The sequence below is a fragment of the Celeribacter litoreus genome, from assembly GCF_020165855.1.
GTDB lineage: Bacteria > Pseudomonadota > Alphaproteobacteria > Rhodobacterales > Rhodobacteraceae > Celeribacter > Celeribacter litoreus.
Genome location: NZ_JAIUFY010000001.1, coordinates 1 through 56,050 on the forward strand (window position 1 = coordinate 1; position 56,050 = coordinate 56,050).

General features: G+C 59.1%; 57 protein-coding genes and 1 tRNA gene. 21 read left to right on the forward strand and 37 right to left on the reverse strand.

Annotated elements, in window-relative coordinates:
* Positions 1-326 precede the first annotated feature (326 nt).
* From msrQ to LA304_RS00025, 5 genes are all read right to left on the reverse strand, one after another.
* Positions 327-953: a protein-methionine-sulfoxide reductase heme-binding subunit MsrQ gene (gene msrQ / locus LA304_RS00005; RefSeq protein ID WP_224501066.1), complete on the reverse strand. Its 627-nt coding sequence runs from the start codon at positions 951-953 to the stop codon at positions 327-329.
* Positions 953-1,879, reverse strand: a complete 927-nt coding sequence (gene msrP, locus LA304_RS00010; protein WP_224501067.1) for a protein-methionine-sulfoxide reductase catalytic subunit MsrP — start codon at positions 1,877-1,879, stop codon at positions 953-955. Before msrP ends, msrQ begins: the two co-directional genes overlap by 1 nt.
* A 66-nt stretch (positions 1,880-1,945) precedes the next feature.
* The gene (locus LA304_RS00015; protein ID WP_224501068.1) at positions 1,946-3,478 is read right to left on the reverse strand and encodes an FMN-binding glutamate synthase family protein; all 1,533 of its coding nucleotides are present in this window, start codon (positions 3,476-3,478) and stop codon (positions 1,946-1,948) included.
* Between the two features lie 151 nt (positions 3,479-3,629).
* Positions 3,630-6,257 carry an ATP-dependent chaperone ClpB gene (gene clpB, locus LA304_RS00020; protein ID WP_224501069.1) on the reverse strand — a complete coding sequence of 876 codons (2,628 nt, stop codon included), beginning with the start codon at positions 6,255-6,257 and terminating at the stop codon, positions 3,630-3,632.
* Between the two features lie 192 nt (positions 6,258-6,449).
* Entirely contained in the window at positions 6,450-7,181 is a 732-nt protein-coding gene (locus LA304_RS00025; RefSeq protein WP_224501070.1) for a hypothetical protein, read from the reverse strand.
* Positions 7,182-7,298: 117 nt separating this feature from the next.
* On the opposite strand from LA304_RS00025, the gene pyrF reads away from it, so the two are divergent.
* Positions 7,299-7,997 (forward strand): orotidine-5'-phosphate decarboxylase, encoded by a 699-nt coding sequence (pyrF, locus tag LA304_RS00030; protein ID WP_224501071.1) that lies wholly within the window; start codon positions 7,299-7,301, stop codon positions 7,995-7,997.
* 59 nt (positions 7,998-8,056) lie between these two features.
* On the opposite strand, the gene LA304_RS00035 is transcribed toward pyrF, so the two are convergent.
* From LA304_RS00035 to LA304_RS00050, 4 genes are all read right to left on the reverse strand, one after another.
* Positions 8,057-8,302 carry a hypothetical protein gene (locus tag LA304_RS00035; protein WP_224501072.1) on the reverse strand — a complete coding sequence of 82 codons (246 nt, stop codon included), beginning with the start codon at positions 8,300-8,302 and terminating at the stop codon, positions 8,057-8,059.
* A gap of 67 nt (positions 8,303-8,369) precedes the next feature.
* Positions 8,370-8,804, reverse strand: coding sequence for an NUDIX hydrolase (locus tag LA304_RS00040; protein WP_224501073.1), 435 nt, complete (start codon positions 8,802-8,804; stop codon positions 8,370-8,372).
* Positions 8,797-9,084 (reverse strand): NfeD family protein, encoded by a 288-nt coding sequence (locus tag LA304_RS00045; RefSeq protein WP_224501074.1) that lies wholly within the window; start codon positions 9,082-9,084, stop codon positions 8,797-8,799. The genes LA304_RS00040 and LA304_RS00045 overlap by 8 nt, the downstream gene beginning before the upstream one ends.
* A complete protein-coding gene (locus tag LA304_RS00050; protein ID WP_224501075.1) occupies positions 9,084-9,977 on the reverse strand; it encodes an SPFH domain-containing protein in 894 nt (297 codons plus the stop codon). Before LA304_RS00050 ends, LA304_RS00045 begins: the two co-directional genes overlap by 1 nt.
* A gap of 93 nt (positions 9,978-10,070) precedes the next feature.
* Between LA304_RS00050 and LA304_RS00055 the strand changes: the two genes are divergently transcribed.
* A complete protein-coding gene (locus LA304_RS00055) occupies positions 10,071-11,324 on the forward strand; it encodes a DNA polymerase IV (protein WP_224501076.1) in 1,254 nt (417 codons plus the stop codon).
* Positions 11,325-11,336: 12 nt separating this feature from the next.
* Here the strand turns inward: LA304_RS00055 and LA304_RS00060 are convergent, their stop codons facing one another.
* A complete protein-coding gene (locus tag LA304_RS00060) occupies positions 11,337-12,197 on the reverse strand; it encodes an N-formylglutamate amidohydrolase (RefSeq protein WP_224501077.1) in 861 nt (286 codons plus the stop codon).
* A 170-nt stretch (positions 12,198-12,367) separates the two neighbouring features.
* Here LA304_RS00060 and LA304_RS00065 point away from each other — a divergent pair.
* Positions 12,368-12,442: transfer RNA gene (locus tag LA304_RS00065), tRNA-Val, on the forward strand.
* A gap of 61 nt (positions 12,443-12,503) precedes the next feature.
* Positions 12,504-12,629 (forward strand): type B 50S ribosomal protein L36, encoded by a 126-nt coding sequence (gene ykgO / locus LA304_RS00070; protein WP_005850168.1) that lies wholly within the window; start codon positions 12,504-12,506, stop codon positions 12,627-12,629.
* Positions 12,630-12,698: 69 nt separating this feature from the next.
* Here ykgO and LA304_RS00075 read toward each other — a convergent pair whose 3' ends face one another.
* From LA304_RS00075 to LA304_RS00125, 11 genes are all read right to left on the reverse strand, one after another.
* On the reverse strand, positions 12,699-13,865 hold the full coding sequence (locus LA304_RS00075) for an MFS transporter (protein WP_224501078.1): 1,167 nt from the start codon (positions 13,863-13,865) through the stop codon (positions 12,699-12,701).
* Between the two features lie 86 nt (positions 13,866-13,951).
* A complete protein-coding gene (locus LA304_RS00080) occupies positions 13,952-14,344 on the reverse strand; it encodes a DUF3775 domain-containing protein (protein ID WP_224501079.1) in 393 nt (130 codons plus the stop codon).
* 190 nt (positions 14,345-14,534) lie between these two features.
* A complete protein-coding gene (locus tag LA304_RS00085) occupies positions 14,535-15,689 on the reverse strand; it encodes a DNA recombination protein RmuC (protein ID WP_224501080.1) in 1,155 nt (384 codons plus the stop codon).
* Positions 15,686-17,542, reverse strand: a complete 1,857-nt coding sequence (mutL, locus tag LA304_RS00090) for a DNA mismatch repair endonuclease MutL (protein WP_396022161.1) — start codon at positions 17,540-17,542, stop codon at positions 15,686-15,688. Before mutL ends, LA304_RS00085 begins: the two co-directional genes overlap by 4 nt.
* Positions 17,543-17,631: 89 nt before the next feature.
* A complete protein-coding gene (locus LA304_RS00095) occupies positions 17,632-18,939 on the reverse strand; it encodes a M16 family metallopeptidase (RefSeq protein ID WP_224501082.1) in 1,308 nt (435 codons plus the stop codon).
* On the reverse strand, positions 18,936-20,270 hold the full coding sequence (locus LA304_RS00100; RefSeq protein WP_224501083.1) for a M16 family metallopeptidase: 1,335 nt from the start codon (positions 20,268-20,270) through the stop codon (positions 18,936-18,938). Before LA304_RS00100 ends, LA304_RS00095 begins: the two co-directional genes overlap by 4 nt.
* Before the next feature lie 86 nt (positions 20,271-20,356).
* Entirely contained in the window at positions 20,357-20,788 is a 432-nt protein-coding gene (locus LA304_RS00105) for a DUF3035 domain-containing protein (protein ID WP_224501084.1), read from the reverse strand.
* 95 nt (positions 20,789-20,883) lie between these two features.
* Complete coding sequence (gene lspA, locus LA304_RS00110) at positions 20,884-21,357, reverse strand: signal peptidase II (RefSeq protein WP_224501085.1); 474 nt, start codon at positions 21,355-21,357, stop codon at positions 20,884-20,886.
* Positions 21,358-21,375: 18 nt separating this feature from the next.
* A complete protein-coding gene (purH, locus tag LA304_RS00115; RefSeq protein ID WP_224501086.1) occupies positions 21,376-22,965 on the reverse strand; it encodes a bifunctional phosphoribosylaminoimidazolecarboxamide formyltransferase/IMP cyclohydrolase in 1,590 nt (529 codons plus the stop codon).
* Positions 22,966-23,001: 36 nt separating this feature from the next.
* Positions 23,002-24,747, reverse strand: coding sequence for a heparinase II/III family protein (locus LA304_RS00120; RefSeq protein ID WP_396022162.1), 1,746 nt, complete (start codon positions 24,745-24,747; stop codon positions 23,002-23,004).
* 84 nt (positions 24,748-24,831) lie between these two features.
* Positions 24,832-26,112: an RsmB/NOP family class I SAM-dependent RNA methyltransferase gene (locus LA304_RS00125; protein WP_224501088.1), complete on the reverse strand. Its 1,281-nt coding sequence runs from the start codon at positions 26,110-26,112 to the stop codon at positions 24,832-24,834.
* Between the two features lie 47 nt (positions 26,113-26,159).
* Here LA304_RS00125 and LA304_RS00130 point away from each other — a divergent pair, with 47 nt between their 5' ends.
* Positions 26,160-26,366 (forward strand): DUF1674 domain-containing protein, encoded by a 207-nt coding sequence (locus LA304_RS00130; protein WP_224501089.1) that lies wholly within the window; start codon positions 26,160-26,162, stop codon positions 26,364-26,366.
* Positions 26,367-26,433: 67 nt separating this feature from the next.
* Here LA304_RS00130 and dapB read toward each other — a convergent pair whose 3' ends face one another.
* Positions 26,434-27,243 carry a 4-hydroxy-tetrahydrodipicolinate reductase gene (gene dapB, locus LA304_RS00135; RefSeq protein WP_224501090.1) on the reverse strand — a complete coding sequence of 270 codons (810 nt, stop codon included), beginning with the start codon at positions 27,241-27,243 and terminating at the stop codon, positions 26,434-26,436.
* A gap of 100 nt (positions 27,244-27,343) precedes the next feature.
* On the opposite strand from dapB, the gene rbfA reads away from it, so the two are divergent.
* The 5 genes from rbfA to LA304_RS00160 are packed head-to-tail and all read left to right on the forward strand — an operon-like array spanning position 27,344 to position 30,949.
* Positions 27,344-27,766: a 30S ribosome-binding factor RbfA gene (gene rbfA / locus LA304_RS00140; RefSeq protein WP_224501091.1), complete on the forward strand. Its 423-nt coding sequence runs from the start codon at positions 27,344-27,346 to the stop codon at positions 27,764-27,766.
* The gene (truB, locus tag LA304_RS00145; protein ID WP_224501092.1) at positions 27,766-28,674 is read left to right on the forward strand and encodes a tRNA pseudouridine(55) synthase TruB; all 909 of its coding nucleotides are present in this window, start codon (positions 27,766-27,768) and stop codon (positions 28,672-28,674) included. The genes rbfA and truB overlap by 1 nt, the downstream gene beginning before the upstream one ends.
* A 36-nt stretch (positions 28,675-28,710) precedes the next feature.
* Positions 28,711-29,685, forward strand: a complete 975-nt coding sequence (locus LA304_RS00150) for an amidoligase family protein (protein WP_224501093.1) — start codon at positions 28,711-28,713, stop codon at positions 29,683-29,685.
* The gene (locus LA304_RS00155) at positions 29,678-30,403 is read left to right on the forward strand and encodes a gamma-glutamyl-gamma-aminobutyrate hydrolase family protein (protein WP_224501094.1); all 726 of its coding nucleotides are present in this window, start codon (positions 29,678-29,680) and stop codon (positions 30,401-30,403) included. Before LA304_RS00150 ends, LA304_RS00155 begins: the two co-directional genes overlap by 8 nt.
* Before the next feature lie 39 nt (positions 30,404-30,442).
* Positions 30,443-30,949 (forward strand): DUF1643 domain-containing protein, encoded by a 507-nt coding sequence (locus tag LA304_RS00160; protein ID WP_224501095.1) that lies wholly within the window; start codon positions 30,443-30,445, stop codon positions 30,947-30,949.
* An 11-nt stretch (positions 30,950-30,960) separates the two neighbouring features.
* Here the strand turns inward: LA304_RS00160 and LA304_RS00165 are convergent, their stop codons facing one another.
* Positions 30,961-31,740 carry a hypothetical protein gene (locus LA304_RS00165; RefSeq protein ID WP_224501096.1) on the reverse strand — a complete coding sequence of 260 codons (780 nt, stop codon included), beginning with the start codon at positions 31,738-31,740 and terminating at the stop codon, positions 30,961-30,963.
* A gap of 189 nt (positions 31,741-31,929) precedes the next feature.
* On the opposite strand from LA304_RS00165, the gene LA304_RS00170 reads away from it, so the two are divergent.
* From LA304_RS00170 to putP, 4 genes are all read left to right on the forward strand, one after another.
* The gene (locus tag LA304_RS00170) at positions 31,930-32,226 is read left to right on the forward strand and encodes a DUF5665 domain-containing protein (RefSeq protein ID WP_224501097.1); all 297 of its coding nucleotides are present in this window, start codon (positions 31,930-31,932) and stop codon (positions 32,224-32,226) included.
* Positions 32,227-32,386: 160 nt separating this feature from the next.
* A complete protein-coding gene (rpsO, locus tag LA304_RS00175) occupies positions 32,387-32,656 on the forward strand; it encodes a 30S ribosomal protein S15 (protein ID WP_224501098.1) in 270 nt (89 codons plus the stop codon).
* Between the two features lie 125 nt (positions 32,657-32,781).
* Positions 32,782-34,263 carry a hypothetical protein gene (locus tag LA304_RS00180; RefSeq protein ID WP_224501099.1) on the forward strand — a complete coding sequence of 494 codons (1,482 nt, stop codon included), beginning with the start codon at positions 32,782-32,784 and terminating at the stop codon, positions 34,261-34,263.
* A gap of 277 nt (positions 34,264-34,540) precedes the next feature.
* Complete coding sequence (gene putP / locus LA304_RS00185) at positions 34,541-36,016, forward strand: sodium/proline symporter PutP (RefSeq protein ID WP_224501100.1); 1,476 nt, start codon at positions 34,541-34,543, stop codon at positions 36,014-36,016.
* A 131-nt stretch (positions 36,017-36,147) separates the two neighbouring features.
* Here the strand turns inward: putP and LA304_RS00190 are convergent, their stop codons facing one another.
* Positions 36,148-36,504: a CZB domain-containing protein gene (locus LA304_RS00190; protein WP_224501101.1), complete on the reverse strand. Its 357-nt coding sequence runs from the start codon at positions 36,502-36,504 to the stop codon at positions 36,148-36,150.
* 432 nt (positions 36,505-36,936) lie between these two features.
* On the opposite strand from LA304_RS00190, the gene pnp reads away from it, so the two are divergent.
* Positions 36,937-39,069 (forward strand): polyribonucleotide nucleotidyltransferase, encoded by a 2,133-nt coding sequence (pnp, locus tag LA304_RS00195; RefSeq protein ID WP_224501102.1) that lies wholly within the window; start codon positions 36,937-36,939, stop codon positions 39,067-39,069.
* 187 nt (positions 39,070-39,256) lie between these two features.
* On the forward strand, positions 39,257-40,036 hold the full coding sequence (locus LA304_RS00200) for a sulfotransferase family 2 domain-containing protein (protein ID WP_224501103.1): 780 nt from the start codon (positions 39,257-39,259) through the stop codon (positions 40,034-40,036).
* Here LA304_RS00200 and LA304_RS00205 read toward each other — a convergent pair whose 3' ends face one another.
* From LA304_RS00205 to LA304_RS00220, 4 genes are all read right to left on the reverse strand, one after another.
* The gene (locus LA304_RS00205) at positions 40,037-40,741 is read right to left on the reverse strand and encodes a sulfotransferase family 2 domain-containing protein (RefSeq protein WP_224501104.1); all 705 of its coding nucleotides are present in this window, start codon (positions 40,739-40,741) and stop codon (positions 40,037-40,039) included. It lies immediately after the preceding gene.
* Positions 40,742-40,847: 106 nt separating this feature from the next.
* Positions 40,848-41,501 (reverse strand): peroxiredoxin, encoded by a 654-nt coding sequence (locus tag LA304_RS00210; RefSeq protein ID WP_224501105.1) that lies wholly within the window; start codon positions 41,499-41,501, stop codon positions 40,848-40,850.
* A gap of 105 nt (positions 41,502-41,606) precedes the next feature.
* Positions 41,607-42,254, reverse strand: a complete 648-nt coding sequence (locus LA304_RS00215) for an RluA family pseudouridine synthase (RefSeq protein ID WP_224501106.1) — start codon at positions 42,252-42,254, stop codon at positions 41,607-41,609.
* Between the two features lie 12 nt (positions 42,255-42,266).
* A complete protein-coding gene (locus tag LA304_RS00220; RefSeq protein WP_263491145.1) occupies positions 42,267-42,728 on the reverse strand; it encodes a GAF domain-containing protein in 462 nt (153 codons plus the stop codon).
* A gap of 87 nt (positions 42,729-42,815) precedes the next feature.
* Here LA304_RS00220 and LA304_RS00225 point away from each other — a divergent pair, with 87 nt between their 5' ends.
* Together LA304_RS00225 and LA304_RS00230 are read left to right on the forward strand one after the other, a co-directional pair.
* Complete coding sequence (locus LA304_RS00225) at positions 42,816-43,160, forward strand: STAS domain-containing protein (protein WP_224501107.1); 345 nt, start codon at positions 42,816-42,818, stop codon at positions 43,158-43,160.
* A gap of 58 nt (positions 43,161-43,218) precedes the next feature.
* Positions 43,219-43,647, forward strand: coding sequence for an ATP-binding protein (locus tag LA304_RS00230; protein ID WP_224501108.1), 429 nt, complete (start codon positions 43,219-43,221; stop codon positions 43,645-43,647).
* A 19-nt stretch (positions 43,648-43,666) separates the two neighbouring features.
* Here LA304_RS00230 and hspQ read toward each other — a convergent pair whose 3' ends face one another.
* Positions 43,667-43,993, reverse strand: a complete 327-nt coding sequence (hspQ, locus tag LA304_RS00235; RefSeq protein ID WP_224501109.1) for a heat shock protein HspQ — start codon at positions 43,991-43,993, stop codon at positions 43,667-43,669.
* 86 nt (positions 43,994-44,079) lie between these two features.
* On the opposite strand from hspQ, the gene LA304_RS00240 reads away from it, so the two are divergent.
* Together LA304_RS00240 and LA304_RS00245 are read left to right on the forward strand one after the other, a co-directional pair.
* The gene (locus LA304_RS00240; protein WP_224501110.1) at positions 44,080-44,961 is read left to right on the forward strand and encodes an AEC family transporter; all 882 of its coding nucleotides are present in this window, start codon (positions 44,080-44,082) and stop codon (positions 44,959-44,961) included.
* A gap of 78 nt (positions 44,962-45,039) precedes the next feature.
* Positions 45,040-45,624, forward strand: coding sequence for a transglycosylase SLT domain-containing protein (locus LA304_RS00245; protein WP_224501111.1), 585 nt, complete (start codon positions 45,040-45,042; stop codon positions 45,622-45,624).
* Between the two features lie 2 nt (positions 45,625-45,626).
* On the opposite strand, the gene LA304_RS00250 is transcribed toward LA304_RS00245, so the two are convergent.
* The 4 genes from LA304_RS00250 to LA304_RS00265 all read right to left on the reverse strand — a co-directional run bounded on the left by LA304_RS00250 (position 45,627) and on the right by LA304_RS00265 (position 51,878).
* Entirely contained in the window at positions 45,627-46,241 is a 615-nt protein-coding gene (locus LA304_RS00250) for a LolA family protein (RefSeq protein ID WP_224501112.1), read from the reverse strand.
* A 100-nt stretch (positions 46,242-46,341) separates the two neighbouring features.
* Positions 46,342-49,239, reverse strand: a complete 2,898-nt coding sequence (locus tag LA304_RS00255) for a DNA translocase FtsK (protein WP_224501113.1) — start codon at positions 49,237-49,239, stop codon at positions 46,342-46,344.
* Positions 49,240-49,250: 11 nt separating this feature from the next.
* Positions 49,251-50,432: an aminotransferase class I/II-fold pyridoxal phosphate-dependent enzyme gene (locus LA304_RS00260; protein WP_224501114.1), complete on the reverse strand. Its 1,182-nt coding sequence runs from the start codon at positions 50,430-50,432 to the stop codon at positions 49,251-49,253.
* A gap of 117 nt (positions 50,433-50,549) precedes the next feature.
* The gene (locus LA304_RS00265; RefSeq protein ID WP_224501115.1) at positions 50,550-51,878 is read right to left on the reverse strand and encodes an amidase; all 1,329 of its coding nucleotides are present in this window, start codon (positions 51,876-51,878) and stop codon (positions 50,550-50,552) included.
* 95 nt (positions 51,879-51,973) lie between these two features.
* Between LA304_RS00265 and LA304_RS00270 the strand changes: the two genes are divergently transcribed.
* A complete protein-coding gene (locus LA304_RS00270) occupies positions 51,974-53,209 on the forward strand; it encodes an FAD-dependent monooxygenase (protein ID WP_224501116.1) in 1,236 nt (411 codons plus the stop codon).
* 22 nt (positions 53,210-53,231) lie between these two features.
* On the opposite strand, the gene LA304_RS00275 is transcribed toward LA304_RS00270, so the two are convergent.
* From LA304_RS00275 to LA304_RS00290, 4 genes are read right to left on the reverse strand one after another with little or no spacing between them, the layout of a single operon-like run.
* Entirely contained in the window at positions 53,232-53,423 is a 192-nt protein-coding gene (locus tag LA304_RS00275; RefSeq protein ID WP_224501117.1) for a Trm112 family protein, read from the reverse strand.
* Positions 53,423-54,058, reverse strand: a complete 636-nt coding sequence (locus tag LA304_RS00280; protein WP_224501118.1) for an LON peptidase substrate-binding domain-containing protein — start codon at positions 54,056-54,058, stop codon at positions 53,423-53,425. Before LA304_RS00280 ends, LA304_RS00275 begins: the two co-directional genes overlap by 1 nt.
* A gap of 26 nt (positions 54,059-54,084) precedes the next feature.
* Positions 54,085-54,987, reverse strand: coding sequence for a thioredoxin family protein (locus LA304_RS00285; protein ID WP_224501119.1), 903 nt, complete (start codon positions 54,985-54,987; stop codon positions 54,085-54,087).
* 57 nt (positions 54,988-55,044) lie between these two features.
* The gene (locus tag LA304_RS00290; RefSeq protein WP_224501120.1) at positions 55,045-55,833 is read right to left on the reverse strand and encodes an exodeoxyribonuclease III; all 789 of its coding nucleotides are present in this window, start codon (positions 55,831-55,833) and stop codon (positions 55,045-55,047) included.
* Positions 55,834-56,050: the final 217 nt, after the last annotated feature.

The following is a 56,050-nucleotide window of genomic DNA, read 5'->3' on the forward strand; positions in this document are numbered from 1 at the left end:
AAGCGTCCGCTTCGTCGTTCCGTCCGTCCCGCCGTGCGCCTCAGCGCCGCCGGTGAAGGGGGTTCTAAGGCGAGTGCCCAAGACCCGCAAGCGCTTTTTAAAAGAAAATAACAAAAATCAATAATTAACCACTCAAATACCTGATATCATTGAATATTATTAGAATATTTTTTCAGCATCACGTCGCATTCTCCTGATTTCGCGCGGACGACTTTTGGCGCTAACGAAATGAAAGACGCTTTTCCACAGCGGCCCGCGCAACATTTAGTATGCGACCCACCAGACCACCCCAAAAACCCTCTGAATCACCCGCTGAATTGGGCGAGTCAGCTCGCGGAACGAGTCGCCCGATTCATTGGCGGGCGCTTAGAGTGTTTAACTCGCACTCTTATGAGAAGAAGAAGCGCGACCCCCGCGAGGTAGAGCAACGGCTCAAGCTGCCAGCCCTTCCGAAGCATCACGAAGTGAATCGCGCCGAGGGCAACCGCCGGATAGACGAGCATGTGGAGGCGGCGCCAGTTCCGACCGAGTTTGCGGATCGCAAGATTGTAGGACGTCGCGGCCAGAGGGATCAGCAAGATGAACCCAGCCATGCCAATCGTGATGTAGGGACGCTTATAGATGTCTGCGATGATCTGACTCATGATTTGGACGTCGAGCACGATCCACACCAACAAGTGCAGGACGATGTAGAAGAAGGCGACCAAACCTAGAGCACGGCGAAACTTGAGCAGGTTCACTCCTGCGTAGCGCCTTAATGGAGTGATACAGAGAGAAGCGATCAACACCTGAAGCCCGAGGAGGCCGATCTTGTGTTCCATCGCTTTGACGGGATCGATCCCGAGCTGTCCGGTCAGGCCGGCATAGAAATACCAGCTCGGCGGAAACAGAGCCGCGATATAGAGAGGCCATGTCGGGATGCGGCGGGCATATGTGTTGATCAGGTCGCGCATCAGTAGTCTTTGCTCAGGTCCATACCGCGATAGAGATGGCCGACCTGCTCCTCATAGCCGTTGAATTTGACCGTCGCGAGGCGCGAGGCAAAGAGCCCTCCTCCGATACGGCGCTCCGTGGCTTGGGACCAGCGCGGGTGGCTCACCTCCGGGTTCACGTTTGAGTAGAACCCGTACTCGCGATGGTTCGTCGCCTTCCACGTATTCAGAGGCTGTTTGTCGGTGAGCGTGACTTTCACCACGGACTTGATCGATTTGAACCCGTATTTCCACGGCACAACGAGGCGTAGCGGCGCGCCGTTCTGGTTCGGGAGCATTTTCCCATAGAGGCCGGTCGCCATGATCGTGAGCGGATGCATCGCCTCATCGAGGCGCAGCCCCTCGACATAAGGCCAGTCGAGGATGGGGCGCCGCTGACCTGGCATCTCCTCGGGGCGATAGAGCGTCTCGAAGCGGACATATTTTGCAGAGGGCTGCACACCAGCGAGATTGAGCAGTTGGTTCAACTCGAACCCGTTCCACGGGATGACCATCGACCACGCCTCGACACAGCGGAAGCGATAAATACGCTCATCGATATCAACCTTGGCGAGGATATCGCCGAGACCATAGGAACCGGGACGTTCGACCAGGCCGTCAATCTCCACCGACCACGGATCAGTTGTGAGAGTATGGGCGTTGCGGGCGGGGTCTTCTTTACCCGTGCCGAATTCATAGAAATTGTTGTAGCCCGTGATTTCCTCGAAGGTATTCGGCTTTTCGGTAGTGTCGAACCCTCTGATCTCGAAATCAGGCATCTCCTGCGCGCGCGCCCCCGACGCAGCCACAAGGCCCGCACCGGCCATACCGGCCATAAGAGTGCGTCGGCTCAAATAGGATGTCTCAGGTGTTACGTGTGAATAAGGTAAATTCGGCTTAAAGTGCATGAGGGGACCTCCCGATGGTTTCCTTTACGGTAGCCCCCTCGCGCGTAGCCTCAAACCCAACTCATCTCACAACTGCGTTGGCTGATTGTAACTTTCCACGACGTGTTCGTCGTGATGGTAACTCGGCACGATCCGATCAAGCGGCACGGAGGTCCCGTCTGCCTGCACGATCCGGACGTGCCGTCTACGCATCTGCCGAGGCTCCAGAACCCCGACCGAGTGAGCAATCATTTCAAGTTCTTTGACCGTCGTCTTCGCATAGGCGGCCACCTTCTTGTATTTATCCTGAACGACGAGACCCGCCTGAAGGTGAGGATCATGGGTGGTGATGCCCGTCGGACAGGTGTTCTTGTTGCACTTCAGGGCCTGAATACAGCCGAGGCTGAACATGAACCCGCGCGCAGAGGTCACAAAATCCGCCCCCGCGCATATCGCCCATGCCACATCCGCCGGATTGACCAATTTGCCACCTGCAATAATCCGAATGCGGTCGTGCAGCCCGTATTTGTCGCGGAGATCAACGATCCGGATCAGGGCCTCTTTGATAGGCATCCCGACAAGGTCGATCAGAGGCATTGGCGCGGCTCCAGTGCCGCCTTCGCCACCGTCAATGGTGATAAAGTCCGGCGCATATTCGTCACCGCGCTCTTTGATAAGTTCAAAGAACTCGGCCCAGGGACGCGAAGAGCCAACCACAAACTTGAAGCCAACCGGCTTCCCCGTCACATCGCGAATATGATTGATGAAGTCGAGTAGGTCACCGAAATCATCCACCTCGCGGTGACGGTTTGGCGAGATGCCGTCTTCGCCCGGACGCAGGCCGCGAATTTCGGCGATTTCTGGTGTAATCTTTTCGGCCGGAAGGATGCCGCCTTTACCCGGCTTTGCGCCTTGGCTGAGCTTAATCTCGAACATCTTGATCTGCTCATGCGTCGCCATGGCGCGCAGCTTTTCATCGTCGAGGTTTCCATCCCCATCGCGCAAGCCGTACTTGGCCGTGCCGATCTGATAAACAAGGTCCGCCCCACCCTCGAGATGGAAGGGCGACAGACCGCCTTCGCCAGTGTTCAGCCAAATCCCCGCTTCCTTCGCACCTTTCGAGAGGGCGAGAACCGCAGGCTTTGAAATCGCGCCATAGGACATGCCGGAAATGTTGAAAATGGACTTCGCCGTGTAAGGCGTCCGGCAGTGCTGCCCAATGACCAGCGGTTCAGTCACCGCGAACTGGTCATCAAGCGGCGGAAACGCTGCATTCATAAAGATCGGCGTGCCGGGAATGGACAGGCTACGTGTCGAGCCGAACGCGACCGTATTCCCCTTCCCTGCAGCCGCCCGATAGATCCAGTCCCTTTGGGCGCGGTTGAAAGGCATTTCCTCGCGATCCATCGCGAAGAAATACTGACGGAAGAATTCACCCAAAGTAGAGAACCAGTGTCGGAAGTGACCTATGACCGGATAGTTTCGGAGAATTGCATCGCGCGTCTGCCTCTTGTCGATCACGTAAAGCGCCGCTGCAATAAGCGCCATAAAACCAATCGCTACAACAAACACCAGCGCCAGAACCTGTAGCGCCATCATCGCCCAATGCCAGAAAGTCATAATAGCCTCTCAACTTCGAATGCATTTTCAAGACAAGCCTGACAGATGCCCCGAAGAAGACAACAGCAATTCCGGAAAAGTTAGCGCAATCAGATATCTTTCCCCGAATGTGAAAAAGGCGGCCTGAGGAGGCCGCCTTATCTCTTACGTCTTAGTGAACGACCGCGTCGTCCGGCGCCGGTCGATGCGAAGCGCCACGTCGCTCTCCGATGATCAAGCCATCGGAACCGGCAGCGACCGGGATCACATCACCGTCTTTTACGTCACCGGCCAAGAGCAGTTCCGCGAGCGGATCCTGCAGAGCGCGTTGGATTACGCGTTTCAGTGGACGCGCACCGAACACCGGGTCGTAGCCTTCGTTTGCGAGCCACTCTTTCGCGCCCTCATCGATCGCGAGCGAGATGTTGCGTTTCGCAAGGCGTTTCTCCAGACGTGCAAGCTGGATCTCGACGATCCCGCCCATGTCCTGACGCCCGAGGCGATCAAAGATGATCGTCTCATCAAGACGGTTCAGGAACTCCGGACGGAAGTGCGCCCGCACCGCATCCATGACACCGCGCTTGGCCTCCGCAGAGTCCGCGCCTTCCGGCAACTGGCTCAGCGCCTGCGACCCGAGGTTCGACGTCAGGATGATCAGCGTCTGTTTAAAGTCCACGGTCCGGCCCTGACCATCGGTCAGGACACCATCATCGAGGACCTGCAACAACACGTTGAACACATCCGGATGCGCCTTTTCGACTTCGTCGAAGAGCACAACCTGATACGGACGACGCCGCACGGCTTCGGTCAGAACACCGCCTTCGTCATACCCGACGTATCCCGGAGGCGCACCGATCAGACGGGCCACCGCGTGTTTCTCCATGAACTCGGACATGTCAATGCGCACCATCGCATTGTCGTCGTCAAAGAGGAACTCAGCCACGGCCTTCGTCAGCTCGGTCTTACCGACACCGGTCGGCCCGAGGAAGAGGAAGGACCCGAGCGGACGGTTCTCGTCATTGAGCCCGGCACGGGCACGGCGGACGGCGTTCGCAACGGCATGGACAGCAGCGTGCTGACCAATGACGCGTTTGTGCAAACCGTCTTCCATCCGCAGGAGTTTATCCCGCTCACCTTCGAGCATCTTCGACGTTGGAATGCCGGTCCAACGCTCAACCACTTCAGCGATTTGTTCAGGACGCACAGCCTCTTCGACCATGAGTTCACCGTCCATATCGGCCTCGGCAGCCTCGGCTTCGGCAAGCTGTTTCTCAAGCTGCGGGATCACGCCGTAGCTTAGCTCACCCGCTTTCGCGAGATTGCCTTCGCGTTTCGCGATTTCCAGCGCAGCACGGGCATGGTCCAACTGCTCCTTGAGATCACGCGCGCCTTCGAGTTTCTGACGCTCTGCTTCCCACTTCGCGGTCATGGAGGCGGATTTGTCCATCAGATCTGCAAGCTCCTGTTCGAGCTTCGCAAGACGATGCTTGGAGGCCTCGTCGTCCTCTTTCTTCAGAGCCTCGGCCTCGATCTGAAGCTGAAGGATCTGACGGTCGAGCGCGTCGAGTTCTTCCGGCTTGGAGTCCACCTCCATCCGCAGACGGGACGCGGCCTCGTCCACGAGGTCGATGGCCTTGTCCGGCAGGAACCGGTCCGTGATGTAGCGGTGCGACAGCGTCGCGGCAGCCACCAGCGCAGAGTCGGAAATCCGGACACCGTGGTGTAGTTCGTATTTCTCTTTGATACCGCGCAGGATGGACACCGTGTCCTCGACAGTCGGCTCCTCTACCATCACGGGCTGGAACCGGCGTGCGAGTGCGGCGTCTTTCTCCACATACTTGCGGTATTCATCGAGCGTGGTTGCGCCCACACAGTGAAGCTCCCCGCGCGCAAGCGCCGGTTTGATCAGGTTCGCGGCATCCATAGCGCCGTCTGTTTTGCCAGCGCCCACAAGAGTGTGCATCTCGTCGATGAAGAGAATGATTTCGCCAGCAGCGGCCTCGATCTCTTTGAGGATGGATTTCAGACGTTCCTCAAACTCACCGCGATATTTCGCACCCGCAATGAGCGCGCCCATATCGAGCGCGAGGAGACGTTTGTTCTTGAGGCTTTCCGGCACGTCGCCGTTCACGATCCGGAGCGCAAGACCCTCTGCAATCGCGGTCTTACCAACACCCGGCTCACCAATGAGAACAGGGTTGTTTTTCGTCCGGCGCGACAGAACCTGCATGGAACGACGGATTTCCTCGTCGCGCCCGATGATCGGGTCAATCTTGCCTTCTTCCGCGGCCTCGGTGAGATCGCGGGCATACTTTTTGAGGGCTTCATAGCCTTCTTCGGCCGAGGCACTATCTGCCGTCCGACCTTTGCGAATGTCATTGATCGCAGCATTCAATTTCTGCGCAGTGATCCCACCTGCATCAAGCGCGTCTTTCGCCCCCGACTTGGTAATGGCCAAAGCCGTCAGAAGACGCTCGACCGGTACGAAACTATCGCCCGCTTTTTTGGCGAGCTTTTCAGCCTCATCGAGAACCTTGGCGGTTTGCTGGTCGAGGTAAGTCTGACCAGTGTCACCGGAAACTTTCGGGATTTTGTTGACTGCGGCTTCAACAGCCACGAGCACGGCCTTCGCGTCCCCACCTGCCTTTGCGATCAGATTGGAGGCAAAGCCTTCTTCATCATCCATGAGGGCCTTCAGCAGATGCTCGGGTTTCAGGGCCTGATGGCTCTCCCGCATCGCAATCGTCTGCGCAGCCTGAAGGAAACCACGCGACCGTTCGGTGAACTTCTCCATGTTCATACCGTCTCTCCTTTTCCAAAGCGCCCCGATATGTTCAACGCCCGCTTTGCGGCACGTCAGTTGGGTTGGGGCCTCCATCCCTAAATGGGGATCACACCCGCACCCCGCAAGAGGACCTGTTGCAAAATTAGAACAAAATATGACCGGTTCGGACCTTTCTCGCAGGGCCGAAATCAAAGGCGCGCCGCCCCCTTAAATCCAGTCTGTAAGACGCTGCCAGAGCGTCGACTTCGGAATGTCCGTAGGCGGATCGAAGTGCGCAAGAAGAGCGAATTCCTCAGGCGACAGTGTCCGCTTCAGATACCGCCACACCTTCATGACCTGCGCGTCGGTGAGAGACCTTTGGTGAAACTTGAAATCGAACGGAGCGTCTTTCGTTTTGGAGCCACCACCGACCGCCTGTTTGGTGTCATACATCGCGCGGCTCTTCGCGCCCGCCTCATCCCACTGCGCGCGCAGGCTTTCGAGTGTCGGGGACTCTTTGCCCTCTACTGGCTCCATATCGAGGAGCGTAAAGAGACGCATCATCACATCCGGGGAACTCACCAGCTCGTCATAATAGAAGACATTTTTCTCCGACGCAGCCGCGAGAGAATAGAACCGGATATTTCCGGCATAACACCCAAAGCGATGCAGACGCTTTTTCGACATGCGCACAAAAGTCTCTAGCGGATCTCTCAGAACGAGAGCCACACGCCCGCCCTCGGCCTCCTTCGGATCAATCGCCTGCCACTGACCCTCTTTGCGTTTGCGTGTCCAAGAGAGTGGATCATGAGACCGGATGAACGCCTCACCCACGTCTTCCGACTCCGAGATGAGAGACGTCTTCCCCGCCGTGCGTTGTCCATAGAAATATTCAGTGCAGAACCGCACCCAGTTCAGGCCGCTGCGAGGCGCCGAGATTACAAACCGCTTCCGTGTCATGGGCGGACCATAGCCTCCCGAAAGAACTTGGGAAACAGAGAAACCAACGTCCCCGCCCCTTGACCGACAGGGGACAAAAAGCGCATTGGGAGGCGACCTGTGAAAAGAGGAAATCCCATGACCGCCGATGACCGTTTGATTGTTGCCCTCGACGTGCCGAATGTTGTGCAGGGCCTTGAGCTCGCCAACCGTATCGGGGACGCCGTCTCGTTTTACAAAATCGGCCTCGGGATGCTCACCGGTGGCGGCTTTGCGCTCGCCAATGAGTTGAAGCAGGAACAGGGAAAGAAGATCTTTCTCGACATGAAATTCTTCGACATCGGCGCGACCGTCGAAAACGCTGTGCGTGGTGTGGCGCAATATGACATGGACTTTCTCACGGTCCACGGTGACCCCTATGTCGTGAAGGCCGCCAAAGAGGGTGCGAGCGGGTCGCAGACCAAAATCCTCGCTGTGACCATCCTCACCTCTCTCGATCGCAATGACCTCGACGGCGCGCTCATTAAAGAGGGCGAAATCCGTGATCTGGTTCAGGAACGGGCGGGCAACGCCTTCCTCGCGGGCGCTGACGGCGTGATCGCCTCTCCGCAAGAAGCCGCGCTCATCCGCGCACTGCCCGAAGCCGAGGGCAAACTCATCGTAACCCCGGGCGTGCGCCCCGCTGGTGCCGCTCTTGGCGATCAAAAACGCGTCGCGACACCGGCAAAGGCAATTCAGGATGGCGTCGACCACATCGTCGTCGGGCGCCCCGTCTGGCAGGCCGCTGACCCCCGTGCGGCGGCCCTGAGCATCCAAGACGAAATCGCAAACGCGTAAAATGAAAAACGGCACCCCCTACGGGTGCCGTTCGCATATGACGAGCGTGAACCGTCAGGTTATTCCGACGCGGTCGCCTCTGCAGAACCCTCTTCGGTCGTTACGCTGAGCGAGCCACCGTTCTCAGGCGCATCATTGTTGATCGTGATGGAGGAGCTGTCCGCGCCGCCGGATGTGAGCGGTTCGACGTCACCACCGATCACGACATAGAGAATGATGCCGAGAACGACGACAATCGCGCCGAGCAGAAAATAGATCCCGCCGTTACCGTTCGAGCTCTCATGATAAGTGTCATGTTGTGCCATGGGATTCCCCTTTGCATGTGTGTCCATTTGGAGGCTCAACACGCACTTCCGGAGAAAAGTTCCCGTCTTAAGCCAATCCGGCGTGAGCGAGATAGCGAGCGAGCCGCCCACGAAGCGGCGGCACGACGTCATCGCGAGACACGAATTCATTGGGCGACATCCACCGCCACGCCTGCCCTTCGGCGCCCAGTCGAATGGAGTGATCTGATAGGTCATCCCACCGAGCGACAAAGAAATGCACTCGGGCATCCGAGGTCACTGCCGCCATCTCCTCACGCTGATAAAGAACGCGGTCCTGCGTGATGCGGATCGACACCTCTTCGAATGTCTCGCGGGCGACGGTCTCGAACGGTGTCTCGCTTCCCTCGCGACCACCTCCTGGTAAATCCCAGTGATTTGGATACGGAATGTCCGGTCGGTCATCCCGCAAGATTGTCAAAATCTGCTCCCCACGAAAAATGGCAATCTTCGCGCCATCGAAGGGGGCAACGGGATCAGACATCGTCGTTGATGTCTTTGTCCCACACTTTGACCTGTCCCTTCCGGACGCCAAAAATCTGGCGCATCCCATACCATGCGATCATTGAGAGAACCGCGAAAATCAAGGCGAGCACAGCGAGGTTGGTCCCGATCCAACCGAAGAACAGCAGCCCCGCAACAATCGCCGCGCCAAAGGCAAAACCCAAAAAGATGAAGCCCGCAACGAAGATCTCAAGCGCGAGCAGGATCACGGCCGCGACCCCCCAGAACCACCATTCGAGCAAGAGCACGATCTGGTCCATCAGCTCTTTCCTTTCAGCATCTTGAACGCATCACCAAAGGCCTCAAGCGCATTCGCCGGCAAGACAATCGTCTGCTTGCCCTGCCCGTCCCCAAGCGTCGTTAGCGCCTCTACCTGTTTGAGGGCGACCTGATACTGCGCGGCTTCAATCCCGTTCTCAGCAATGGCTTTTGCCACAACTTCGGTCGCATATGCTTCGGCGTCTGCCTGAATCCGGCGGGCCTTCGCCTTTTGCTCGGCTGCATAAAGCTCTGCATCAGCGGCGAGTTCTACAGACCGCTTTTCGCCCTCGGCCTCAGTCACCGCCGCACGCCGCGCACGCTCAGCATTCAACTGCTGAAGCATCGCGGCACGGGTCGCGTCATCGAGATTCACGTCGAGAATCTCGGCGCGCGTCACCTCAATCCCCCAGTTATCGACCGCATCCTCAACGAGCACCTTGATCGTCGAGATGAGCGCCGAGCGGTTGGATTGCACCTCGTCGAGTTCCATCTTGCCGATCTCGGAGCGCACGATCCCCGCGACCGTCGTCGCAATCGCCGCGTCGACGTCGCGAATCCGGTAGACGGTCTTTTCCGGCTCGATAATGCGATAGAACACAGAGGTTTCCACCTTTACGAGCACGTTGTCCGATGTAATCGCGTCCTGCATCGCATTCGGCAGCTGGCGCTCCAGAATAGAAATCTTGTGCGCAACGACATCAATCAGCGGAACAATCAGATTGATCCCCGGCCCCAAAACCGTCCGAAGCCGACCGAAACGTTCAACGACGTATTTTTCCGACTGTGGAACGATCCGAACCCCTTTCAGGACGAGAAGAACCACAAAGACAGCAAGCGCCAGAGTCACGATGTTCCCACCGGTCAAATAGGTTGAAGGCTCAATAGGATTCATCAATACGCACTCCCGAATGGCGTTCGCTATACGGTGAGGATAGCCTCTCCCCTTAGATGGGTATAGGATGAAGACGTCTCTGGAATATGAAAAATGCCGAGCCTCTGTCGCGACTGCCTCACCCCTTTTGAACATGGCAAACGCTGTCCGTCCTGCGGGCGGCCACGGATTTTGTCGCACCCTGAGCTTTTCAGCCTGAGCATTGCCCACATGGATTGCGATGCCTTCTATGCCTCCGTCGAAAAGCGCGACAATCCGGAGCTACGCGACAAACCCGTAATCGTCGGCGGAGGCAAACGCGGCGTGGTGACAACGGCTTGCTACATCGCGCGGATCAAGGGCGTTCGCTCTGCCATGCCGATGTTCAAGGCACTAGGCCTCTGCCCCGAAGCCATCGTCGTCAAACCACGGATGGAGGCCTATGCAGCGGCCTCGCGCGAGATTCGCGACATGATGAATGCGCTCACCCCTGACGTGGAGCCTTTGTCGCTCGACGAAGCCTTTCTGGACCTGACGGGCACCGCGAAACTCCATGGCCACCCGCCGGCCATTATGCTCGCCAAACTCGTCAAAGACATGCGTGAGCAATTGCAGCTCACTGGCTCAATTGGCCTGTCGCACAACAAATTCCTCGCCAAGATCGCGTCTGACCTCGACAAGCCACGCGGGTATTCCGTCATCGGCGCTGCGGAGACTATGGATTTTCTGGAGAACAAGCCCGTCAGCCTGATCTGGGGCGTCGGACGCGCCACGCAGTCCGCGCTGGAGAAAGCCGGCATCCGGACCTTTGCTGATCTGCGCCGGTGGGAGAAAGACGACCTTCACGCGCGGTTTGGCGCGATGGGGGACCGGCTGTGGCACTTGTCGCGCGGGCAGGACCAGCGACGCATTTCCGCGAACCGGCCGATCAAGTCTATCTCAAATGAGACGACATTTTCCGAAGATATCGGTTCGAAAGATCAACTCGAGGGCATCATGTGGCGCATGGCGCTCAAGGTCTCCGACCGGGCAAAAGCCAAAGACACCGCCGGTCGTGTTGTGACGCTCAAGCTGAAGCGCGCGAACCACGCGACGCTCACAAGACGGATCAGCCTGCCGCATCCGACGCAGATCGCTGACAAGATCTATCGCACGGGACAATCCCTCCTCGACCAAGCCGTTGATCAGGGCCCGTTCCGATTGATCGGGATTGGAATCTCCGATCTCGTCCCTGCCGATCAGGCCGACCTGTCGCACGACCTTCTCGATCCAAATGCGGAGAAACGGGCGCGCGCCGAGGCGGCGAGTGACAAAATCCGGCAAAGGTTCGGGACTGATGCGATCAAGAAAGGCATCAGCTTTCGCTAACGCACCCGCTCTTTACTCTGCGGCGAGCGGTTGGCGATCCCGCCCGATCTTTGCAACCATCGCAGCAGCTGCATTGATTCTCATGCGGAAGCCTTCGAAATCCGCGCGTGGCTCCAACGTCTTCTCATTCATATAGAGAGAGCGGTCGATTTCGACCTGCACCACATGGGTGTTGCTCGACGGGCGACCATACTGCTGCGTGATATAGGCCCCCGCGAAGGGGATGTTTCGCGCAACAGTAAACCCCTGCGCGCGGAATGCCGACTCTACAGCCCGCGTCACCGCAGGTGCCGCCGCTGACCCATACCGATCACCGAGGATGATCTCTGGACGACCGCCTTTGACACTCCCGAGACCGACCAAGGCCTCGCGAGGCATCGAATGGCAATCAATCAGAATCGCTTCGCCAAACTGAGCGCGCGTCTCCTCAAGCAGCGATTTGAGCATCCGGTGATAAGGGGTCCAGATTTTGTCGATCCGGTCCTGCGCAGCGGCACGGGTGATCTTCCCTCGATAAATCGAGCGCCCGCCAGCGACCACTCGCGGAATCACCCCCAATCCGGAGGCAACACGCGGGTTCATTCCCACGCGCGGCACATCAAGGATCAAAGCTGGATCGAGCTCATCGTGACGGCGGTTCAAATCCAGCCATGCCCGCGGATATTCAGCCGCAAGGAACGCAACGCCGTGTTTGGGTACATCAGAAAACAGACGATCAACAAAGGCATCCTCGGAAGAACGGAGCTGCAAAGGATCAAGAACGCTTTGCCTCAACATTTCTTCGGGATAAGTTCGCCCACTATGCGGAGATGCGAAGACCACTGGCGAGGTTCTCCGATGCGGCCGCAACAATCGGTAGGGCGAGTTAGTCATCTGTGCTCCTTTCATAAAAAACTATAGAGCCGGAAAATCTCGACCAAAAGCCCTTGAACAATCAGACGACTCCTTTTATACGCCAGCGGACTGACGCGGGAATGCCCCGCGTTTTATTCATTGAGCCAAAAGGCGAGGCGAATAAAACGCAGTATTTCCCTTGGAAGGACGGGCGTATAGCTCAGTGGTAGAGCACTTCGTTGACATCGAAGGGGTCACAAGTTCGAACCTTGTTACGCCCACCATCCTTTCTACTGTCACTGGTTTTAACTGGCGCACGCAGGCGCCGCGACAAGGAGACTGAACATGAAAGTTCGTAACTCGCTTCGTTCGCTGAAGAACCGGCACCGCGACTGCCGCGTCGTGCGCCGTAAAGGCCGCGTGTACGTGATCAACAAGACGCAGCGCCGTTTCAAAGCCCGTCAGGGCTGAGATCAGCAGCGATCACTAAGAACAAAGCCGCACGAGATATCTCGGGCGGCTTTTTCTATTGGTGGATGCTCAATAGGCGCGCCGTCTTTGCTGAGCGAGCCACAGGTGAACCACCGCCCCAGCGAGGAACGCACAAAAGGCAAAGCCGATCAGCCCCGATTTGCCAAATAGCTCGACCAGCAGGAGCAGGAGCGGCGTGCCGAGCATATTTCCGAAGTTTCCGGCCTGCGCGACGGCCCCTTGAGCGAGGGCCTGATCCTCTGTTTCAGCATTCAAAAACGGTATGGACGCAAAGCTGCCCGCCTGGACCAAACCAAGCCCGCCCAACATCAGAATCGCCACGGGCCCCACGGGCGCCCCAGTTCCCCAAATCGCTGCGCAGATTACCGCGGATAGGAACCCGATGATGAGAATCCGCACCGGCGACCAGAATCGCAAAAGAAATACGGCGAGCGTGAGCGAGATCACCAGCGCAGACACCGGCATGATCCCCGCATAAAAGGCCCTTTGCTCCGATTCGAGAAAATCGGGAATCACAGTGACGAGCGCAACAAAACTCCCAGCATAAAAAATCCATCCGGCAGCTGGAGCCGCAATTCGCGCTGAGCGGTAGGCTTTGAGGTGGCTGTTCATAATCTGACGGCCCGAAGGGAACCCACGCTGGGGCAGATTCAACGTCGGCAAGACCCGCCATAGCACTGCAGCCATCCCCCAGAGCGCGCAGGCATGGATGATAAAGAGTGCCGGCAATCCGAACGCCTGCGTGAACGGCAAGCCGATGAAGGAAAAGAGCGCGAAGGAAACCGCAAACACCGTGCTCCAAAGCGCCATTGCCGTATTCCGGAAGTCCTGCGGCGAAATCTGCGCGATGATCGTGGGTGCTGCGACAACAATCACGAGGTGCGAAAGCCCTTCGATGAGACGGGTCGCCAGAAAGACTTCAAAGGGTAAGATCGTCGATTGCAAAAGGGACATCGCCCCGCCGAGCAGCAGCGCCCAGAGCAAGAGACGTTTGAACCCGAGTTGGACGAGTAGAAGCCCTGCAAGCAGCCCGAGCATCAGTCCCGCAAAGCTCAGACAAGATACGACGAACCCAAGCGAGGGCCCATATCCAGGATAAAAATCACGGACCAAATCGAAGGTGACTGACACTTTCGCGAATTGCCCCGCCGCCAGAACGCCGGTGAGCCACAGGAGAAAAATGAGAAAACGGGGATGTGCTACATCGCGGGTCATGCCGCGAAGGTGGTCGAGCGCGCCCAAAGAGGCAATCCGCGAATCCGCACACCGCCTCCTTTATGCGCTCTGCTAAGACATCGGCCTCAGACTTTGCGGTAGATTTCGTCTTCTTCCTCGGAGGTGTCGACACCGAGGGCTTCGAGACCATCTTCGAGATAGTCTGCCAGCAGAGGCACGCCCATCAGATATTTCTCGGTCGGCCCCACAGCTTCCTGCTTGGCCGTTTCGAAAGCCTCATCGTACTCATCGAAGGTCTCGCGACCGATCCACATGATTGCGACCAAGGCGGCTTTCTCATCGTCGTTCAAGTTACGAATGAAGCTGCTGAGTTCACGCCCCGTCCCGTCGGAGGGACGAGATTCGAGGATGGTATCCCCATCCGCGTCATCAGACGGCGTATCCCAACGCCCGACTTTGGCGCCAAGTTCTCGCGCCCTGACAATGATATAGGCGACTTTGCGCGGGCTGATATCCATGGCGTCCTCCTTCCACACACCCGATGTGTTTCCCTTTTAACATGTTTTGCAGGTTTTTCGGGAAACACATGAAACTCTCATGTGCTGCGTAGTCTTTCTATCAATCCATCTAGGATGAAGAGACCCGCCGTCACGAGAGAAGTGTGCATCTTTGGCAGAGGGCCGCACATGACCTAGGTCAATCAGCCTTTCAGCCCCTTTCTACCAGAGCCGCAGGTGAGGCCGCAGGCGCGTCAGCGGCCAGTTCTTCGAAGTCGAAGTTGTCGAGACGGTGCGCCCGTTTGCCCGCTTTCGTGGCAGAAATCTTGATATCTTCGAGATCTTTCGCCGCCTGACCGAAGTGCCGGTCGAGGTTCCCGACTCGCGTCGAGAGACGTTCTACATCGCCATGAAGCAGGGAGAGTTCTTTACGAATGGCCCCCGCCTGTTCCCGCATCCGCGCATCCTTGAGAATCGCCCGCATCGTGTTGAGCGTCGCCATGCATGTTGTCGGCGACACAATCCAAACGCGCTTGTCGAACCCTTCGCGCACCAGTTCTGGGAAATTGGCGTGAAGCTCCGCATAGACGGCCTCAGATGGAAGGAACATCAAGGCCCCGTCTGCTGTCTCACCCTCGAGGATGTATTTCTCAGAAATATCCGCGATATGTTTTTTGACCGCCTGCCGCATGAGTTTCGCGGCTTCGTTCAGCTCCCATTGAGTATCCGCGCGCCGCAGGGCTTCGTAGGCTTCCAGCGGGAATTTACTGTCGATCGCAATCGGCCCCGGCGGGTTCGGCAGGTGGATGAGGCAGTCCGCACGCTTCCCGTTCGAAAGCGTCGCCTGAAGGGTATAGCTATCTTTGGGCAGCGCCTTCCCCACGATATCGTTAAGTTGGATTTCCCCGAAGGCCCCGCGCGTTTGCTTGTTCGAAAGAATGTCCTGAAGCGACAGAACGTTCCCCGACAGCTTCTCGATATTCGCCTGCGCCTTGTCGATGGTCTCCAGACGCTGCTGCAACTCGCCCAATGACTTCGCCGTCCGCTGCGCAGATCCCTGAAGGTTCACGTTCATCGCCTCGGTTACTGTGGCAAGACGCTTTTCCATGAGTTCGAGCATCTTTGACTGCGACGCGACCTGCGCCTCTGACACATGGGTGAGGCCACCGGCGAGCTGCTGTTGCCCGTCGCTGAGCATTTGCACCCGTTGTCCGAGTTGGTTCATCTGTTGCGCAATCGGCAGAGCCATGCGCGCAGCTTCGCCTGACCGACGCACAACGAGCAGCAAAAGCGCGAAGAAAAGGACAAGAACCGCCCCGCCGATGAGGACGAAAAGCGTCAGGGTATCGTTCAATTCAATGGTCATGTGCGTCCAAACAGGCGTTCAATATCGGAGAGCTTCAGTTCGACATAGGTCGGGCGGCCGTGGTTGCATTGGCCAGAGTGGGGCGTTGCTTCCATCTCGCGAAGGAGCGCGTTCATTTCTTCGGCCTGCATCCTGCGTCCGGAACGAATGGACCCGTGGCAGGCAACACGCGACAGGACCGCTTCGATCCGCGCCTTGACCGTGTGGCTATCCCCGAGGTCTGCGAGTTCGTCGAGAATATCCTCGATCATCGTCTTTGCATCGACACGACCTAAGATCGCAGGCGTCTCGCGAACAGCAATGGCATTTCCGCCGAAGGGTTCAATCCCGAGGCCAAGCGTCGCGAGATCCTCCGCCATATCCAAAAGCATCTGCGCGTCGTTTTGGGACAACTCGATAATTTCCGGAATCAAAAGCGCCTGAGCCTTCACCCCGTGCTCCGCCATTTGGTGCTTCAGCTTTTCATAGACGAGTCGTTCATGCGCCGCATGCTGATCCACGATGACGATGCCGCGTTCCGTCTGGGCGATAATGTAGTTCTCATGCACTTGCGCACGGGCAGCCCCCAGCGGCAGGCTCTCAGTTTCAGGCTGCGGCGCGACCTGTTCCATTCGTGCGGAGGGCATGGACATCTCGGCAAAACCCGGCGCTTCGACGGGCCTCTCCGGCGCCTGCCAGTCATAGCTTTGAGTGATGCTTTCCGCAGCGGGACGATAAGGCGCTGAATATCCGCCGGATGGACGGTCCATCTGATAAACCCGCGGCTGTTCCGGTGCTGGCTCTGGCCGCATCGCCCCGAGCGTTGCATTGGCCACGGTCGTTGACGCGCGGTGCCCAGCGGTCGAGAGAGCGTGACGCAGCGCCGACACGATAAGTCCACGCGCAAGCGCCGGTTCACGGAACCGCACCTCGGATTTCGCCGGATGGACGTTCACGTCGACCATGTGCGGATCGCAATCGATAAACAAACACGCCGCCGGATGCCGGTCACGCGACAGGAAATCGAAATAGGCCCCGCGCAACGCGCCGACGAGCAGTTTGTCCCGCACCGGACGCCCGTTCACGAAGAGATATTGCGCCACTGCAGACCCACGCGAATAGGTCGGGAGCGCGGCGTATCCGGTGAGGGTCAAGCCGTCGCGTTCGGCGTCAATCGCCAATGCATTCTCGGCAAAGTCCTTTCCGAGCACATTGGCCAGACGCCCGTGCAGCGCGTCGAACATGTCACCGTTTTCAGGATCGGCACGGAAAACGACCCGCCCTTCCCCGCCGCCGGACACATCCCGCAGCGTGAACCCGACATAGGGTTCGGCCATCGCGAGACGCTTGATCACATCAGAAATCGCCTGCGCCTCCGCGCGATCCGTCCGCAGAAACTTGAGGCGTGCAGGCGTCGCGTAGAACAGATCACGGAGTTCGACGGTGGTGCCTTTGGTCAAGGCTGCCGGCTTGATCGGTTCCATCCGCCCGCCCGCAACAGACAGGGTTACGCCGTCGCCACCCTCGACACGCGAGGTGATCTTCAGACGACCGACAGCGCCGAGCGACGGCAACGCCTCACCCCGAAAGCCGAAGGTGTGAATGTCGAGAAGGTCCGATCCGTCAATCTTTGAAGTCGCATGTCGAGATAGAGCCAGCGGCAGATCATCCGCAGTCATGCCGCACCCGTCATCAGAGACACGGATCAGCGTCTTACCCCCGTCCGCATAGTCGATCTCGACCCGCCGTGCGCCCGCATCAATAGCGTTTTCAACCAGTTCTTTGACGGCGGAAGCAGGGCGTTCGACCACCTCGCCCGCTGCGATACGGTTTATCGCGCCCTCGTCAAGCTGACGAATGACGGGGCGCGGCATTTCTTGGCTTATGTTGCGTGGGGATGAATTCATGCCACTAGGGATAGCATGAGAATTCCCGATTCGACCACGAGGAAAACAGACGCGTGTTAGTTGGTTTCGAGCCCTTCCGGCTGACCGACAACAACAAAGGTGAGGTTTTCAGGATCATACAAATCACGGATCACACGGTTCACTTCGTCGAGCGTAACCGCATTCACCATATCGTTGCGGGTCGCGATGTAATCGGGCGACAATCCCTGCGCCTGCATGCCCACGAGGATACGTGCAATCGGACCGTTCCCGTCAAACCGGAGCGCATAAGCGCCCGTCAAATAGGTCTTGGCCTTGTCCAACTCTTCCTCCGTGAGACCGTCGGCGGCGAGCTTTGCCCATTCGTCTTTGACGACCTGCACGGCCTCAGACACAGCTCCGTTGCCGGAGGAAAATTGTCCAACGATCAACTCTGCATGATCATAGGGAACGAGATAGGCGCCGATGCCGTAGGTCAGCCCGCGCTTCTCACGCACCTCTTCCATCAGACGCGAGTCGCTCTGACCGCCGACAATCTCATTCGCGATATAGGCGGTGATGAAATCGGGATCGTCTCGTGCGATGCCCTTGTGCCCGAAATAAACGACGGATTGAGGTGTCTCATAGGGAATTACAGTTATGCCGCCGTCGAGCGTCGGCTCAACCCGTTCCGGGAGGTCAGGCCCACCCGTCGGCAAATCACCCAAGAGATCATCGAGCAGCGCCGCAAGTTCGTCCGCCGTAATGTCGCCCACAGCCCCAACGAGCACCCGATCACGGGTCATCGTGCGGGCCTTTGCCTCGAACATATCCTCACGCGTGAGCCCCGCAACGCTCTCCAGTGTCCCGTTGGAATTCGTGCCATAGGGATGGTCACCAAAGGCCATGTTGTAGAACGTATCCGCCGCAATATCGCCCGGGTCGGTCGCCTCAGAGCGGATGATGGAGTTCACCTGCCCACGCACACGATCCACAGCCTGCTGGTCAAACCGCGGGTCCATGATGGCCTGACGCAAAAGCGCCATGGCTTCGTCGCGGTTTTCGGTCAGAAAGCGCGTCGAGATCGATACAGAGTCGGTGTTTGCATCGAAGCTGAAACTCGCTGCGAGCGCATCGCGTGCTTTCGCGAAGGCCTGAGCATCCATGTCGCCAGCGCCCTCTTCGAGGGTCGCCATCATAAGGTTTACTTCACCCCGCTTCCCGGGACGGTCGAGCGCAGTACCACCCGCGAACCGGATTTCGAGGGCAGTGAAGGGAATCGAATGCTCTTCGACAAGCCACGCCTCAATCCCGCCGGGAGAGGTGACTTCTTGGACATCGACAGCGGCCTGCGCAGGGATGGACAAAAACACCAGCGCAATCAAAGCAGAGAGAACAGATTTCATCCTGCGGTTCCTTCATTCGTTTCGGGCATCAGCCAGCCTGTCACAGCGTTCCGGCGTGCGAACACTTCTTGGGCCGCCACCATCACATCGTCTGGTGTCACAGCCTGCAAAATGTCAGGCCAACTTTCGACGTCATCGAGAGACAGCCCAATCGCGAGCTCTTGCCCATATTGCCGCGCAAGCCCTTCGATATTGTCCTCAGCATAAATGCGTCCGGCACGAAGGCGCGTTTTAAGGCTTTCGAACTCTTCGAGATCAACCCCATCCTCAAGGAAGCTGGCAAGAGTTGCGTCGAGTGCGGCTTCTGCCTCCTCGAGCGAAAGCTCCGGCGTCGGCACCATGATCAGACCGAAGGTGCCGTCATCAATCGACGTGCCATCATAGTAAGCCCCGACATAGATCGCCTTTGGGTCTTCGAATGCCAGTTTCTGCGCGAGGTAGGATGTCGTGGAGTTCCCGCCGAGCAACTCGGCCAAGAACACAAGCGCGGCAGCCTCTTCCTGTGCCCCGGGGTCACGTTCCTGCGCGAGATAGGTGCGCATGATGTAGGGCTGCGCCACGCGCGGGTCGGTCATCGTCATGCGACGCTCCGCAAGTTGCGGCGGCTCCTGCGGGCGCACGCGCGGCGCAAGATCGGGCGTCGGTTCCAACGGTCCGTAATAGGTTTTCGCCAACTCGAAAACTTCGTCCGGTTCTACATCGCCCGCCACCACGAGGATGGCATTATTTGGCGCGTAGTAGCGGTGGTAGAATTCAAAGGCGTCGTCGCGATTGAGTTGTTCCATCTCGTGTCGCCAACCAATGATCGGCACGCCGTAGGGATGGTTCAGGTATTGCGCCGCGCGGCGTTGCTCCGCGAAGAGCGCGCCGGGATCATTATCCGTGCGTTGATTGCGTTCTTCGAGCACGACCTGACGCTCCGTCGTCACGTCCTGTTCGGTCATTTCCAGATCACGCATCCGGTCTGCTTCCATCTCCATCATGAGGCCGAGACGGTCGGCAGCAACCCGTTGATAGTAAGCGGTATAATCCCATGACGTGAAGGCATTGTCAGATCCGCCATTGAGCGTCACGGTTTCGGACAGCTCACCTGCAGCGAGGTCATCAGTTCCTTTGAACATCAAGTGTTCGAGAAAATGAGCGATTCCGCTTTTGCCCATCGGCTCGTCCGCCGCACCGACCTTGTACCAGACGGTGTGTGCAACGACGGGGGCGCGGTGGTCTTCGAGGACGACCACCTCCATTCCGTTATCGAGGGTGAAATGACTGACATCCGCCGCAACCGCGGGAGAGGCCATGGCGATAAGCGCCGCTGTCAAACCGTTCTTCATCAAGTCACCTTTCTTAAGTCGACACACAGGAATGTGGCGTGAAACCACGTGCTCGACAACAGCTGTGACAGGAATTTGAACGGAGGTTATTGCTCTGGCGCAGACGGGACGACAATCCCGAGGGCGCGAAGGCGCTCCCACTCGGCCCAGGGATCGAGGGCAAAGCGGCGATAAGCGCGCTCATACTTGCCGCGACCTTCACGTCGACGCTCGTCCGACGCATAGAGGTCCGCGCGGATATTAGAATCAACACCATAGCGCGACGCATAGGACACGATCGCTCCGTCAACACCGGTCGCAGCCGGAACACGCCCGCCAAGGGCAATGATGAGATCTTCGTTCGGCGTCGCATCCGCGAGGTTGGTTCCGCCGGGCGTCGGAGCTGGAAGAGCGGAGTAATCCGTCGGCTCCTGAAGGTCCTTCGCCGGAACGATGGTGAATTCGTCCGGGCCGATGCTCACGTCATTCGGCAACATTTCACCTTTGCGCCCGCAGGCGACCAGTGCGGCCAGGGCCATCAAGCCAAAACCCAAGCGTACCGATCTGGAGACCATGAACTCTTCCCTTCGCAGTGATGCATCGTCCGCTGTTTTAGACCAGCTTTGCGCCGAGGTCACGCGTGGTTTTTTTTCTCGGAGGTGAAAAGAATGAGACCAATTGCACCTGCAAAAATCGCGATATCCGCCACGTTGAACGAAAACGGGTTTCTGAACCCGCAGCAGGACATGTTCAAAAAGTCGGCCACAGCGCCGTAAATCACACGATCAATTGCGTTCCCGAGTGCCCCACCAATGAGCAAACCAGCACTCAGGTTGCCCCAGAACGAAAATTCCTCACGCCGGACCCAAACCAGAACCCAGCCGGAAATCACCACCGCGAGCGCAATCCACCCCCAACGAAGCAAATCGCCATGACCGGACAGAAGGCCGAAATTCGCCCCCTCATTCCACGCCATAATAAAGGTGAGATAGGGGGGCAGAACATCAATCTGCCCCACTGTTTTGAGCGAGAGATACTGGACCACAACCCATTTGCTGAGCTGGTCGATCAAAAAGGTGATCAGCGCCGAGAGGGTCGCAGTCCGCATCCTGAATACCGTCAACTGTTAGTGACGGAAGTGGCGCATGCCGGTGAAGACCATCGCAAGACCCGCTTCGTTGGCGGCGTCGATGACTTCGTTATCGCGCATGGATCCACCCGGCTGGATCACACAGGATGCACCCGCAGCCGCCGCTTCGAGCAGACCGTCCGCGAACGGGAAGAACGCGTCAGATGCCACAGCGGAGCCTTTGGTGAGCGGCTCTGGCAGGCCCATAGCTTCGGCCATACGCTCCGCTTTCTTCGCAGCGATGAGCGCGGAGTCGAGACGCGACATCTGGCCTGCACCGACGCCGACAGTGGCTTGGTTCTTCACGTAGACGATCGCGTTGGATTTGACGTGCTTGCCGACTTTCCATGCGAACAGGAGGTCTTTCATCTGCTCTTCGGTCGGGGCTTTCTCGGTCACGACTTTCAGATCATCCATACCGATGAAGCCAGCGTCTTTGTCCTGAATGAGATAGCCACCGGCGACCTGACGGATCGTGTTCGGCTTCTCGAGGACGTTCGGCAGACCTTCGGTCGTCAGCAGGCGCAGGTTTTTCTTCGCGGCGAAGATTGCTTTGGCCTCATCCGTCGCACCCGGGGCGATGACGACCTCGGTGAAGATCTCGGTGATCGCTTTTGCGGTTTCCGCGTCGAGCGTCTGGTTCAGCGCGACAATGCCACCGAACGCGGAAGTGCGGTCACAATCGAAGGCGTGCTGGTAAGCTTCGAGAAGGGTCGCACCCTTCGCAACACCACAGGGGTTCGCGTGCTTGATGATTGCAACAGCCGGCGTATCGGCCGGATCGAATTCGGCCACAAGCTCAAACGCTGCATCGGTGTCGTTGATGTTGTTGTAGGAGAGCTCTTTACCCTGATGCTGCACAGCGGTCGCCACACCCGGACGCTCGGAGCCATCCACGTAGAAAGCAGCGGACTGGTGCGGGTTTTCACCGTAACGAAGGGTTTGTTTGATCTGACCGGCGACAACGCGGCGGCGCGGAGCGGCTTCGCCGATCGCATCGGCCATCCAGTTCGACACAGCCGCGTCGTAGGCGCCCGTGCGCGCATAAGCGATCTGAGCCATTTTCTGGCGGAACGCGTAGGAGGTCTGACCGTCATTTGCGTCGAGTTCCGCGATCAGCGCGTCATAGTCTTCAACGTCAACGATGGTAGTGACAAAACCGTGGTTCTTCGCAGAGGCGCGGATCATGGCAGGACCACCGATATCGATGTTCTCGATCATCTCGTCATATTCGGCACCGCGGACCAGAGCGGCCTCGAACGGGTAGAGGTTCACGACGAGGAGGTCGATACCGCCAATGCCGTGCTCATCCATGGCTTTCACGTGCTCGTCGTTGTCGCGCAGCGCGAGAAGACCACCGTGCACTTTCGGGTGCAGGGTTTTCACGCGGCCGCCCATCATTTCCGGGAAGCCTGTGACCTCGGACACGTCTTTTACATCGAGACCCGCATCGCGCAGAGTTTTCGCGGAGCCGCCGGTCGAAAGCAGTTCAACGCCTTTCGCCGCGAGCTTCTGGCCCAGTTCGATAAGGCCGGTTTTGTCGGATACGGAAAGAAGCGCGCGCTTCACGGGATAAAGGTCGGTCATGTAGAAGTCCCCACGGATGGCTCGATGGCAGTCAGATCAGCTCAGGGTCGCGTCGGTCATCTCGAGATCGCGGAGCGCTGTCGGCGTGTCTTGCGCCTTCGCGAGAGTCCAACGGACACGCGTCGCATAATCCATTGCCGCGGCAGATAGAACCACTTGTTTGGTCGCACGCGGCTTTAGGCGGGTTTTTTCGAGGTAAACGGACCTTTCGAGGCTCAATTTGGCGCGTCCGTCATGGCGGAACACCCAAATCTCACCGGATTTGAGCGCCATCGACACCGCCGTCCCACCCATATCGAGCGCCGCATCCACGTCGGGATGGAGATGGAAGCGGATCTGGAAGGGGATTCCCTGCAGTTTAAGCAGATCCATCATCTTGTCGAATTGCTGCTCGTCCTCGGACGTGATCGTTGCGAGCGTGTCCTCGCCCGCAATCCCACGCCCGTCTTTCGAGAGCTCGAGTTGCCGGATGTGCGTGAGACCATGCGTGCTGCCGTAGCCGTTGTGACCCGCGACGAACCCGCCACCATCCTCATCATTGCGCAGTTCCAGACGCACATCATTTGGCACATCGGTCAGGAGGGACCGTAAATGCCCGCCAACCATCTTCTTCGGCCCAAGGCGGGAGGAAGAATAACCATCAATCCCGAGGGTGGAATGCGACGGCGTCGCCCGTCCGGCACGACGCCACTTTTCCCCGAAATTGCTCCCGGAGCCACAGTTCACAATGAGCGGCCGGCGTCCGGACGTGAGTTCAAACGCAAGCGTTGATGCATGGGCGTTAAAAGACGCATCCCGCGCGGGCGGCGGCGCGGCATCTACAATGATCGACGTGCGCCCTGCGGACAGGCGCAGATACCCCATGTGAAGCCCCTGCCCCGGAGGAGTACGATTGCCGGACGCCGCGAACGCATGGTCCAAACGCCCTTCCAGACCACGGCCACCGCCATGGAACCGCGCCAGCCCGCCATCCGCGTGACGAAGCGCACGTAGCGTCGGGGCAATACGGTCGATTGCCGCCAGATGCGCTTCAGGCGCGACCATCCCCGCCTCCGCGAGCGCCTCAGCCGCCCACGTCAAAAGGGTAAAGACCTCTAAAAGCTCTTCGGGATTTCGGGTGGGCAGCCCACCTTCATCGTCAATGCAAGTGATACACTCATTGGCCAGCGCTTTGGTCGCGGTCGCGACATGGTCTTCCATCCCGACGAGTGAAAGTCCTGCGTAGATCAACCCCGTCAGCGCCTCAAAACGCGCCAATCCGGGACTCGCGGTTTCCCAGCGCCGTGCGAGGAAAATCGTCTGCTGTCCGAGACTTGTGAAAAATGCGTTCGACGCCGCAGTATCCTGCCCCGAGAGAAAAAAGAGCGCGTGGTGAATCCAGCGGATCAAGCGACGCCCCGTCAGATCAGGCGTCCAACCCGATCCACGCCCACCCGCGAATTTCGCAATCCAGTCGTTGGTCCAAGCCTGCGCCCGCCGCCGCGCGTTGAAGTCGCCAACCGCCGCAAGATCGTCAAGCCACGCGAAACCGTGGATTTCCTCCGCATAGCGCGCGCTCGGTGCTTCGATGTCCCAGATGGACGCGTCAGGCGCCTCAACAAGGTCCCCCGCAAAGAGAAAATTTCCGGCAATTAACTGTCGTCCACGCGCGAAGGAGCCGATGGATTTGGGCTCCATCTGCGACTTGAACCCCATCGCGGGTTTTGCCCGCGACGCGCGCCACGCATGATACTTATTCATGCGGCGAACGGTTTTCGTGCGCCAATCCTCGCTCTGCGACATTCGGGCCTGCCTCAGCCTATTATTCTCGTTTCCTGAAAGGATAGCGGGCAGCCCCCCGACTGTCATCGGGAAAACGGACCGCGCTCACCCCTTGCGCAGAACCGTGATGAAGAATCCATCCATCCCGCCGCGATCCGCCCAGTAGTCGGGACGCGTGCGCAGACCTTCGTCTCCGATCCACTCCGGATCAACGCCCGCAATCTTGAGCGCATCGAGATCAACAACGAGGTCCGGATGCCGCTCTTTCGCATCTCGAATTTGCTCTTCGCCTTCGTCGATCAGCAAAGAACAGGTGCAGTAGACCAGCTTCCCGCCTGGCTTCAAAAGCCCGAGCGCGCGATCAATCATGTACTCCTGCAGCTCAAATAGCCCCGGAAAGTCGGAGCCGTCCTTCACCTGCGGCAGATCAGGATGACGGCGGATCGTGCCCGTCGCTGTGCAAGGCGCGTCGAGGAGAATCGCATCAAACGGCCCGCCTTCGTATTCGAGCGCATCTCCCGCCACGATCTCCGCCGACAGCCCGCAGCGCGCGAGGTTTTCCGCGACTCGCTTCAACCGGCTCTCAGAAATGTCGAGCGCCGTGACCTCCGCGCCCATCTGCGCGAGTTGCATCGTTTTCCCGCCTGGCGCAGAGCACATGTCGAGGACACGCATACCCGCCTCTGGCGCGAGGATTCGCGCGGGCAGAGCCGCGGCGGCATCCTGCACCCACCACTCACCATCCTCAAAACCGGCGAGCTTCGTCACCTGAACAGCGCCATCAACGCGCACCGATCCAGTCGGCAGCACAACCCCGCCAAGTTTTTCGGCCCAGCCCTCGGGATCATTTTTCACAGTGAGATCAATTGGCGCGCCGCTCGCGTGGGCCGTTTCCATCGCGGCAATCGCGGGTTTCCCATAGTCGGCAACCAGTGGTTTGCGAAGCCATTTCGGCATCATCGGCGCGGGGAGCGTCTCCCACTTCGCCTTTTCCGCATCGATCTTGCGCAGCACCGCGTTGACCAGCCCTTTGAAATGGCTAGATTTCGGGCGCTCCTGCATGAGCGCGACATAGGCGTTCACGACGCCATGCGCCGCCTCGCCTGCCGCACAAACCTCATACACCCCGAGACGCAGCGCGTTCATCACATGCGGTGCAGGACGTTTGGACAGGTGCGGCCCGAGCATCCGGTCACACCGGTCAACAACTCGGAGACATTCGGTCGCCATCCGCTGTGCACGGGCGCGGTCATCGGGCGGCAGGTCCGCGGTGCGCTTGAGCAGCACTTCGGAGAGCAAGCGTTTTTCGACCAGCACCGCATCTAAGAGCGCGAGTGCAGCACGGCGGGCCGCGAGGCCAGCGACATCTGGGGTTCTTGTTTTCATGGCCCGATGCCGTATATCAGAAGGGCACCCCGGACAAGGATTTCCCGATGAGTGACAGCGACCAGAAGCCCGAACCCCGCGACATCTCCCATTTGCCGCCTGCTGCGCAGCGCGCATTGGCCGAGGCCGAAGAGCGCCGTAAAAAGTTGGACGAAGAGGTGAAGAAGATGCCGACCGAGCTTGGCGGGCGCGACGGGCCAGAGCCAGTTCGCTATGGCGACTGGGAGAAAAAAGGTCTCGCCATCGACTTTTAAAGAAAAAACCCGCAGGTGCCTGCGGGTTTTGTTTTGAGTATTTCAGCCAAGAAGAAGCTGAGCGGCGTTAGAGGCCAAGCACGTCGAGCATATCGTATTCACCCGGCTTCTGACCCTGCCCCCAAACGGCAGCTTTGACAGCACCCTTGGCAAACAGCGAACGATCAGACGCGATATGGCGCAGGATGATACGTTCTCCTTCGCCCGCGAATATCACATCGTGCTCGCCGATGATGTCGCCCCCGCGGATCGCAGAGAAGCCGATATCGCCTCTATTGCGCGCGCCGGTGATGCCGTCACGACCGGAATCGCTCACATCCGCGAGGGACACGCCACGACCTTCGGCTGCGGCTTCCCCGAGCATGAGCGCGGTGCCGGAGGGAGCATCCACTTTGCGGTTATGGTGGGCTTCGACGATTTCGATATCATAGTCGGCATCAAGTGCCGCAGACACCATTTTGGTAAGCTTCGTCAGAAGGTTAACCCCGAGAGACATATTGCCCGCGCGGATGATGGTCGCATGGTGCGCGGCGGCGGCGATCTTTTTGAGATCTTCATCCGTCATCCCCGTCGTGCCGATCACGTGGACGCAGCGGGCCTGCGCAGCAAGAGCCGCAAATGCGACCGTGGCCGCAGGCGCTGTGAAATCGATGACCGCCTGCGCTTTGGAGAAGGCTTCCAGCGCATCGTCCGTGACGGTGACGCCCAGCGCCGTGCCGCCCATCGCTTCGCCTACGTCACGGCCCACCCACTCATGGCCCGAACGCTCTACCGCGCCCACGAGTTTGCAGACGTTGGATGCGAGAACGGTTTTGATCAGCATCTGGCCCATACGGCCGGACGCGCCGGTGATCACGATGCCGGGAAGGTCGGTCATGTCTGTTTCTCCTGAAAACTCTCGCGGGAGCTTTACCCTCTTGGAACCGGTTTGGCAAAGCCCGCTTGCAAGACTCAGGCGAGGAGACTATCTGGCCCCTATGGCAAAACGTTCTCATAACAGTGGGTCCTCCGGCTCACACCGCACCCTCCGTGTTGGCGAGGCTATCCGGCGTCGTCTTTCGGAATTGCTCACCCGTGGCGAAATCCACGACCCCGATCTCACCGCGATGTCGATCACGGTGGGCGAAGTTCGTGTGTCTCCGGACCTACGGGTTGCGACAGCCTACATCCTGCCACTTGGCGGCGGGGCCGCTGGCACGGCGCTTGAGGCCCTGCGCCGCAACAAAGGCGAGATTCGCCACCAGATCGGCAAAGCGCTCCAGATCAAGCACACACCGGAGCTCCGGTTCGAATTCGACGATACGTTCGACCGTATGGACGCCACGCGCCGTATGTTTGCCGACGAGCGCGTGCAGCGCGACATTCACCACGACGACGACACCTCCGACGAGGAAGAGTAATGGCCCGACGCAAAAAGGGGCGCGCGGTTCACGGCTGGTTGGTCGTGGACAAACCCGCCGGCATGACCTCCACCGCCGTTGTGAACAAAGTCCGCTGGGCGATGGACGCGCAGAAGGCCGGCCATGCAGGCACGCTCGACCCTGAAGCAACGGGCGTTCTCGCCGTTGCGCTCGGTGAAGCGACGAAAACCGTGCCGTTCATCACCGAAGCGCTCAAATGCTACCGCTTTTCCGTCCGTCTTGGTCAGGCTACAAACACGGACGACGCCGAAGGCGAAGTGATCTCCGAGAGCATCGAGCGCCCGACAGATGCGGAGATCGAGTCCGCACTCCCACAATTCGTGGGCGATATCATGCAAGTGCCGCCAAAATTCTCCGCCGTCAAAATCGACGGGGAACGCGCCTACAAACTGGCGCGCGACGACGAAGATTTCGCAATCGCCGCCCGCCCGCTTTACGTCGATGAACTTACCTTCATCGAACGCCGCGACGACGATCACGTCATTCTCGAAATGGTTTGCGGCAAAGGTGGCTACGTCCGCGCGATTGCCCGTGACCTCGGTGCCGCGCTCGGGTGCTATGGTCACGTCGAATGGCTTCGCCGCGAATGGTCTGGCCCTTGGGATGCCGAAGATGGCATTTCGGTCGCAGAGATTGACGAAATGGCCAAGACAGAAGCGCTGGATGCCTATCTGCACCCCGTAGAGGAAGGTCTCTCCGATCTCGACGAAGTCCGATGCACTCCCGAAGGCGCGATGAAACTGCGAAACGGCAACCCCGGCATGGTCTATCCGGCGGATGGCGTCGAATACGGCGATGAAGTCTGGGCCTCTTTCGAAGGCAAACCCGTCGCAGTGGGCGTCTACAAGTCCGGCGAGCTTCACCCGAACAGGGTTTTCAATCTCTAAAGGGAACTCGGCGGCCTGATCCTGCGTTGTCAACTTATGACACAGAGACAGACCGCCCCCTTTGCCGACCTTCCGGACCCGAACACCAAAGACGGAACACCGCGCAAAACCGGGGTTGAAATTGAGTTCGGCGCGCTTGATGAACGAAAAAGCGCCGAGATCGTGCAGGATTGCCTTGGTGGCACGATCAACGAGAAAGACGCGCACAGTTTTCGCGTCGAAGGGTCCGAGATCGGCACCGTCAAAGTCTACCTCGACACTGCGTTCCGAAAAGACGCCGACTCTAAGATCGCCGAGCTTGGCCTCGACATCGGGCGGGTTGTCGTTCCCGTGGAGATTGTGACCGATCCGCTCGAAGACATGGGGCCGCTCAATGATCTCGTGACCGCCCTTCGGGACGCGGGGGCCGAGGGCAGCGGCGCTGGACTGCTCTACGGCTATGGCGTGCACTTTAATCCTGAAGTCGCTGCGATGAGCGTGGAGCATATCGTGCCGATCGCGAAGGCCTACGCCCTGACCGAAGACTTCCTGCGTGATGTTTGGCCGATCGACCCGTCTCGCCACCTTTTGCCGTTCACGGACCGTTATCCGACAACCTATCTCGACGCAATTGCGGGCGTGGATTTTCCCTCCCTAGACGCGTTTATGGAGGCCTATTTGAACACCACCCCGAGCCGCAATCGCGGTCTCGACCTCCTGCCGCTCTTGCGCGCGTACGATGAGGAGGCATTTGTGGCGAAACTGGGCAATAAGCCGTCCGTGAGCGCGCGCCCGACTTGGCACTTCCGCCTGCCGGATTGCCGGATCGACGAGGCCGATTGGTCACTCGCCAAGGAGTGGCGGCGTTGGGTGTTCGTTGAAAAACTGGCCGCGCAGCCAAAGATGCTCGCCGAGCTCGAAGAGGAGTGGAGAGCCTATCGCAAGACGCTGCTTGAAACCCGAAGTGACTGGGTGGAGCGCGTGCGCCCGATTGTGAGCGGCTTGGCCGAGGAGGTTCTGGGCGATGTCTGATCACCCCAAACCTGTCATTGGCGTCACGACATCGAAACGGTCCGGTTGGCGGATTTTCCCGCTCGTCGCGCTCAATATCTGGCTTGCGGGCGGTCGCGCTGTGCGATTTGGCACCGGACGCGAGAACGATCTGGATGCCGTCGATGGATTGATCATCGGGGGCGGCGACGATATTTCGCCTGACCTCTACCACGGCGAAGTGGTTGCCTCTGTGCGCCTCGATCCGGTGCGTGATGCGTTGGAAGAAGACCTCGTTCACGAAGCGTTTAAACGCAACATGCCCGTCATGGGCATCTGTCGCGGCGCGCAGATGATCAATGTCGCGCTGGGTGGCACGCTCTATCAAGACGCCTACGGCACCTACGTGAAATCCCAACACGTCCGCACGGTTCTGCCGAAAAAGACAGTTTGTCCCGAAGCGGATACGCGGCTGAGCGAAATCACCGGCCCCGAGGAAATGGTCGTCAACGCGCTCCATTCTCAAGCGGTCGACAAGCTCGGAGAGGGCTTGCGCGTGGCTGCGCGCGATCCGGGCGGGATGGTTCAGGCGATCGAACGGATCAACGATCCCTTTGCAATCGGGGTTCAATGGCATCCCGAGCATCTGTTTTATGCCCATCGCCAGCGCGCCCTTTTTCGCGCAATCGTGACGGCAGCGTCTGCCTATCAGGCATCGGGGCACCAGATTTCAAAAGTGGCCGAACACGCGCGGGCCTGAGCATTGCCTTTTCGGGGGCGACCCGCCATTCAATGGGGCATGATCACTCGCACCCACACCAAGGGCGACGCGCCCTCCACCGCCGTTTATTCGGATTGTGAAAACTACCGTTACTCCCTCGTGCGCACGTGGGATCCGACTGGGCGCAAAGCGTTGTTTGTGATGCTGAACCCGTCGACTGCAACCGAGGTTCAGAATGACCCGACCGTGGAGCGCTGTGAACGGCGGGCGCGGACCCTCGGATTCGGGTCCTTCTGCGTCACAAACATCTTTGCGTGGCGCGACACTGACCCGAAAAAAATGCGCGCCGCTGCTGATCCGGTGGGACCGGCGAATGATGCGGCCATCCGTGAGTGGGCGGGCTGGGCGGATCAGATCGTCTGCGCGTGGGGCACACATGGTGCCCACCTCGACCGTGGTGCGGCGGTTGAAGCACTCCTGCGGAAGACCGGACAGGACCTCTATCATCTCGGCCTGTCAAAAGCAGGGCACCCGAAGCATCCGCTCTATATCGCCTATACCCAACAGCCCGAACTCTGGACCTGAAGCAAAGACGTTCACCCGAGTGATGCTTGCAACTGCTGTGCGAGCGAAAGAAGCCTTTCCACCTCTTCGTCCGTGAGGTCCTCTTCGTTCTCCTCATCGCTCTGTTGGATATTCGGACCGGCAAAGACAGGATCCTCATCCATAACCGGCGTCAGAACGATGTCCTCCTCATCGCCCACAGGCCCCGGCATATCCGCCGCATCGGGGTCTGCGGGCGTGGCCAACACGTCATCCTCGCCGCCCGTCGGCCCCGCTTCATCCCCGAAATCGTCATTCTCAGGCGTCAAAGCGGAGAAATCCCCTAATTCGCTCAACGAATAGAGAACCGTCTCACCCGTTTCAGGGTCCACCATCTCTGCGGAAATATCGTCGACGGGGATGGCGTCATACCCGAGGAAAGTCACCTCAAACGCTTCGTCTCCCGTGTCATAAGAGAGGCTGACACCCACTTCTTCGCCGTCTTCATCAAGACTCGGCTCCACCACAAAGGCACCGCTCCCGCCGCCCGGTAGGTTGAGTGTCAGATGATCCGCACCAGCAGAGAAGTCATCAAACACCACCGCGCCATCGCCGGCACCAATACCATAATCCTGCCCTTCGCCGTCCTCTTCGTCGGCCGTCTCCTCCTCCGGATCTGAGTAGGCATCCAAAAGCAGATCACCGGAAGCATCGTCTTCCTCATCGTCATCCTCGGGTTCCACCGCGTCTTCGTCGTCCGTCTCCTCCGATTGCGCCACCTCCTCCCCGAAATCAAAGTCGGCCATTGCGAGAGCGGCAGGAACGATACTCATCAATGCGAATGCCCACAGCATTTTCTAACCCTTCACTCGAATTCGACAGCGTTCATTCTACATGGAACGCATAAACAGCGAAGAAAAAGCTATCGACAATTCGATCTAATGCACTGTTAATAAAGGTTAATTGAAGCTTGCTTACGACCGACACTCGCCCCATGCTCTACCTGCAGAACGGAGAGTCCCATGACTGACAGCCGAGACACCATCGCCCGCGACCTCGAGAACTTGACGGGCGAGCTGGAGCGCCTGAACAACCACCGGTTCATGCGCATTCACAACTCGACGGTCCGCCTCATCTGGTTCCAGTTCCTGCGGGGGCTGGCATTCGGCTTCGGGTCTGTCGTCGGGGCATCGATTGTCGTGTCGATTGTGGGCTACATCCTCAACCAGATGGAGGTCGTGCCGATCCTCGGAGATTGGGCGAAACAACTGGCTTCGGAAATCATGAGCGACTCCCAGCGGGTCGAGACCGGCCAATAGCGTCCGGATCGCGCCTTTTCGCGGAAAATGCTTCCATTTTAGGGAGAATCCGGCTAAGTGCGCCCAATCCGGAGCAGGACGTTCCGGATACTTCTCCAAGGGCCTTGCTGGACGACATCCCGGCCTGCGCCATAACCCTCTGATATTAAAGGAGACCCCGATGTCGATTACTGTTGAAGAAAAAGCCCGCCTGATCAAGGAATTCGCCACCAAAGAAGGTGACACCGGTTCCCCCGAAGTTCAGGTCGCGATCCTCACCTCGCGCATCACCACGCTCACCGAGCACTTCAAAACCCACAAAAAAGACAACCACGGTCGTCGTGGCCTTTTGATGATGGTTGCTCAGCGTCGTAAGCTTCTCGACTACCTCAAAGGTAAAGACGAAGCCCGCTACCTCGACCTCATCAAGCGTCTCGGTATCCGCCGCTAATCGGCCGCATGTTCCCTTCGGTGCAAACCCCGCAGAGACGCCAGTTTCAGGCATTTGCGACGCTGGTTTGCGCAGTTGGACTTGCGATTATCATTGCGAAGATCCTCCAGGAAACTGGGGGGTCTTTGTTTTATGCGCTCGACGATCCCTACATTCACCTCGCTCTGGCAGAGAACCTGCTGCACGGGCATTACGGGATCAATCCGGGAGAGGTGGCTTCTCCGTCCTCCTCCATTCTCTACCCCTTTCTTCTCGCTCTGTTCGGAGCAGGTCCTTACGCGCCTCTGATCCTGAACTTCGTCGGAGCGCTGGGCACGGCATGGGTGTTGGGCGGCTTCCTGTTTGACGCCTTCGACCAATCGAACACACGCCCTTCTCCAATCACCTATCTGAGCGTCGTCACGTTGCTAGGGGCGGTGAACGGTTATGCGCTCGCCCTGACCGGAATGGAACATACGCTTCATGTCCTCGCGAGCCTGTTGATCTTGAGGGGGCTCACGCATCTCAGCCGAGAGACTCGCCCCGACGGCTGGATGCTCCTCGGCCTCATCGCCGCGCCGCTCCTGAGGTTCGAGGGCTTTGCCCTTTCGCTCTTCGCAATTTTCGCGCTCTTCGCTTGGGGACACTGGCGTTCCGGTGCGGCGGTCACTCTCGTGCTCAGTCTCATTGTTGCCGCCTATGTGGGCCTCATGACACATCTTGGCCTGCCGCCGCTCCCGTCGTCGGTTCTCGTCAAATCCTCAGTGTCTGCGGGCGTGGTGGATCATTCCTTAGCCGATGCCTTCGCATCCCATCTGCAGGACATTCTCACCTCCCTTGAGCGCCCTCAGGCGAAGTGGCTCATCGCCGGTCTCGCAATGCTTTGCTTTGCCTTCGTGCCCCCACTGAACGCTCGGCGGCTCTCTGTCGCCCTCGTCGTTGGTGCGGCGGCAGTGGCGCATGTCCTCGTGGGGCATTGGGGCTGGTACGGGCGCTATGAGGCTTACATCATGGCAACGGTTGTGGGGGCGGTTCTCTATGTCTGGACGCCGGTGCTCTCGTCGCCCCGTGCGCGTTCGGCCAAACTCGTCCTCCTCCTCGTCCTGACATTCGTTTCGAACCGCAACTACATCACCCCTTTGCTCACGACGCATCTCGCAGCGCGCAACGTCTACGAACAGCAATACCAGATGCACCGGTTCGCCACGGAGTTCTTCCCCGAGACGACAGCCGTCAACGATCTCGGCTGGGTCGCCTACCGCAACGATAACTATGTGCTCGACCTCTGGGGATTGGGTTCTGAAATTGTGCGGCAGAACTGGGCGCAATACGGCCTCACAACGAACTGGGTCGAAGAGATTGCGGAGGACAAAGACGCGGTGTTTGCCATGGTCTACCCCGCCGTATTCACCACGGAACTCCCGCCAGAGTGGTGCCACATGGGCACGATCCGTACCAATCGGGTGATGTCCGCTTATGAAAACGTCGGCTTCTTCCTCATCGATCGGAGCCGCGAAGCAGACATGCGCGAGGCACTCAATGCCTTCAAACAAACCCTCCCCGCGGACACGCGTTTCACGGCCGCAGAGTGCTCCGCACCCTATGACTGGACGCTCTATTGGGATTAACCCCGACGCGCCTGCTTGCACGCCCGGTGACACACCAAAACGAAAGATTCGTTGACCCGCTTTCCGTCTCGTGCGCGATAGCGGCCCGCGAACAGCCCCCAAAACCGCCCGGAGGCCGATAGGCAATTTTGCGGATGTTTCCGGTTTGATCTCCCATTTTTCCTTTTTCGAAAGCCCGAAATAGGCAGATTTCATTACTTTTGTGCAGGCCTCACAGAAGGCTTGTGAAAAAGTTCCCAGTCCGCAATCTCCCCCGAAATTCATAAGGGGACATGACATGGACATTGGAGTTTGGATCAGCCTGATCCTGTATTTCGCGCTGATGCTCGGCATCGGCTTTTACGCATGGCGCAAGTCGACGGATACGGCCGAGGGCTATGTGCTCGGCGGGCGTGACCTGCATCCGGCTGTAGCCGCGCTTTCCGCAGGCGCATCTGATATGAGCGGCTGGCTCTTGCTCGGCCTGCCTGGAGCGCTCTACATCTCAGGGCTGATCGAGGCCTGGATCGGCATCGGCCTTTTCATCGGTGCGTTCATCAACTGGGTCGTCGTCGCACCTCGCCTGCGGGAGCAAACCGAGCGCTATGACAACAGCCTGACCATTCCGGAATTCCTGTCGAACCGCTTCCCGAGCGCGGCCACCACCCTCCGCGTGGTCTCCGCCGTGATCATCGTCGCGTTCTTCTCCGTCTACACGGCCTCGGGCCTCGTCGGTGGCGGCAAGCTTTTCGCCTCCGCTTTTGACGGCAGCTACATGACGGGCGTGATCCTGACCCTCGGCGTGGTTCTCATCTACACCGTCTTCGGTGGCTTCCTCGCGGTGAGCCTCACGGACTTCGTGCAAGGCTGCATCATGATGCTCGCGCTGATCATCATGCCGATCGTGATCCTGACCACCGGTCAGGGCGCTGGCGTCGATCAGGCGGCAGAACGTCTCGCGTCCGAGGTTGACCCGAACTACCTCTCCATGACCCACGGCCTCACTATTCTCGGCCTGATCTCCACGCTTGCTTGGGGTCTCGGCTACTTCGGCCAGCCACACATCATCGTGCGCTTCATGGCTGTGCGGTCCGTCAAAGACGTCGCCGTTGCCCGCAACATCGCAATGCTCTGGATGGGGATTGCCCTGATCGGCGCCATCGGCGTCGGCATCTTTGGCCGCACCTACATCGAGCGCAACGGCCTCACCCTCGAAGATCCGGAGACGATCTTCATCGTACTGTCCGAGCTGCTCTTCCACCCGCTGATCACCGGCTTCCTGTTCGCCGCTCTCCTCGCCGCGATCATGTCGACAGTGTCGAGCCAGCTTCTCGTGTCTTCCTCCTCGCTGACCGAAGACTTCTACAAAGTGTTCTTCCGTCGTGAGGCCACCGACGTGGAACTCGTGAACGTGGGCCGCATCTCCGTTGCACTTGTCGGTGTCATCGCGATCCTGATCGCCTCCAACCCTGACTCCAATGTGCTTGGCCTCGTGTCCAACGCATGGGCCGGGTTCGGCGCCGCATTCGGTCCTTTGATGATCCTGTCCCTGACATGGAGCCGCATGACCGGAGCAGGCGCTGTTGCAGGTCTGATTGCAGGGGCTGGCACCGTCGCGCTCTGGATCACCAGCGGTCTGAACAAGAGCTTCATGGGCGCGGGCCTCTATGAGATCGTTCCGGGCTTTGTCGTGGCCTTCATCGCAATCATCGTGGTGAGCCTGCTCACGAAAGACAAAGGCGAGTTCCGCGCGAAGGATGCTGCTGCCGAGTAATCGCATCCAAGGGATTTAGACTTCCCCCCCCGGCGGGCGGCCCCAAAAGGGTCGCCCGACTTTTTTGCCCCCACAACGAAAAACACGCCCCGAGCGGGACGCGCAGTCACCGAAAGCTTTCGGGCGCCTCTTCAGAGTTTCGCCGACTGGATTTTGAACTTCACCAGAGCCTGAAGCACGAGGTTCGTCGCGCGCTGATAGGCCGCCCCCGATTTCAGCTGGTCGGAGGCCTCTCGGAACTGGTGATTGTTGATCAGCTTTGCCACTTCTGCCGCCTGCAGGTGGAACTTCGCATGGACGTCAACGGTGTCCTCGTAGAAGGCGTGCCCACCAAACTGGTCCTTCGCATCGCCGTGCAGCCATTGTCCGAGCTCGCATTTGTTGTCCAAGCAGATCGTGTCTGCGTCGAGTTCCTGACGTTCGTCAATTGCGACCCGAAATTTCTGCAGCCACGCCTTGTGTGCCGCCATTGCGGTGTTCACGTCCATTTAATTCTCCTGAGCGTACTTGTTACCATGAGCGATGTGCGTGTTCACGGTAGACGCGAAATAGAGTGATTGCGAGCGCTATCAAATCAAATGGTGCAAAATATTCAAAAAATGCATTTCGTACATGAATTTGTCACGGAAGCCGCATGAGAAACGCGAGGAAGCCAACCGCTCCCCTCTCCATTCTCGCACAGAAGAACTGCCGCCGAAGCCCAGGATTTTGGGGAATCCGCACCAATCGGCCTGACAGGAAAGCAGGCAAACAGATTGCTTCCCAAAACCCCTCAGTTCCTGTATGAACCCCCGCATCTGAGACGTAACGCACAGACCCCGGCGTTGTGAAATAGGATATGGGGTCGGCGGCAATGGGGCCGCCACGCAAAACGGGAGACGCGGGAGGGCCCGCGAGTGCTCCCAAACAGGATACACTTGATGTTTAAAGAAGTGAAAAAATCGATCCAGTGGGGCGAAGAAACCCTCACACTGGAAACGGGCAAGATTGCTCGTCAGGCTGATGGCACAGTCATCGCCACCCTCGGCGAAACCTCCGTGATGGCCAACGTCACCTTCGCCAAGGCACAAAAAGAAGGTCAGGACTTTTTCCCGCTGACCGTCCACTACCAGGAAAAATACTACGCCGCCGGTAAAATCCCGGGTGGCTTCTTCAAACGCGAAGCACGTCCGACTGAGAAAGAGACGCTGACCGCCCGTTTGATCGACCGTCCGATCCGTCCGCTCTTTGCACCGGGCTTCAAACACGAAGTTCTGCTTATGTGCACCGTGCTGTCCCACGATCTGGTCAACGATCCGGACATCGTCGCCATGATCGCGGCTTCCGCTGCACTCACCATCTCCGGCGTTCCGTTCATGGGCCCGATTGCTGGCTGCCGCGTGGGTTACACTGATGGCGAGTACGTTCTGAACCCGACCGTCGACGATATGGACCAGCTCCGCAACAATCCGGATCAGCGCCTCGACCTCGTCGTTGCAGGCACGAAAGACGCCGTGATGATGGTGGAATCCGAAGCCTACGAGCTGACCGAAGACGAAATGCTCGGCGCTGTGACCTTTGCTTACGAGCAAATCCAGCCGGTCATCGACTGCATCATCGATCTCGCTGAAGAATCCGCGAAAGAGCCGTTCGACTTCAAATCGCCGGACTACTCCGAACTGTTCGAAGTCGTCAAAAAAGCTGGCGAAGAGAAGATGAAAGCCGCTTACGCGATCCTCGACAAACAGGAACGTGTGGCTGCTGTTGCGTCCGTCAAAGAAGACATCAAGGCCTCTCTCTCCGAAGAGCAGCTGGCTGACGAGAACCTCGGCTCCGCGCTCAAAAAGCTCGAGTCCTCCGTTCTGCGTTCTTCCGTTGTGAAGGAAGGCAAGCGTATCGACGGTCGCGCACTCGATCAGGTTCGCCCGATCGTCTGTGAAACCGGCCTGCTGCCGCGTACCCACGGTTCCGCCCTCTTCACCCGCGGTGAGACCCAAGGTCTCGTGGTGACGACGCTCGGCACCGGCGATGACGAACAGTTCATCGACGCCCTGCACGGCAACTTCAAATCCAACTTCCTGCTGCACTACAACTTCCCTCCGTACTCGGTTGGCGAAGTGGGCCGCGTGGGTTCCCCGGGTCGTCGTGAAATCGGCCACGGTAAACTCGCATGGCGTGCGCTTCAGGCAGTTCTGCCGGCGGCAACCGACTTCCCGTACACGATCCGCATCGTGTCCGAGATCACCGAATCCAACGGCTCGTCCTCGATGGCATCCGTGTGTGGTGGCTCCCTGTCCATGATGGACGCAGGCGTTCCGCTCAAATCCGCTGTTGCCGGTGTTGCTATGGGCCTCGTGCTCGAAGACGACGGTGAGTTCGCTGTTCTGACCGACATCCTCGGCGACGAAGATCACCTCGGCGACATGGACTTCAAAGTGGCGGGTACCGAAAGCGGCATCACGTCCCTGCAGATGGACATCAAGGTTCAGGGCATCACCCCGGAGATCATGAAGCAAGCTCTCGCTCAAGCGAAAGAAGGCCGCATGCACATCCTCGGCGAGATGAACAAAGCGCTCTCCGGCGCTGGTGAATTCTCTGCACACGCTCCGCGCATCGAGACCATGCAGATCCCGACCGACAAGATCCGTGAAGTGATCGGTTCCGGCGGTAAAGTGATCCGCGAGATCGTCGAAACCTCCGGCGCGAAAGTGGACATCAACGACGAAGGCATCATCAAAATCGCATCCCCGAATGGCGAAGCGATCCAGAAAGCCTACGACATGATCTACTCCATCGTCGCAGAGCCGGAAGAAGGCGTGATCTACAAAGGCAAAGTCGTGAAGCTCGTCGATTTCGGCGCCTTCGTGAACTTCTTCGGCAAGCGTGACGGCCTCGTGCACGTCTCCCAGATCGAAAACCGCCGCCTGAACCACCCGTCTGACGTTCTCAAAGAAGGTCAGGAAGTGTTCGTGAAACTCCTCGGCTTCGACGACCGCGGCAAAGTCCGCCTCGGCATGAAAATGGTCGATCAGGAAACCGGCGAAGAGATCGTACAGGAAAAGAAAGAGGACTAATCCTCCTTCCCTGTCATGAATGAGAAAAGCCCCGCTTTTGGCGGGGCTTTTTGTTTGAGTATTTTTGCCAAGAAGAAGTGAGGCCTCAGGCTCACAGCGCGAGACTCATAATTCTGGAAAAATGTCCCGCACTTGGCGGGGCATTTTGTTTGGGCTAGAGGTCGTTGAGATCAATCGAGGACGCGACATGTTCACACCGACCCGCCACTTCAGCCCCGTGAAGCTCATCGTCAATCGAGAGCGGAAAGCGGCGGTCATGCTCAATCCGAAGGTGCTCACGCTCTTCACGCGAGACATGATGGCGGATGGGTATAAGGAGTTTCTCGGCAAGGACGATCCGTCCGACGGGCGTTACCGGTTCTGGAACGTGGCGCGGAAGATGCCTGTTGCGCCGGTGCGCGACTACCTCGACTTTATCCGCCATCCCGAGAGCTACACGCTCTATGGCTTTGTGCGGAACCCGTATGGGCGTCTTGTTTCTGCCTATAAGAACAAGTTTTATGACACCTGGGCGACCAAACCGGGTCACACCGACACCGACTATCCCCGCTCCATCCGTCAAAAGCACATCAAGCGCGTGCGCAGCTTTGCGGCGAAGCATGGGCTTGAGGGCGCTGAGCCGGGCACGTTGGTGACCTTTGACACCTTCCTCGCTTACATTGAGAAAGATCCGGTCGGCGCGCGAGACCACCATTGGTGCGCACAATACGATGTGTTGATGGCCGACCGCCTCAAGTATACCCGCGTGTTCCGGATTGAGGACGACAAAGAGGAAGGGTTCCGAACGCTGGCCCGCACCTTCGGATTTGACGAGGAGTGGGCTGTGGCACGCCTCGCGAAAAAGCGGAACCCGAGCAAGACGAGCGAGACCTTCATCACTGAAGAAAACCTGCCGAAGACACAGGGTGTCTGTCTCCCGGATGTGAAGGCCTTTGGCTACGATCCGGAAAGCTGGCAGAGTTACTGATCAGGCAGGGTTCGGATAGCCGAACCGGTCGTAATCTTCAGCGTATAGCTGTCCCAGACGCGCGCGCTCTACATCGGAAAACGCCTGCGGTTTTTGCGCGGTTTTGTTGAGCCATCCGAGATCAGGCAGCTCCAGCCCGCGTGCTTTGGCCTCAGCGCAGATTTTCGGCCAGTCCTCATCGAACGTCTCTAGACGCGCGAGATAAAGCCCGTCGCAGCCGAGCACGTGTTTGAGCAGTCCGGTCTGCGGCATGAAATGGTCGTTCAAGCCGCCACGCGGCCAGCTCAGAAGCACTTCGAGAAATTCCGCGAACCCGAGGCGCGAGCGGATGCCCATGCGCTGCAACGGGCGGAAAATCTTTTTCGGTTCCAGCAGCTTGTTCTTATAGGCCGAAAATGCGCGGTTGGACGGGTCCCGCACCACCGCAAAGATGAACCAGTCCTGCCCGTCAATCCGTTTTGCGAACTCGGAGCTCTTCACCGCCACAGACCGCATGGCGCGCGAAATCTCTTCGCCGTCTTGCGCCTCAACGCCGAAAAACGGTGCGAGCGCGGTTTGGATCGACGTGCTCGCAGCCTTGGGCAGGAGCACGTAGGCGACTTTGTGGTCTTCAAAGGCAAAGACACGCACGTCCGCCGGATCATATCCGAAAAGCTGCCGCAGTTTCAGAATCCAGTAGTGCGGGTTGGCCAGATGTTTGAACATTTCGCGCGTCCTCAGAGTGTCAGCGAACTCTAACCCACCACCCCGTCAAGAAAAAGGCCCCGCGCGCGCGAGGCCTTCCATTGTTCTATCGTGCGGATGTGGCCAATCAGGCCGGATCTTTGACGAAGCGCAGGTAGGGCAGCTTCTTGTCGAGCGCGCCGAACTTCTCTTCAGCGGCGGCGTCATCGAGGGACAGAGCCGCGATCACGTCCTGACCGATGGTCCAGTTCGCGGGCGTTGCGATCGGGGTGCCGTAGGTCTTTTGCAGACCGTCGAGCGCGCGCAGCACCTCGGCAAAGTTACGGCCGACGGACATCGGGTAGGTCATGATCAGCTGAACTTTTTTGTCCGGCGAAATGATGAAGACAGAGCGCACAGAGGCGGAGTCCGCCGCGGTGCGGCCATCCGGCAGGTAGGCTTCGGCCGGAAGCATGTCAAAGGCTTTGGAGACTTCGAGATCGGTGTCCGCGATGATCGGGAAGCCCGCTTTCGCACCAGCGAAGCCTTCAATGTCGGCTTTCCACTGCACGTGCTCTTCCGCGCCATCCACGGAGAGGCCAATCACTTTCGTGCCGCGCTTTTCCCATTCGTCAGCAAGCTGTGCCACAGCGCCGAATTCTGTGGTGCAGACCGGCGTAAAGTCTTTCGGGTGAGAGAACAGGATCGCCCAGCTATCACCGATCCAATCGTGGAACGTGATCTCGCCCTGATCGGTCATAGCGGTGAAATTGGGAACGATGTCGTTAATACGAAGACCCATGGTCATCTCCTTATGCAAGTGTGCGACGTTTGAGGTTTAAATACGGTTCAAGAAACTTATTTAAACCCCCGCGCGACATTCCGCGACAAATTTACTCAGATTTTCTCAGAACGGACATTTCGCCGTAAAGGACAGCCCCGCCCCGCCGTCTGGATGGCGCAGCCGCAATTGCTCGGCATGGAGCATCAGGCGCGGCGCATCCCGCGCCTCTCCCGTCGCATAGAACGGATCGCCCATGATCGGGTGCCCTATAGCGAGCATATGCACACGGAGCTGGTGTGACCGCCCTGTTTTCGGCATCAGGCGCACGCGGGTCTGGTTGTCGGCGTAGCGCACCACACGCCAATCCGTGATCGCCTGCTTGCCGTTCTCGTGATCGACCATCTGCTTCGGACGGTTCGGCCAGTCCACGATCAGGGGCAGGTCCACGGTGCCGGTCTTCTCCGCGATTTTGCCGTGCACGACGGCAACATAGGTCTTTTTCGTCTGCCGCTTTTCGAACTGCAGACCGATATGGCGCTGCGCGTGGGGCGTCAGGGCAAAGATCATCACGCCCGACGTGTCGCGGTCCAAACGGTGGATCAACAACGCCTCGGGAAAGACGGACTGAATGCGCGACATGAGGCAATCGGCGAGGTGCTCCCCCTTCCCCGGCACGGACAAGAGGCCGGACGGCTTGTTCACCACGAGAATCTCGTGATCCATGTGGAGAATATCGAGCGGGTCTTGGGGCGGATTGTAATCGTCACTCATGGGGGCGCGATATCACGGGCGGCGGACGTTGGCAAAGACGTGGCGCAGGATTGTGGTCAGCTCTCGCTCGTCTTCCTCGGTGAAGGCCGCCGGATAGTCGCTGTCGATATCGAACACGCCGAGCAACACGCCCTCTGCGTTCTCGACCGGCAGCACGAGTTCCGACTGCGTGGACGACGCACAGGCGATATGGCCTTCGAATGCATTCACATCATCGACGCGCTGCGCCTCTCGTGTGCGGGCGCAAGCCCCGCAGACACCACGCGCGAACGGGATCACGAGGCATCCATGCCCGCCCTGATAGGGTCCAATCTTCAACAGATCTTCGGCGACCGTCCGGTAAAACCCCGTCCAATGAAAACGGTCGTCGAACTGATGCACCTCGCACGCGACCGTGGCCATCAGAGCCACTTCGTCCGTCTCGCCCGCACAGAGCGCCTCAAGACGCGCCGCCAGTCCCACATAATCCGCCATAATTTTCTCCGTTTCCGTTCCGGTGCAAACCCGATGGTAAGGAATGCCCTCTACGCTCGGGGCAAATCAAGAGCAAAGGCACACCAGATGAAATTGGATCACCGGGATTTTGAAGACGCCCGCGTCGTGAGTTTCGGCGACGCGCGCATTGATGCGGCCTGCGCCATTCAGTTTAAGGACGAGATGCGCGCATTGAGCGAGACGGGCCCTGACCGGCTCGTTCTCGATATGGAGAATGTAGAGTTTCTCGACAGCTCCGGTCTCGGCGCTGTTGTCGCGACGCTGAAGGCGGTGCGCAGCGGGCAGACGCTCGAACTCGCGGCGCTGCGCCCGACGGTCAATCGGGTCTTTCACCTGACGCGCATGGACACCGTCTTTACCATCCACCAAACGGTCGATGACGCCCTGCGTCACGGTGACGATGTATCTTGAACCAATCCGCGCAGCCTATGCGCTTCATACCCCGTTACATATTGCGAGAGACTATGACGTGAGACTTGTCCTGCCCGCGACAGAGAACGCCGTGCGCCGTAGCCTTGAAACAATCAAAACCGGATTGGCGCATTTCGACTTTCCGCCCGAGGGGATGGCAAACCTCGAAATCGTTCTGGCCGAAGTGCTCAACAATATCGTCGAACACGCCTATGCCGACAGAACAGGTGGATTGATCGAGATTAGCCTCTCATACCGTGACAGCGGACTGTGGTGCACTGTGTTGGATGGCGGGGTGTCTATGCCGGAGGGCGGACTTCCGATGGGCCAGACCGTCACGGACAAAACACAGATCGCAGATCTACCCGAGGGCGGGTTCGGCTGGTTCCTCATCCGCTCTCTCGCAGACCATCTGGCCTATGAACGGGGAGAGAGTGGAAATTGCCTGAGTTTCCGTGTCTCGCTCGACGCGACACACAGCTCCTAACACGCAGCGCCGCAGCGCTTCAGTTCAGATTAAAATGCACGCGGTAGGCACCGTCTTCGAACTGATCGAACAACTCTCCGAGATCCGGATGTTCGACAGGTTCACCAGAGTAATCCGCCACGAGGTTCTGTTCCGAGACATAAGCCACATAGTAGCTCTCTTCGTTTTCGGCGAGCAGGTGGTAGAACGGCTGGTCCTTTTTCGGGCGGCTGTCTTCGGGAATTGCGGCATACCATTCCTCGGTATTCGCAAAAATCGCATCCACGTCGAAAACCACACCGCGGAAGGTGTGTTTCTTATGTCGGACGACCTGTCCGAGATGATATTTCGCGCGTGATGCCATCATGACATTGCAACCCTTTCTACCGCTCAGTAGACCTGAAGGTATCTAGTTCGTCTACTGCATCGCGGCAAGTAATTGGGAAACAGACTGTGAACCTCATTTTAACAGTGCTCGAGATCGTGACACCGGTCTTTCTGCTGGCCCTCGTCGGGTTCACATGGGTGAAAACCGGCCATGAATATCGTCTGGAATTTGTTACCAAATTGACGATGACACTGTCCGTTCCCGCCCTCATTTTCACCGCATTGGTCAAAGCCGACATTGATCCAGCGGCGCTTACCGCGCTCTCGCTCGCCTCGGTCGTCGCCTATGGCGCCGTCACCATCGTCGCCTATCTCGTGATCAAGGTCCTCAAACTCGACATCCGGACCTATCTCGCGCCGCTCATCTTCGGCAACACCGGCAACCTCGGCCTGCCGCTCGCACTTTTCGCGTTCGGCCAGACCGGCCTGAGCTACGCCGTCGTCGTCTTCGCGGTCATGGCGCTCTGGTCGTTCACCTTCGGCGTCTATGTCACCGCAGGCGGCGGTTCCCCCGCGAAAGCCTTCAAAGAGCCGCTCGTCTGGGCCACGGCCCTCGGGGCGCTCTTCCTGTGGCAGGGCTGGACCCTCCCCAGCTTTGCGATGAACACGCTCGAACTCCTCGGTCAGATCGCAATCCCGCTCATGCTTATCACGCTTGGCGTCGCCGTTGCCCGCCTGCGCCCCCATGGATTGGGCCGTGCCGCCATCATCGCCATCGGCAAAGTCGTCCTGTGTGCGGGCATCGCAGCAATCGCCGGCTTCGCCTTCGATCTCGCTCCAGAACCCTTCGCCGTTCTCGTCGTACAAATCGCGACACCGGTGGCCGTGACGTCCTACATGCTCGCTGAGAAATACGGTGCGGACTCCGACACCGTCGCGGCTTTGGTCGTATCCTCGACGCTTCTTTCTGTGCTGTATCTGCCGTTCTTGCTCGCAATCGTGATCTGACCGATCACGCGAATGCCATTTCATAGGCAGCCGGAATCCGCTATTGTCGCTCAAAAGATTTTATAGCGAGAGGCAGTTATGAGCAGACGTCTTCGCGCATTGTTATGTTTTCTCCTGCTGGCGTCTTGCGGCGGAGGATATAATTCCGCGCCCAAAAACCTCGACAACGCGTGTTCGATTGTGTCCCAGCGCCCGTCCTATCTGAAGGCCATGAAAAAGACCGAACGCAAATGGGGCATTCCGGTCAACGTTCAGATGGCCACGCTGTATCAGGAAAGCAAATTCATCGGCGATGCACGGACGCCCTACCGCTATGTGCTCGGCGTGATCCCCATGGGGCGCCAAAGCTCTGCGTACGGCTACGCCCAAGCACTCGATGCGACCTGGGATGAATACCGCGTCGAACAGGGACGCCGCGGCGCCAAGCGTGACCGCTTCACCGATGCGACCGACTTCATGGGATGGTATATGAATGAGAGCACCGAGAGGCTTGGCATCGCCAAGACCGACGCGCAGGCCCAGTATCTTGCCTACCACGAAGGCCGCACGGGCTATGCCCGTGGCAGCTATCGCTACAAACCGTGGCTGATGCGCGTCTCGAGCGCGGTTGACGCGCGCTCGGACCTCTACCGCAGCCAACTCATCGCCTGCGGTAAAATCTGAGATCAGTCGATCGGCGTGCCGCGCTGGTCGGCCTCGTAGCGGATGTTGAACATCCGGTCGTTGGCATTCCCGCCAAGCGCCATTCGCGTGAGTTGCACGGTCGTCTGGCCCCCGCTCTGGTCATAAATGACCCACGCCTTGAGGATCGGGGTGTCGCTAAAGATCAGGTCGATTGCCCCGTATTCGGGATGATCGGGATCTTGGGCGCGCACGACGGTATCCCCGTTCACCTCGGTGTGGGAGACGACCAGCTTCTCTTTTGACAGATCAATGTTGCGCCCGAGGATCAGTGACAGCGGCGTTGTCGCCATCGGGAAACGCTGCGGCGGCTCGTTTGAGCCCGGATCGAAGATCGCGACCTGACCACCCGCGCCGATCACGAGCGGATCATTCAATCCCCCACCGTATTCGAGACGCATGCGCCCCGGACGTTTGATCGTCACCTTCCCCGCGGACTGGGATCCGTCGTCATTCGTCTGGGTAAAATCCGCCTGCACCGTCCCGAGGCTGTTCAGATACTCCGACAGCGTGTTCAAAGACAGTTTCTCCGCCAACGCGGGCGTGGCGACGGTCAGGGCAATAAGGGCGGGCGCAACTGCGGCGACAAATTTCTTCATGCCCGAGATATAGGAGTGTCCTTTGTCGCTTTCACGAAAAAAGAAATCACGCGGGGATAAATCCGCGTGATCTTTGTGTCAGTCCATTGTGATGGAACGCTTACTGTTCCGGCACGAGGATCTCGCGTTTGCCGACGTGGTTGGCCGAGGACACGACGCCCTCATCCTCCATCTGCTCGACGAGGCGCGCGGCCTTGTTGTAGCCGATCGACAGTTTGCGCTGGATGTAGGAGGTCGAACACTTGCGGTCCTTGATCACGATGGCCACGGCCTGATCGTAGAGCGCATCTTCGCCGCCGGTGTTGCCGCCCGTGTTGAGGCCAAGCACCGCGTCGATGTCCGCCGACTTCTCGTCATCCGGCCCTTCGACCACGCCACCCACGTAATCCGGCGGACCGTAGGCTTTGAGGTAGGACACGATCTTTTCGACTTCCTCGTCCGACACAAACGGCGCGTGACAACGGGTGATCCGGCCACCGCCGCCCATGTAAAGCATGTCGCCCATCCCGAGCAGTTGCTCTGCACCCTGCTCACCGAGGATGGTGCGCGAGTCGATTTTCGATGTCACCTGGAAGGAAATCCGCGTCGGGAAGTTCGCCTTAATCGTGCCGGTGATCACATCCACGGACGGACGCTGGGTCGCCATGATCAGGTGAATGCCGGAGGCCCGTGCCATCTGCGCGAGACGCTGGATGCAGGCTTCGATCTCTTTGCCCGCGACCATCATGAGGTCGGCCATCTCGTCGACGATGACGACGATATAGGGCAGCGCCACAGGTTTGAATTCCTCGGTTTCGAAGATCGGATCGCCGGTTTCATCGTCAAAGCCGGTTTGAACCGTGCGGGAGAACATCTCACCTTTCGACAGCGCATCTTTCACGCGGCCGTTGTAGCCGTCGATGTTGCGCACGCCCATTTTGGACATCTTGCGATAACGGTCTTCCATCTCCGCCACGACCCATTTGAGCGCGACAACCGCCTTCTTGGGGTCGGTCACAACAGGCGAGAGAAGGTGCGGAATGCCGTCATAGACCGAGAGTTCGAGCATCTTCGGGTCGATCATGATCAGGCGGCACTCGTCCGGCGTCAGCTTATAGAGCAGCGACAGGATCATGGTGTTGATCGCCACCGACTTACCGGAACCGGTCGTCCCCGCGATGAGCAAGTGCGGCATCTTCGCGAGGTTCGCCACCATTGCCTCACCGCCGATATCTTTGCCCAGAGCGAGCGGCAGAGAGTGTTTGCCGTCGCCATAATCGCGGCTCGACAGGATTTCGCGGAAGGACACCATCTCGCGGTGTTCGTTCGGCAGTTCGATCCCGATCACTGAACGACCCGGCACGGTGGACACACGCGCCGACAGTGCGGACATTGAGCGCGCGATGTCATCCGCGAGACCGATCACACGGCTCGCCTTGAGACCCGGCGCGGGTTCGAGTTCGTACATGGTCACAACAGGACCCGGACGCACGGAAACGATCTCGCCTTTGACCCCATAGTCATCGAGCACATTCTCCAACATCCGCGCATTCTCTTCGAGCGCCTCGTCAGAGAGCATATGCCGCACGATGTTCGTCGGGTTTTCTAGGAGCGACAGCGGCGGCACCTCGTATTCGGCCTCTTTCGGGTCGAACTTCAGGCTCGGCTGCGCCTCTTCCTGCGCTTGTTTGGACGGCACCATCGGCTTGCGCACCGGATGCTGGACGACTTTCTTCGGCTCCGGCATCGCAGGGGCCGCGGGTTCATAGCGCGGCGCTTCCTGTTCTAGGTAGTCGGGCGTTTCAACAGGGTGCTCGACCTCGAACGAAATATCGTCATCGACCACATCGAAATGATCGCTCGGGTCGTCCTGATACGGGAAGGACACCTGCTCCGCGACAACCGGCGGCTCCTGTTGCAGGATCATCGGTTCCGGCCCCTTGCGATACTTCTGCGCGGCACGTTGCGCGGCGCTTAATGGAGGTTCCTGCCGACCGGACAACGGCGGAGCGGCACGCACAGCACTGCGTGCGCGGGCATTGATGGCCGACGAAATCTTGGAGCGGATGCGATCCGACTGACCCGGCTGCGGCTCCACATCGGGGGCAAGTTCCGGTTCGATCAATTCGGGTTCGAGATCTTCAGGCGTCGTGCGTTTCAACAGGCTCGGCATCTTGGCAAAGAGCGAGGGCTTGGCCTCCGGTTCCGGCTGCACAAACTCCGGCTCCGGCGCATGGGCGCGGATCACGCGGTTCTCGGGGGCCATGGTGGCCGCAAAGGCCTGCTGTTCGTCCTGAACCGCGCGCGCACGCTCACGACGTTCGGCACGATGGACCGCGGCTTTACGGGCAAGCTGCCCGCTCATTGCGACAGACCCACGCGCCCCACGCCCCAAAAGGTGCAACACCAGCGCATAAAAGGACGTTAGACCCAACAGCAGGAAGCGCCCGCACACCGACAACTCAGGCCGCGTGAACCCGAAGGCAAAGAGCGCAAGGCCAACAGTCGCAAAGAAAGAAATCACAGAGAGCGCCTTGAGGCTCAGCGCCGCGCCCAATGGCAAAATCTGGATCAGCGCGGCGAGGACCGTATCCCCGAACAGCCCGCCATAGCTCTGCGGCGCGGTCGACACATGGGTCGAGGCATAAATCGCCCCCACAGCCACAGCAATCGGCACGAACACAGCTCGCGACAGCGCACGCTCGTTCCCGCGATGGAGCATATAGCGCACGCCCCACGCGACAAATCCGGCGGCAATGCCCCAAGAAGCCACACCAACGATGATCATCAGAGGCGAGGAAATCGACGCCCCGAACCGCCCGAGAGTATTGCTCACGGGGTCTTCGGTGGCGGAGAGCCAGCTTGGATCTTCAGGCGAGTAGGACCCCAACATCAGCGCGAAGAGAACACCGACAACGACCAGTCCGAGACCGATCAGTTCCCGCCCTCGCTTTTCGAGCAGAATCTGCGTGTTTTTATCGAAAAGCGGATCGCGTCCACGTGCCTGATAGGATGCCATACCTGCCCCCTTTACCCGTACAAACAGTCACGGAGCGTAATAAGCCCGCGCTGCGTTTCTTCTTTTGGAGCCACCAAAGCGACCCGAATATATCCTTTGCCGGGGTTCTCCCCGTTCACATCCCGCGACAGATAGGCGCCCGGCAAAACCCGCACACCCGTCTCGGTCCAGAGCTTCATCGCCGCTTCTTCGCCGTCCGCAACCGGAAGCCAGAGGAAGAACCCTGCATCGGGGGCCTTCGCCCCGTCGATCCCGTCAAAAATCTCGTCGGCGAGGTCGAATTTCTCGGCGTAGAGTTTGCGCGAGGAAATTACATGTTCCTCATCCGCCCAAACCCGTGCCGACACGGCCTGAATCGGCCCCGGCAGCGGCGCACCGGAATAGGCGCGGAGGCGACGGATGCGCAGGATATTCTCCGGCCCCGACGCCACAAACCCGGACCGAAGCCCGGGGAGGTTCGACCGTTTCGACAGCGAATGGAAAATCACGACGCGTTCAGGGTCCGCGCCCATCTCTTTCGCGACATCAAGCGCCCCCGTGGGGGCCTCATCGCGATAAATCTCGGAATAGCACTCGTCGGCGAAGACTTTGAAATCATGCTTCTCGGCGAGGGCAATCAAATCACGCAGATAGTCGCGCGAGGCAATCGCCCCCTGCGGGTTGGACGGGCTACATATATAGGCAATCGCCGTGCGGTCGAGCACCTCGGTCGGCAGAGATGCATAGTCCGGCAGGAAACCTGTCTCACGCGTGGCCGGCACAAACACAGGCTCCGCACCCACAGTCACCGCTGCGACGGCGTAGACCTGATAGAACGGGTTCGGCGTGAGCACTACCGGCGTTTTGCCGTTCTTCGTCTCGGGGCAGAGCGCGAGACAGGCGTTCATCAGCCCCTCGCGCGTGCCGTTGAGCGCCATGATCTGCGTGTCCGGCGACAGCGTGACGCCGAACCGGCGACCGACCCAATCCGCGATGGATGTCAGCAACTCGTCCGTGCCGTTGTTGTTCGGATATTTGGCAAATCCGGCGATATTTTCGGCCAGCACGTCGCCCACAAAATCGGGCATCGCGTGGCGGGGTTCGCCGATGGTCATATGCATCACTTCCCCACCCGGCGCATGCGCGTCGAGAAGGCTCCGCAAACGCGGGAAAGCATATTCCGGCAGGTTGGAAAACCGCTCAGGGAACGTCATGAAACTGCTACTGCCTCTGTTTTACCGGATCTTTTTGCCCGGATGATTGGGATCAGGATAACCGCACTGAGCCTTTCGGTCCAGAGAAAGACGTCGCCCGCGATTTCGTTGTGGCTTTTACGCCAGCGCAGCCTCCGCCGCCGCCCCGAGACGCAGCAGGCGCTTTTCCGTCATTGGCGGCGTCTGGAGCGTGATCCCGCAGGACGGAATTCCCGTCGGCAGCGTGAGCGCGGTGAGCCCCATGAGATTCCCGACCCGCGTATTGCGCAGCGCGAGGAGGTTCTCGGTCACGTAATACTCTGCATCCGTCATGAGGCGCTCCGCATTCGGCGGCAGGATCGGCGCTGTGGGTAGGATCACCGCATCGAACCCTGCCGTCGCCTTGAGATACGCCGCGCGCAGTCGCTCGAGTGTCTTCCACCCCGCCACGTAAGACGCACCCGTGAAGGCCCCGCCGGACCGGAACCGCTCAAGGATGCGTTCAAACATGAGGTCCGGGTTGGCTTCAATCACATCGCGCCATTCAGCATAGGCCTCGACCGTGAACAGGATGCCGGACAGGTCCATCGCCTCCGTGACCGCATCCACCGTGCCGTGGACAATCTCTGCACCTGCTTCTCTGAGCTTTTCAACCGCCGCCTCAAACGCCGCACGTGGGGCGTCACGAATATCGTCGAACACGACATTCTCAAGCAGCAACAGATGCTTACCCGCAAGCGTCGCACCTTTCAGGTCCGGCGCGGCAGAGCCATCAAGAATCGCAAACACTTCTGCCGCGTCCTCAACCGTCCGCACCAGAGTTCCGACCGTATCAAACCCCGCCGCCAGTGGGACAACACCGTCGAGCGACAGGCGACCGGACGTGGTTTTGAGGCCCACAAGATCGTTCCAAGCCGACGGAATCCGCACCGATCCGCCAGTGTCCGACCCGATAGCCCCCGGCGCGAGGCCAAAGGCGACCGATCCCGCAGCGCCAGAGGATGATCCACCGGACACAGCCTCATGATCATTCACACAAGGCGTCGTCGCCGTGATCGGGTTGAGACCGAGACCGGAGAAGGCAAGCTCCGACATATGCGTCTTGCCCAGAGCCACCAGACCCGCCGCCGACGCACGCCGCAACGCTTCGGCATCGCGCGGCGGGATACGATCCTTGAGCAGTGCAGACCCTGCCTCCGTCGCCACACCCGCCGTATCGAACAGATCTTTCCAAGACACCGGCACCCCGTCGAGCAATCCGCGACGCACGTTCAGGCGCGCGCGATCATAGGCCGCTTCGGCCTCCGCCATGGCGCGATCTTCCATGAACCGCGCGTAAATCCGGTCGGAAAACGGATGCGCCTTCGCCCGATCGAGGTAATCTGCGGCCAAATCACGCGGATCAATGTCGCCGGACCCGATGGCCCGCCCCAAATCACACATGCTCATCTCAAAAATATCGGCCATGGCCCGTCCTCTCATGCTTCCCGCACAAGCTAGCGGCGCAAGAACGCATGGACAATCCCGTCTCGCGCGTCATATTTGCGCCAAGGAGTGACGGCATGACCCAAGATCAAATTCCCACCAGTGATGTTCTGATTGTTGGCGGCGGCCTGAATGGTCCCGCCCTCGCGCTCGCCTGTGCAGACGCGGGCCTCACTGTCACAGTGATCGACACCCTTCCGCGGGACGCGCGCGCTAGTGACGCCTTCGACGGGCGCGGCTATGCGCTCTCCCTCGCCTCGCATCGCCTCCTTCGCGCGGTCGGTGTCTGGGGCGCGGTCGCGGATCACGCTCAGCCAATCCTCGATGTGAAAGTCACCGACGGTAAACCGGGTCAGGGTCCCGCGCCCTTCATGCTCGAATTCCGCGACGGGGAAATCGACGAAAGCCCAATGGGGTACATGGTCGAGGACCGCTATCTGCGCCAAGCCTTCCTCAATGCTCTGGACGCGCACGACCGCATCACACAGGTCGAGGGTCTCGTCACCGAACAGGACGTCGATATCGCGCAGGTCCGCCTGACGCTGAGCGACGGTCGCCAACTCGCAGGCAAAGTCGTGATCGGCTGTGACGGTCGCAAATCCGGAGTCGCCCAGCGCGCAGGGATCGGTCGCACCGGATGGGGTTATGGTCAAACCGCCCTCGTCTGCGCCATTTCGCACGAGAAACCCCACAACGGCTGCGCGCATCAGTATTTCCTGCCGCCTGGCCCGCTCGCGATCCTGCCGCTTCCGAACAACCAGAGTTCCATCGTCTGGACCGAGACGGAAAAGATGGCGGAACAGATTCAATCACTCTCGGATGAGGATTACCTCGCCGTTCTGCGCCCACGCTTTGGCGACTTCCTCGGGGAAATTTCGCTGGCCGGAAAACGCTTCACCTATCCGCTCAACATCACGCTCGCGAATGCCTTTTATGGCCCGCGCGTGGCTCTCGTCGGCGATGCAGCCCACGGGATGCACCCGATTGCGGGTCAGGGTTTGAACGCGGGTCTCAAAGACGTCGGCGCGCTCGCCGAAGTGCTGATTGAGGCCCATCGCCGTGGCGAAGACATCGGGCGGGAGGACGTTCTCGACCGCTACGCCCAATGGCGCCGGTTCGACATTTCCACCATGGCCCTCATGACGGACAGCTTTAACAAGCTGTTTTCAAACGACAACCCGATCCTGCGCATGGCGCGTGACATTGGAATGGGCGCCGTCAACGCCATGACAGGTGTGCGCCGCGCCGCCATTCGTGAGGCCGCCGGTGTGAACGGGGATTTGCCAAAATTGCTAAAGGGGCAGCCGTTCTAAGCGCTGCCCTGGGTCGTCGCCCTCAGTCGTCGAGGTGACGCGCCTCGGACACGAGCATGATCGGAATACCGTTCCGGATCGGATAGGCGAGACCGGCAGTCTTCGAGATCAATTCCTGCGCCTCTGCGTCGTAGGTCAGCACACCATGGGTCTGCGGGCACACGAGTGCCTCGATCATACGGCGGTCAAAGGCAGGTTGGGTCTCGTTGGCCATCACATCATATCCTCGTTGGAGCCCCCATGGAGAGCGAACTCCATGAGCGTTACCAGAGTTTCACGACGAATGGAAAGAGTCGGCGCCTCCAAAAGCGCCTGTTTGTCTTCGGGTTCAAACGGGCAGAGCATCGACAGCGAATTGATCAGCATCTCGTCTTCAACCTGACCGAGACTTTCCCAATCCGTGCGCAGTTCCTCTTCGCTCAGATAGCGCTTGAGCAAATCCATGAAGGCGTTGCGCCGCAATCCGGGATCATGCTCCGCAGCGCCGAGATCGCCGGAGAAATCCGACCAATCGACCGTGAACTTGCGATACGGGGAAAATCCGGTCGTTTCCGCGAGCAGGCGGAAACGCGACACACCCGTCAGCGTGACCATATAGCGCCCGTCTTCGGTTTCCGAAAACGCGGTGAGGCGTCCGGCACATCCGATGGCGTTGAGCTTTCCGGCCCCTGCCCCACTGCGCGGCTGCACCATCCCGATCAGACGACCAGGCGTTTTCATGCAGTCTTCGAGCATCTGTAAATAACGCGGCTCGAAAATATGCAGGGGCAGCTTCGCCCGGGGCAACAGGAGCGCCCCGGAAAGTGGAAAGATAGGTATCGTCTCTGGAAGGTCAGCTGCGGTCAACATGCCCTATAGCTAGATCGACAAAGCGATCAGGCAAACAGCATAGAGGACAATTTCCGCCGACCGGTGAGAGCAATCGGATCGTTCGGTTTCAGGCTGTCGAAAATCTTGAAGAGCTGGTCCTTCACAGCACCCTCATTCCACTCGCGATCCTGTTTGAACGCGGCGAGAAGGGTTTCGACGGCGGCTTCGATGTCACCGGCTGCGTGTTGCGCGACGGCGAGGTCAAAACGCGCCTGCATATCGGTCGGGTCGGCCTCGACTTTCGCGGCCAGTTCCGCCACCGGACCAGCGTCCTCAGCTTCGCGGGCGAGCGCGATTTGCGCGTGCACGGCCTCAATTGCCGCGTCAGACGACACCTCGGCAGGCGCACCGTTGATCACGGCTTCGGCCTCGTCCACTTCACCTTTCACAAGGTGGCATTTGGCGAGACCCGCATAGGCGGCGGCGAGCTTGTCGTCCTCTTCGAGGATGGCGGCATAGGTCTGCGCGGCATCGTCGAATTCGCCTGCTTCGAACATTTCATCGGCGGCTTCAACGGCGTCGTTGAGGCTCTCGTCCACGTTCAGCGCCGCAATTTTGCTCACGAACTCTTTGACTTGCGACGGCGGGAGAGCGCCTTGGAACCCGTCCACCGGCTGACCTTTGAAGAAGGCATAGACGGTCGGGATCGATTGCACGCGCATCTGGCCTGCGATCATCTGGTTCTCGTCGACGTTCACTTTCGCCATTTTCACAGCGCCACCGGCGGCCTCGACCTCGGCCTCAAGTGCCGGCCCGAGTTGCTTACACGGACCACACCACGGCGCCCAGAAATCGACGATCACAGGGGTTTCCTGCGAGGCGTCAATCACCTCCGCCATGAAGTCAGCTTCGGTTACATCTTTCACATATGCGCCATGCGCAGCGCCATTCATCTGTCCGAGATCCATTGTCGGCTCTCCCTTATCTGCTTGCTTGAGCGATATATGCGCCTTTCGGCATGGTTTTTAAAGATCGAAGGTCGCAAACACCGGCGCGTGGTCGGACGGCTGCTCCCATCCCCGCGCGTCACGCAGGACACGGCTCCCATGCGCAGCGTTCGAAATGTCCGGCGTGGCCCAGATATGGTCGAGACGACGCCCTTTATCCGCCGCATCCCAATCCTTCGCGCGATAGGACCACCACGAATATAAGAGCCCCTCGGGAATATCCTGCCGCGTGATATCGACCCAGTTGCCTGCATCCTGCGTCTGGGCGAGATGCTCAACCTCAATCGGCGTATGCGACACGATTTTCAGGAGTTGCTTGTGGTTCCAGACATCATCCTCACGCGGCGCGATGTTCAGATCGCCCACGAGGATCGCTTTCTCCGGCGTGTCCGCATGAAACGCGTCGCGCATCTCCGTGAGGTAATCGAGCTTTTGCCCGAACTTTTCGTTGATCTCCCGATCCGGTTTGTCCCCGCCCGCAGGCACATAGAAGTTGTGGATCGTCACACCGTTCTCCAACTTCCCTGCGATGTGGCGCGCATGGCCCAAGGACGCAAAGTCCTCTGCCCCTGCTTCAACCATCGGAATTTTCGACAGGATGGCGACGCCGTTGTAGCCCTTCTGGCCCCGCGCAACCATGTGCGTATAGCCAAGCGCCCGAAAGCCATCCATCGGGATCTTCTCCACCGGCGACTTGCACTCCTGCAAGCACAGCACATCCGGCGCCTCCTCTTCGAGAAGCTTGAGCACAATCGGCTCACGCAGGCGCACGGAATTGATGTTCCAGGTGGCAAGGGTAAAGGGCATAGGGGTCTCCGCAATAATGTCAGGAAAACCTAGTCACAAATCCCGCGAACCGCCACCGTCCAATCCCGCACGACCCACACAAAAACGCGCACAAAAAAATGCCCGGCACAAAGGCCGGGCAGTCATAGGGACGAGGGACGCACATCATTGCCCCGATGTGCGAGGGGGCTTTCATCAGTCCAACTCGCGCAGGCCCCCAAAGGTTCCCGCGCAAAAC

Excerpts from the sequence above, each read along its gene's own strand:
- LA304_RS00265 (WP_224501115.1), bottom strand. The coding sequence starts at position 51,878 with ATGGCCGATATTTTTGAGATGAGCATGTGTGATTTGGGGCGGGCCATC.
- truB (WP_224501092.1), top strand. The coding sequence starts at position 27,766 with ATGGCCCGACGCAAAAAGGGGCGCGCGGTTCACGGCTGGTTGGTCGTG.
- putP (WP_224501100.1), top strand. The coding sequence starts at position 34,541 with ATGGACATTGGAGTTTGGATCAGCCTGATCCTGTATTTCGCGCTGATG.
- dapB (WP_224501090.1), bottom strand. The coding sequence starts at position 27,243 with ATGACCGACCTTCCCGGCATCGTGATCACCGGCGCGTCCGGCCGTATG.
- LA304_RS00075 (WP_224501078.1), bottom strand. The coding sequence starts at position 13,865 with ATGACCCGCGATGTAGCACATCCCCGTTTTCTCATTTTTCTCCTGTGG.
- LA304_RS00155 (WP_224501094.1), top strand. The coding sequence starts at position 29,678 with ATGTCTGATCACCCCAAACCTGTCATTGGCGTCACGACATCGAAACGG.
- LA304_RS00270 (WP_224501116.1), top strand. The coding sequence starts at position 51,974 with ATGACCCAAGATCAAATTCCCACCAGTGATGTTCTGATTGTTGGCGGC.
- LA304_RS00080 (WP_224501079.1), bottom strand. The coding sequence starts at position 14,344 with ATGGATATCAGCCCGCGCAAAGTCGCCTATATCATTGTCAGGGCGCGA.
- LA304_RS00200 (WP_224501103.1), top strand. The coding sequence starts at position 39,257 with ATGTTCACACCGACCCGCCACTTCAGCCCCGTGAAGCTCATCGTCAAT.
- LA304_RS00125 (WP_224501088.1), bottom strand. The coding sequence starts at position 26,112 with ATGAAAACAAGAACCCCAGATGTCGCTGGCCTCGCGGCCCGCCGTGCT.
- LA304_RS00255 (WP_224501113.1), bottom strand. The coding sequence starts at position 49,239 with ATGGCATCCTATCAGGCACGTGGACGCGATCCGCTTTTCGATAAAAAC.
- mutL (WP_396022161.1), bottom strand. The coding sequence starts at position 17,542 with ATGCCGCGCCCCGTCATTCGTCAGCTTGACGAGGGCGCGATAAACCGT.
- LA304_RS00210 (WP_224501105.1), bottom strand. The coding sequence starts at position 41,501 with ATGGGTCTTCGTATTAACGACATCGTTCCCAATTTCACCGCTATGACC.
- LA304_RS00105 (WP_224501084.1), bottom strand. The coding sequence starts at position 20,788 with ATGGCCCTGGCCGCACTGGTCGCCTGCGGGCGCAAAGGTGAAATGTTG.
- LA304_RS00190 (WP_224501101.1), bottom strand. The coding sequence starts at position 36,504 with ATGGACGTGAACACCGCAATGGCGGCACACAAGGCGTGGCTGCAGAAA.
- LA304_RS00275 (WP_224501117.1), bottom strand. The coding sequence starts at position 53,423 with ATGGCCAACGAGACCCAACCTGCCTTTGACCGCCGTATGATCGAGGCA.
- LA304_RS00280 (WP_224501118.1), bottom strand. The coding sequence starts at position 54,058 with ATGTTGACCGCAGCTGACCTTCCAGAGACGATACCTATCTTTCCACTT.
- LA304_RS00015 (WP_224501068.1), bottom strand. The coding sequence starts at position 3,478 with ATGACTTTCTGGCATTGGGCGATGATGGCGCTACAGGTTCTGGCGCTG.
- LA304_RS00285 (WP_224501119.1), bottom strand. The coding sequence starts at position 54,987 with ATGGATCTCGGACAGATGAATGGCGCTGCGCATGGCGCATATGTGAAA.
- LA304_RS00290 (WP_224501120.1), bottom strand. The coding sequence starts at position 55,833 with ATGCCCTTTACCCTTGCCACCTGGAACATCAATTCCGTGCGCCTGCGT.
- LA304_RS00120 (WP_396022162.1), bottom strand. The coding sequence starts at position 24,747 with ATGTCGCAGAGCGAGGATTGGCGCACGAAAACCGTTCGCCGCATGAAT.
- rbfA (WP_224501091.1), top strand. The coding sequence starts at position 27,344 with ATGGCAAAACGTTCTCATAACAGTGGGTCCTCCGGCTCACACCGCACC.
- ykgO (WP_005850168.1), top strand. The coding sequence starts at position 12,504 with ATGAAAGTTCGTAACTCGCTTCGTTCGCTGAAGAACCGGCACCGCGAC.
- LA304_RS00130 (WP_224501089.1), top strand. The coding sequence starts at position 26,160 with ATGAGTGACAGCGACCAGAAGCCCGAACCCCGCGACATCTCCCATTTG.
- LA304_RS00160 (WP_224501095.1), top strand. The coding sequence starts at position 30,443 with ATGATCACTCGCACCCACACCAAGGGCGACGCGCCCTCCACCGCCGTT.
- LA304_RS00055 (WP_224501076.1), top strand. The coding sequence starts at position 10,071 with ATGCCGAGCCTCTGTCGCGACTGCCTCACCCCTTTTGAACATGGCAAA.
- LA304_RS00050 (WP_224501075.1), bottom strand. The coding sequence starts at position 9,977 with ATGAATCCTATTGAGCCTTCAACCTATTTGACCGGTGGGAACATCGTG.
- LA304_RS00260 (WP_224501114.1), bottom strand. The coding sequence starts at position 50,432 with ATGACGTTCCCTGAGCGGTTTTCCAACCTGCCGGAATATGCTTTCCCG.
- pnp (WP_224501102.1), top strand. The coding sequence starts at position 36,937 with ATGTTTAAAGAAGTGAAAAAATCGATCCAGTGGGGCGAAGAAACCCTC.
- LA304_RS00060 (WP_224501077.1), bottom strand. The coding sequence starts at position 12,197 with ATGACTAACTCGCCCTACCGATTGTTGCGGCCGCATCGGAGAACCTCG.
- LA304_RS00025 (WP_224501070.1), bottom strand. The coding sequence starts at position 7,181 with ATGACACGGAAGCGGTTTGTAATCTCGGCGCCTCGCAGCGGCCTGAAC.
- clpB (WP_224501069.1), bottom strand. The coding sequence starts at position 6,257 with ATGAACATGGAGAAGTTCACCGAACGGTCGCGTGGTTTCCTTCAGGCT.
- LA304_RS00040 (WP_224501073.1), bottom strand. The coding sequence starts at position 8,804 with ATGTCTGATCCCGTTGCCCCCTTCGATGGCGCGAAGATTGCCATTTTT.
- msrP (WP_224501067.1), bottom strand. The coding sequence starts at position 1,879 with ATGCACTTTAAGCCGAATTTACCTTATTCACACGTAACACCTGAGACA.
- LA304_RS00205 (WP_224501104.1), bottom strand. The coding sequence starts at position 40,741 with ATGTTCAAACATCTGGCCAACCCGCACTACTGGATTCTGAAACTGCGG.
- LA304_RS00165 (WP_224501096.1), bottom strand. The coding sequence starts at position 31,740 with ATGAGTATCGTTCCTGCCGCTCTCGCAATGGCCGACTTTGATTTCGGG.
- hspQ (WP_224501109.1), bottom strand. The coding sequence starts at position 43,993 with ATGATGGCATCACGCGCGAAATATCATCTCGGACAGGTCGTCCGACAT.
- pyrF (WP_224501071.1), top strand. The coding sequence starts at position 7,299 with ATGACCGCCGATGACCGTTTGATTGTTGCCCTCGACGTGCCGAATGTT.
- LA304_RS00225 (WP_224501107.1), top strand. The coding sequence starts at position 42,816 with ATGAAATTGGATCACCGGGATTTTGAAGACGCCCGCGTCGTGAGTTTC.
- LA304_RS00250 (WP_224501112.1), bottom strand. The coding sequence starts at position 46,241 with ATGAAGAAATTTGTCGCCGCAGTTGCGCCCGCCCTTATTGCCCTGACC.
- rpsO (WP_224501098.1), top strand. The coding sequence starts at position 32,387 with ATGTCGATTACTGTTGAAGAAAAAGCCCGCCTGATCAAGGAATTCGCC.
- lspA (WP_224501085.1), bottom strand. The coding sequence starts at position 21,357 with ATGCGGACTGCGACCCTCTCGGCGCTGATCACCTTTTTGATCGACCAG.
- LA304_RS00100 (WP_224501083.1), bottom strand. The coding sequence starts at position 20,270 with ATGAAGAACGGTTTGACAGCGGCGCTTATCGCCATGGCCTCTCCCGCG.
- LA304_RS00035 (WP_224501072.1), bottom strand. The coding sequence starts at position 8,302 with ATGGCACAACATGACACTTATCATGAGAGCTCGAACGGTAACGGCGGG.
- LA304_RS00045 (WP_224501074.1), bottom strand. The coding sequence starts at position 9,084 with ATGGACCAGATCGTGCTCTTGCTCGAATGGTGGTTCTGGGGGGTCGCG.
- LA304_RS00085 (WP_224501080.1), bottom strand. The coding sequence starts at position 15,689 with ATGACCATTGAATTGAACGATACCCTGACGCTTTTCGTCCTCATCGGC.
- LA304_RS00095 (WP_224501082.1), bottom strand. The coding sequence starts at position 18,939 with ATGAAATCTGTTCTCTCTGCTTTGATTGCGCTGGTGTTTTTGTCCATC.
- purH (WP_224501086.1), bottom strand. The coding sequence starts at position 22,965 with ATGACCGACCTTTATCCCGTGAAGCGCGCGCTTCTTTCCGTATCCGAC.
- LA304_RS00220 (WP_263491145.1), bottom strand. The coding sequence starts at position 42,728 with ATGGCGGATTATGTGGGACTGGCGGCGCGTCTTGAGGCGCTCTGTGCG.
- LA304_RS00245 (WP_224501111.1), top strand. The coding sequence starts at position 45,040 with ATGAGCAGACGTCTTCGCGCATTGTTATGTTTTCTCCTGCTGGCGTCT.
- LA304_RS00170 (WP_224501097.1), top strand. The coding sequence starts at position 31,930 with ATGACTGACAGCCGAGACACCATCGCCCGCGACCTCGAGAACTTGACG.
- LA304_RS00150 (WP_224501093.1), top strand. The coding sequence starts at position 28,711 with ATGACACAGAGACAGACCGCCCCCTTTGCCGACCTTCCGGACCCGAAC.
- msrQ (WP_224501066.1), bottom strand. The coding sequence starts at position 953 with ATGCGCGACCTGATCAACACATATGCCCGCCGCATCCCGACATGGCCT.
- LA304_RS00215 (WP_224501106.1), bottom strand. The coding sequence starts at position 42,254 with ATGAGTGACGATTACAATCCGCCCCAAGACCCGCTCGATATTCTCCAC.